The organism is Rhodanobacter sp. Root179, assembly GCF_001428465.1.
Lineage (GTDB): Bacteria > Pseudomonadota > Gammaproteobacteria > Xanthomonadales > Rhodanobacteraceae > Rhodanobacter.
Genome location: NZ_LMHR01000062.1, coordinates 1 through 57671, shown reverse-complemented (window position 1 = coordinate 57671; position 57671 = coordinate 1). Strand labels below are relative to the sequence as shown.

At 67.5% G+C, this 57671-nt stretch carries 51 protein-coding genes (1 of these 51 running past the window's edge); 32 read left to right on the top strand and 19 right to left on the bottom strand.

The window, feature by feature from the left end; genetic code table 11:
• A protein-coding gene (locus ASD82_RS05630) for a c-type cytochrome (protein ID WP_056716691.1) crosses the window boundary here: on the bottom strand, positions 1-140 show its beginning. It extends 616 nt beyond the left edge of the window; 140 of the gene's 756 nt are visible here — the first part of the coding sequence; it begins with the start codon at positions 138-140; its stop codon lies off the left edge, out of view.
• Positions 141-538: 398 nt separating this feature from the next.
• On the opposite strand from ASD82_RS05630, the gene ASD82_RS05625 reads away from it, so the two are divergent.
• The 17 genes from ASD82_RS05625 to ASD82_RS05545 all read left to right on the top strand — a co-directional run bounded on the left by ASD82_RS05625 (position 539) and on the right by ASD82_RS05545 (position 21399).
• Complete coding sequence (locus tag ASD82_RS05625; protein WP_056716681.1) at positions 539-1690, top strand: homoserine dehydrogenase; 1152 nt, start codon at positions 539-541, stop codon at positions 1688-1690.
• An 8-nt stretch (positions 1691-1698) separates the two neighbouring features.
• The gene (locus ASD82_RS05620) at positions 1699-2679 is read left to right on the top strand and encodes a homoserine kinase (RefSeq protein ID WP_200950235.1); all 981 of its coding nucleotides are present in this window, start codon (positions 1699-1701) and stop codon (positions 2677-2679) included.
• The gene (gene thrC, locus ASD82_RS05615) at positions 2676-4010 is read left to right on the top strand and encodes a threonine synthase (RefSeq protein WP_056716676.1); all 1335 of its coding nucleotides are present in this window, start codon (positions 2676-2678) and stop codon (positions 4008-4010) included. The genes ASD82_RS05620 and thrC overlap by 4 nt, the downstream gene beginning before the upstream one ends.
• 212 nt (positions 4011-4222) lie before the next feature.
• A complete protein-coding gene (locus tag ASD82_RS05610; protein WP_056716674.1) occupies positions 4223-4690 on the top strand; it encodes a hypothetical protein in 468 nt (155 codons plus the stop codon).
• Positions 4691-5114: 424 nt separating this feature from the next.
• Positions 5115-6719: a 2-isopropylmalate synthase gene (locus tag ASD82_RS05605; RefSeq protein ID WP_082585255.1), complete on the top strand. Its 1605-nt coding sequence runs from the start codon at positions 5115-5117 to the stop codon at positions 6717-6719.
• The gene (locus tag ASD82_RS05600) at positions 6716-7666 is read left to right on the top strand and encodes a branched-chain amino acid transaminase (protein ID WP_056716670.1); all 951 of its coding nucleotides are present in this window, start codon (positions 6716-6718) and stop codon (positions 7664-7666) included. The genes ASD82_RS05605 and ASD82_RS05600 overlap by 4 nt, the downstream gene beginning before the upstream one ends.
• Entirely contained in the window at positions 7666-9075 is a 1410-nt protein-coding gene (leuC, locus tag ASD82_RS05595) for a 3-isopropylmalate dehydratase large subunit (protein WP_200950232.1), read from the top strand. Before ASD82_RS05600 ends, leuC begins: the two co-directional genes overlap by 1 nt.
• Positions 9076-9226: 151 nt before the next feature.
• Positions 9227-9808: a 3-isopropylmalate dehydratase small subunit gene (gene leuD, locus ASD82_RS05590; protein ID WP_056716666.1), complete on the top strand. Its 582-nt coding sequence runs from the start codon at positions 9227-9229 to the stop codon at positions 9806-9808.
• Positions 9805-10983, top strand: coding sequence for a 3-isopropylmalate dehydrogenase (gene leuB / locus ASD82_RS05585; protein ID WP_056716664.1), 1179 nt, complete (start codon positions 9805-9807; stop codon positions 10981-10983). The genes leuD and leuB overlap by 4 nt, the downstream gene beginning before the upstream one ends.
• Positions 10984-11161: 178 nt before the next feature.
• Positions 11162-12865, top strand: coding sequence for a dihydroxy-acid dehydratase (gene ilvD, locus ASD82_RS05580; protein ID WP_056716661.1), 1704 nt, complete (start codon positions 11162-11164; stop codon positions 12863-12865).
• Positions 12862-13872, top strand: coding sequence for a ketol-acid reductoisomerase (gene ilvC, locus ASD82_RS05575; protein ID WP_056716659.1), 1011 nt, complete (start codon positions 12862-12864; stop codon positions 13870-13872). The genes ilvD and ilvC overlap by 4 nt, the downstream gene beginning before the upstream one ends.
• Before the next feature lie 72 nt (positions 13873-13944).
• Positions 13945-14286, top strand: coding sequence for a hypothetical protein (locus tag ASD82_RS05570; protein ID WP_056716657.1), 342 nt, complete (start codon positions 13945-13947; stop codon positions 14284-14286).
• A gap of 70 nt (positions 14287-14356) precedes the next feature.
• A complete protein-coding gene (gene ilvB / locus ASD82_RS05565; protein ID WP_255357991.1) occupies positions 14357-16225 on the top strand; it encodes a biosynthetic-type acetolactate synthase large subunit in 1869 nt (622 codons plus the stop codon).
• 88 nt (positions 16226-16313) lie between these two features.
• A complete protein-coding gene (gene ilvN / locus ASD82_RS05560) occupies positions 16314-16562 on the top strand; it encodes an acetolactate synthase small subunit (RefSeq protein ID WP_007808724.1) in 249 nt (82 codons plus the stop codon).
• A complete protein-coding gene (ilvA, locus tag ASD82_RS05555; protein WP_056716655.1) occupies positions 16559-18109 on the top strand; it encodes a threonine ammonia-lyase, biosynthetic in 1551 nt (516 codons plus the stop codon). Before ilvN ends, ilvA begins: the two co-directional genes overlap by 4 nt.
• Before the next feature lie 170 nt (positions 18110-18279).
• On the top strand, positions 18280-19209 hold the full coding sequence (gene ubiA, locus ASD82_RS05550) for a 4-hydroxybenzoate octaprenyltransferase (RefSeq protein WP_056716652.1): 930 nt from the start codon (positions 18280-18282) through the stop codon (positions 19207-19209).
• A gap of 129 nt (positions 19210-19338) precedes the next feature.
• Positions 19339-21399, top strand: coding sequence for a hypothetical protein (locus ASD82_RS05545; RefSeq protein WP_056716649.1), 2061 nt, complete (start codon positions 19339-19341; stop codon positions 21397-21399).
• A gap of 18 nt (positions 21400-21417) precedes the next feature.
• Here ASD82_RS05545 and ASD82_RS05540 read toward each other — a convergent pair whose 3' ends face one another.
• Positions 21418-22410 (bottom strand): glycosyltransferase family 2 protein, encoded by a 993-nt coding sequence (locus ASD82_RS05540; protein ID WP_056716647.1) that lies wholly within the window; start codon positions 22408-22410, stop codon positions 21418-21420.
• Positions 22407-22793, bottom strand: coding sequence for a GtrA family protein (locus tag ASD82_RS05535; protein WP_056716644.1), 387 nt, complete (start codon positions 22791-22793; stop codon positions 22407-22409). The genes ASD82_RS05540 and ASD82_RS05535 overlap by 4 nt, the downstream gene beginning before the upstream one ends.
• A gap of 196 nt (positions 22794-22989) precedes the next feature.
• Between ASD82_RS05535 and ASD82_RS05530 the strand changes: the two genes are divergently transcribed.
• Entirely contained in the window at positions 22990-23994 is a 1005-nt protein-coding gene (locus ASD82_RS05530; RefSeq protein ID WP_162253813.1) for a sulfotransferase, read from the top strand.
• 31 nt (positions 23995-24025) lie between these two features.
• Here ASD82_RS05530 and ASD82_RS05525 read toward each other — a convergent pair whose 3' ends face one another.
• Both ASD82_RS05525 and ASD82_RS05520 read right to left on the bottom strand, forming a co-directional pair.
• Positions 24026-24739 carry a ComF family protein gene (locus ASD82_RS05525; protein WP_056716635.1) on the bottom strand — a complete coding sequence of 238 codons (714 nt, stop codon included), beginning with the start codon at positions 24737-24739 and terminating at the stop codon, positions 24026-24028.
• Positions 24740-24747: 8 nt separating this feature from the next.
• Positions 24748-24954, bottom strand: coding sequence for a hypothetical protein (locus ASD82_RS05520; RefSeq protein ID WP_007808713.1), 207 nt, complete (start codon positions 24952-24954; stop codon positions 24748-24750).
• A gap of 148 nt (positions 24955-25102) precedes the next feature.
• Between ASD82_RS05520 and bioB the strand changes: the two genes are divergently transcribed.
• The 5 genes from bioB to bioC all read left to right on the top strand — a co-directional run bounded on the left by bioB (position 25103) and on the right by bioC (position 30159).
• Positions 25103-26140 carry a biotin synthase BioB gene (gene bioB, locus ASD82_RS05515; RefSeq protein WP_056716687.1) on the top strand — a complete coding sequence of 346 codons (1038 nt, stop codon included), beginning with the start codon at positions 25103-25105 and terminating at the stop codon, positions 26138-26140.
• A 126-nt stretch (positions 26141-26266) separates the two neighbouring features.
• On the top strand, positions 26267-27478 hold the full coding sequence (gene bioF / locus ASD82_RS05510) for an 8-amino-7-oxononanoate synthase (protein WP_056716633.1): 1212 nt from the start codon (positions 26267-26269) through the stop codon (positions 27476-27478).
• Between the two features lie 28 nt (positions 27479-27506).
• Positions 27507-28502 carry a sulfurtransferase gene (locus ASD82_RS05505; protein WP_056716630.1) on the top strand — a complete coding sequence of 332 codons (996 nt, stop codon included), beginning with the start codon at positions 27507-27509 and terminating at the stop codon, positions 28500-28502.
• Positions 28499-29284, top strand: coding sequence for a pimeloyl-ACP methyl ester esterase BioH (gene bioH, locus ASD82_RS05500; RefSeq protein WP_056716627.1), 786 nt, complete (start codon positions 28499-28501; stop codon positions 29282-29284). Before ASD82_RS05505 ends, bioH begins: the two co-directional genes overlap by 4 nt.
• Complete coding sequence (gene bioC / locus ASD82_RS05495; protein WP_056716623.1) at positions 29281-30159, top strand: malonyl-ACP O-methyltransferase BioC; 879 nt, start codon at positions 29281-29283, stop codon at positions 30157-30159. The genes bioH and bioC overlap by 4 nt, the downstream gene beginning before the upstream one ends.
• Before the next feature lie 46 nt (positions 30160-30205).
• On the opposite strand, the gene ASD82_RS05490 is transcribed toward bioC, so the two are convergent.
• From ASD82_RS05490 to ASD82_RS05470, 5 genes are all read right to left on the bottom strand, one after another.
• Positions 30206-31036 carry a hypothetical protein gene (locus ASD82_RS05490; RefSeq protein WP_056716620.1) on the bottom strand — a complete coding sequence of 277 codons (831 nt, stop codon included), beginning with the start codon at positions 31034-31036 and terminating at the stop codon, positions 30206-30208.
• Positions 31037-31127: 91 nt separating this feature from the next.
• Entirely contained in the window at positions 31128-31868 is a 741-nt protein-coding gene (locus ASD82_RS05485; RefSeq protein ID WP_056716617.1) for a hypothetical protein, read from the bottom strand.
• Between the two features lie 465 nt (positions 31869-32333).
• The gene (locus tag ASD82_RS05480) at positions 32334-33512 is read right to left on the bottom strand and encodes a hypothetical protein (RefSeq protein WP_056716614.1); all 1179 of its coding nucleotides are present in this window, start codon (positions 33510-33512) and stop codon (positions 32334-32336) included.
• 170 nt (positions 33513-33682) lie between these two features.
• The gene (locus tag ASD82_RS05475) at positions 33683-34810 is read right to left on the bottom strand and encodes an acyltransferase (RefSeq protein ID WP_056716609.1); all 1128 of its coding nucleotides are present in this window, start codon (positions 34808-34810) and stop codon (positions 33683-33685) included.
• A gap of 109 nt (positions 34811-34919) precedes the next feature.
• On the bottom strand, positions 34920-35330 hold the full coding sequence (locus tag ASD82_RS05470; protein ID WP_235580641.1) for a LytTR family DNA-binding domain-containing protein: 411 nt from the start codon (positions 35328-35330) through the stop codon (positions 34920-34922).
• A 190-nt stretch (positions 35331-35520) separates the two neighbouring features.
• Between ASD82_RS05470 and ASD82_RS05465 the strand changes: the two genes are divergently transcribed.
• Together ASD82_RS05465 and ASD82_RS05460 are read left to right on the top strand one after the other, a co-directional pair.
• Complete coding sequence (locus ASD82_RS05465) at positions 35521-35910, top strand: hypothetical protein (protein ID WP_157599195.1); 390 nt, start codon at positions 35521-35523, stop codon at positions 35908-35910.
• Positions 35911-36224: 314 nt separating this feature from the next.
• Positions 36225-37952: a P-loop NTPase fold protein gene (locus tag ASD82_RS05460; RefSeq protein WP_157599194.1), complete on the top strand. Its 1728-nt coding sequence runs from the start codon at positions 36225-36227 to the stop codon at positions 37950-37952.
• Positions 37953-38335: 383 nt separating this feature from the next.
• Here ASD82_RS05460 and rhtA read toward each other — a convergent pair whose 3' ends face one another.
• The 5 genes from rhtA to ASD82_RS05435 all read right to left on the bottom strand — a co-directional run bounded on the left by rhtA (position 38336) and on the right by ASD82_RS05435 (position 42483).
• A complete protein-coding gene (gene rhtA / locus ASD82_RS05455; RefSeq protein ID WP_200950230.1) occupies positions 38336-39217 on the bottom strand; it encodes a threonine/homoserine exporter RhtA in 882 nt (293 codons plus the stop codon).
• 99 nt (positions 39218-39316) lie between these two features.
• Positions 39317-39976, bottom strand: coding sequence for a hypothetical protein (locus ASD82_RS05450; protein ID WP_056716602.1), 660 nt, complete (start codon positions 39974-39976; stop codon positions 39317-39319).
• A 73-nt stretch (positions 39977-40049) separates the two neighbouring features.
• Positions 40050-40370, bottom strand: a complete 321-nt coding sequence (locus ASD82_RS05445; RefSeq protein WP_056716599.1) for a multidrug efflux SMR transporter — start codon at positions 40368-40370, stop codon at positions 40050-40052.
• Positions 40371-40480: 110 nt separating this feature from the next.
• Positions 40481-40984: a carboxymuconolactone decarboxylase family protein gene (locus ASD82_RS05440; RefSeq protein ID WP_235580640.1), complete on the bottom strand. Its 504-nt coding sequence runs from the start codon at positions 40982-40984 to the stop codon at positions 40481-40483.
• A gap of 77 nt (positions 40985-41061) precedes the next feature.
• A complete protein-coding gene (locus ASD82_RS05435; RefSeq protein ID WP_056716594.1) occupies positions 41062-42483 on the bottom strand; it encodes a PLP-dependent aminotransferase family protein in 1422 nt (473 codons plus the stop codon).
• A 159-nt stretch (positions 42484-42642) separates the two neighbouring features.
• Here ASD82_RS05435 and ASD82_RS05430 point away from each other — a divergent pair, with 159 nt between their 5' ends.
• A complete protein-coding gene (locus tag ASD82_RS05430; protein WP_056716591.1) occupies positions 42643-43263 on the top strand; it encodes an NAD(P)H-dependent oxidoreductase in 621 nt (206 codons plus the stop codon).
• Between the two features lie 45 nt (positions 43264-43308).
• Here ASD82_RS05430 and ASD82_RS05425 read toward each other — a convergent pair whose 3' ends face one another.
• The gene (locus tag ASD82_RS05425; RefSeq protein ID WP_056716587.1) at positions 43309-43899 is read right to left on the bottom strand and encodes a DNA-3-methyladenine glycosylase I; all 591 of its coding nucleotides are present in this window, start codon (positions 43897-43899) and stop codon (positions 43309-43311) included.
• Positions 43900-43978: 79 nt separating this feature from the next.
• On the opposite strand from ASD82_RS05425, the gene ASD82_RS05420 reads away from it, so the two are divergent.
• Complete coding sequence (locus tag ASD82_RS05420; protein WP_056716583.1) at positions 43979-44860, top strand: DMT family transporter; 882 nt, start codon at positions 43979-43981, stop codon at positions 44858-44860.
• Here the strand turns inward: ASD82_RS05420 and ASD82_RS05415 are convergent, their stop codons facing one another.
• Positions 44861-45814: a pyridoxal-phosphate dependent enzyme gene (locus ASD82_RS05415; protein WP_200950234.1), complete on the bottom strand. Its 954-nt coding sequence runs from the start codon at positions 45812-45814 to the stop codon at positions 44861-44863.
• The gene (locus ASD82_RS05410) at positions 45808-46809 is read right to left on the bottom strand and encodes an aldose epimerase (RefSeq protein ID WP_056716578.1); all 1002 of its coding nucleotides are present in this window, start codon (positions 46807-46809) and stop codon (positions 45808-45810) included. The genes ASD82_RS05415 and ASD82_RS05410 overlap by 7 nt, the downstream gene beginning before the upstream one ends.
• Before the next feature lie 66 nt (positions 46810-46875).
• Between ASD82_RS05410 and pepN the strand changes: the two genes are divergently transcribed.
• Positions 46876-49530 carry an aminopeptidase N gene (gene pepN / locus ASD82_RS05405; RefSeq protein ID WP_056716575.1) on the top strand — a complete coding sequence of 885 codons (2655 nt, stop codon included), beginning with the start codon at positions 46876-46878 and terminating at the stop codon, positions 49528-49530.
• A gap of 91 nt (positions 49531-49621) precedes the next feature.
• On the opposite strand, the gene ASD82_RS05400 is transcribed toward pepN, so the two are convergent.
• Positions 49622-49801: a hypothetical protein gene (locus ASD82_RS05400; protein WP_235577698.1), complete on the bottom strand. Its 180-nt coding sequence runs from the start codon at positions 49799-49801 to the stop codon at positions 49622-49624.
• Positions 49802-50415: 614 nt separating this feature from the next.
• Between ASD82_RS05400 and mnmG the strand changes: the two genes are divergently transcribed.
• The 4 genes from mnmG (at position 50416) to ASD82_RS05380 (ending at position 57557) form a co-directional block, all read left to right on the top strand.
• Entirely contained in the window at positions 50416-52293 is a 1878-nt protein-coding gene (gene mnmG / locus ASD82_RS05395; RefSeq protein WP_056716572.1) for a tRNA uridine-5-carboxymethylaminomethyl(34) synthesis enzyme MnmG, read from the top strand.
• Between the two features lie 63 nt (positions 52294-52356).
• Positions 52357-53133, top strand: a complete 777-nt coding sequence (locus ASD82_RS05390; protein WP_056716569.1) for an RDD family protein — start codon at positions 52357-52359, stop codon at positions 53131-53133.
• A 153-nt stretch (positions 53134-53286) separates the two neighbouring features.
• A complete protein-coding gene (locus ASD82_RS05385; protein WP_056716564.1) occupies positions 53287-55617 on the top strand; it encodes a Tex family protein in 2331 nt (776 codons plus the stop codon).
• Between the two features lie 86 nt (positions 55618-55703).
• Entirely contained in the window at positions 55704-57557 is a 1854-nt protein-coding gene (locus ASD82_RS05380) for an autotransporter domain-containing protein (RefSeq protein WP_056716560.1), read from the top strand.
• Positions 57558-57671 lie beyond the last annotated feature (114 nt).

Sequence of the window (57671 nt, the reverse complement as noted above, 5' to 3'; positions counted from 1 at the left end):
GCGACGCGCTGCTCGGTAGTGTCGGGCACCGGTGCCGCGGCGCTCTGCGGGGTGGCGGCGGACGCCGTGGCGCCGGCACCGAAGGCGAGCAGCACGACGGCCGCGCGGAGCTTCGTGCGCAGGGAAAGGGAGAGGTTCATCCGCCAATTGTAGGCCTGCGCAACCGGCCGCTTCGGGCTCGCGACAACCTGCCGCAGGCCGGCGGCGTCGCCGGTCCGCCCGGTTCCCGCCACGAAAAGGTTGCAGATGAATCTGTTGACCGCAGCGCAGCAATCCCCGTAAGGTCGAGCACATGTCGCCGCTTTCCACGCCAGCACGCCTGCACTGCGCACCGGTTCACACCGGTCGCATGGCGTCGTGCGCCGGCATTGTCGCCGCGATGACCACCACCACGATTACCACCGGTACCGGTACCACGGGTTCCGGGCGGGGTGTCGTGCGTAGGTAAGTTTTCTACACGCAACGGCCCGCCCTCGACGAGGCGGGCCGGCTCACACCGACACGCCAGCGAGATCGGGCCTCCAAGGGAGAGGCCGTCGTGATCACCTGTGCACCCGAGCAAGTCCAGCATTTTCCGTTGCCGCCGCCCGCGCTGCCGCGCACCGCCAGCACGCGTCGCCGCGTGCTGGCGATCGGCGTGATCGGTCCCGGCCGGGTCGGCAGCGCGCTGCTGGAACAGTTGCGCACGGCGCAGGCACGACTGGCCCGCGACAGCGGACTGGAACTGAAGCTGTGCGGCGTGGTGGCCAGCAAGCGCATGTGGCTGGACTGCGACGACGCCGAGCTCAACGCCCGCCACGACGGCGCGCAGGTCTGGCGACCGAATGACCTGAATGCGTTCGCCGAACACGTCCGCGGCAACGATGGCCGCCACGCACTGCTGATCGACTGCAGCGCGAACGACGAGGTGGCGGCGCACTATCCGCGCTGGCTGGCCGCCGGCCTGCATGTGGTGACGCCGAACAAGCTGGCCGGCAGCGGGCCGCTGCCGCGCTGGCAGGCGATCCGCGCGGCCTGCGCCGGCGGCGCGCGCTTCCGCTACGAGGCCACCGTCTGCGCCGGCCTGCCGGTGGTGCAGACGCTGCGCGACCTGCTCGACACCGGCGACGAACTGCTGGCGGTGGACGGCATGTTCTCCGGCACGCTGGCCTGGCTGTGCAACCGCCACGACGGCCGCCAGCCGTTCTCCGCGCTGGTCCGCGAGGCGCACGCGCTGGGCTATACCGAGCCCGATCCGCGCGATGACCTGTCCGGCCTGGACGTGGCGCGCAAGCTGGTGATCTTGGCGCGCGAGGCGGGCTGGCCGCTGTCGCTGGAGGATGTCGACCTGCAGGGCCTGGTGCCGCCGGCGCTGGCCGCGCTGCCGCGCGACGACTTCATGCAGCGACTCGACGAACTGGACGCGCCGATGGCCGCGAAGCTGGCCGAGGCCCATGCCGAAGGTGGCGTGCTGCGCCACGTGGCCCGGCTCGACCAGCGCGGCCGCGCCAGCGTGCGGCTGCAGGTGCTGCCCGCCAGCCACGCCTTCGCGCACACCCGGCTGACCGACAACATCGTGCAGTTCACCACCCGTCGCTACTGCGATAATCCGCTGTCGGTGCAAGGCCCCGGCGCCGGTCCGGAAGTGACCGCCGCCGGCGTGTTCACCGACCTGCTGCGCATCGCCGAGTCGCTGGAGGCGCGCGCATGACTTCCTCATTGTCGGAACCCGTCATGGCTCCATCGCACCCCGCCGCCCGCCCTCCCGTCGCCTGCGCCTTCGCACCCGCCAGCGTCGGCAACGTCGGCGTCGGCTTCGACCTGCTCGGCCACAGCGTGGCCGGCGCCGGTGATCGCGCCGAAGTGCGCCGCATCGACGAGCCGGTGGTGCGCATCGCGGCGATCCGCGGCTGCGTCACGGAGCTGCCCACCGATCCGCGCGCAAACACCGCCGGCACCGCCCTGCTCTCGCTGCGCGCCGCGCTCGACCTGCCCTGCGGTTTCGAGCTGGTGCTGCACAAGGGCATCGCGCTGGGCTCGGGCATGGGCGGCTCGGCCGCCTCGTGCGTGGCGGCGCTGGTCGCGGCCAACGCCCTGCTCGACCAGCCGCTTTCGCGCGAGGCGCTGTATGCCTTCGCGCTGGACGGCGAGGCGGTGGCCAGCGGCAGCCGGCACGGCGACAACCTGGGCTCGATGCTGCTCGGCGGGCTGGTGCTGGCCACCCACGAGCGCCTGATGCGCATCGACGTGCCCGACGCCTGGCACTGCGCGCTGGTGCATCCGCACGTGGTGCTGGAAACGCGCAAGGCGCGCGCTGCGCTGGCCGGTCATTACGAACTCGGTGAATTCGTGGCGCAGAGTTCGAACCTCGCCCTGGTGCTGGCCGGCTGCTACCGCGGCGATGCTGCACTGGTGCGCGAGGGCTTGAAGGACGTACTGGTGGAGCCGCGCCGCGCGCCGCTGATTCCCCATTTCGCGCAAGTGAAACAGGCCGCGCTCGATCACCACGCCCTGGGCGCCAGCATCTCCGGCGCCGGCCCCAGCGTGTTCGGCTGGTACGACAACCGCCGCGACGCCGAGGCGGCCAGCGTGGCGATGCAGGCCGCGTTCGCCGACGCCGGGCTGGACAGCGATGCGTGGGTGTCGCCGGTCAACGGGCCGGCGGCCGCGCTGATCGATTCGCTCGGGGACGACGCATGAACGCGTCCATCCGCTACCACAGCACCCGCAACGCCGCGCCGACCGTGCCGATCAGCCAGGCGATCGCCGCCGGGCTGGCCCCGGATGGCGGACTGTACGTGCCCGAACGGCTGCCGCGCCTCGACCCGGCCACGTTCGACCCGCACGGCACGCTGGCCGACACCGCCGCCACCTTGCTGGCGCCGTTCTTCGCCGGCGATGCCCTGGCCGATGAACTGCCCACGATCTGCGCCGAATCGCTGAACTTCGACGCGCCACTGCGCGCGCTGCCGGCGCATCCGGACACCTTCCTGCTGGAGCTGTTCCACGGCCCCACCTCGGCGTTCAAGGATTTCGGCGCACGCTTCCTCGCCGCCTGCCTGCGCCGGCTGCCGCGCAGCGATGCACGACCGCTGACGATCCTGGTCGCCACCTCGGGCGACACCGGCGCGGCAGTGGCGGCGGCGTTCCATCGCCAGCCGAACATTCGCGTGGTGATCCTGTATCCCGATGGCCTGGTCTCGCCGCGCCAGGCGCACCAGCTCGGCTGCTTCGGCGACAACGTCACCGCGTTGCGCGTGGCCGGCCGCTTCGACGACTGCCAGCGCATGGTCAAGGCCGCGCTCAACGACGCCGAACTGCAGGCCCAGGTGCCGCTTTCCTCGGCCAACAGCATCAGCCTGGGCCGCCTGCTGCCCCAGATGAGCTACTACGCCCATGCCGCGCTGGGCTGGTGGCGCGAACACGGCGCACCACTCGACTTCATCGTGCCCACCGGCAACCTGGGCAACGCGCTGGCCTGCCTGTGGGCGCGCGAGATCGGCTTGCCGATCGGCGAGGTGCAACTGGCCTGCAACGCCAACGCCACCCTGCCGGAGTTCTTCGCCGGCGCGGACTACCGGCCGCGCGAAGCGGTGGCCACCATCGCCAACGCGATGGACGTGGGCGCCCCAAGCAACTTCGAGCGCCTGCGCTGGACGTTTCCCGATGACGCGCCGTTGCGCCAGCTGCTTCGCGCGCAGAGCGTGGACGACGACACGATCCGTGCCGCCGTGCTGCGGCATGCCCGCGAGCATGGCGAGCTCGTCTGCCCACATACGGCCACCGCGTTCGCCCTGCTTGATCGCGCGGGGGCGCGTAACGGTCAACCTCGGGTCGTGGTCGCCACCGCTCATCCGGCCAAGTTCGAGACCGTGCTGGAACCGCTGCTCGGTCAGCCGCTGGCGATTCCACCCGCGCTGAAGGCCATGCTCGAACGACCGGCGAAAACGGAGCCAATGGCGGCGCAAGACGATGCACTGAAGCACTGGTTGCGCACAGGGGTTCCAGACACCCCGGACCGTCGATCCTGATCAAGGCAAAACGACGCCCCGGCCGCGATCGATCCGCATTTTCCTGCGGTTTTCCTCGTTTGCGTCGAACCTCCAATGAGCCTAGATTTCGCACGGGGTCCAACGATTTGCCCGTCACCGAAATCCTTGCGAAGGGTCGACAAGGCAGGCCGCCCGCAGCTCCATATCGTTCGACGCGTTGTCCACCCGTTCTTCTGCAGAGGGATCTTCACATGAAGAAATTGGCTTTCGCATGCCTGTTGATCACGTTGGCAGCTCCGGTGCTCCATGCACAGGACTCCTCCGAGAAGGCAATGACCTCGCGGTCCCAGCAAAACATCCAGCAAAACCTCAACCGACAGAGACAGCAGACGTATAACAGTCTGTCCCGCGACGATCGCGAGGTTTCGATCAACGCCGTGGTCAACCTCAACAAGCTCCGCGAAAAGCTCGCGGAAGCATGGCAAACCCTCGGGTTGTCGCCACAAGCCGCAAGGACAGTGGCCGGGGCCTATCAGCCGGACTTTGCGTTGAATTCCCGGCGCGCCTCGCTGGAAGGCAAGAGCGACCAGGAGATTGCCGTGCTCATCCAGTCTGCCCTTGCCAAAAAGGACTATCTGCTGGCCGACCAGACGTTGATCGACTACCAGCGAAAGCAACTCCAGCTTGGCACGGATACCGCGCCGGACGGCCAGCGCTGACGCCATCCACCGCGAAATTTTGCACGGAACGCATCGAACCACGCCAGCGAGCTTTCCGATGGCCGTTTCGTGCATGGACGGATAGACGTCCAAAAGCCGACCATGTCACATAGAAGCATTTTTCATATCGACTCCTGTTGACAAGGCGGCAAAGACCGGTTTAGTGTCGACTCATGTCGCAGCGCAACAGCCACCGCAGCCTCGCCAATGGAAACCGTCTCCTGACGGTTGCCGGCCTGCTGCAGGCTCGCGGCACGCTCCTTCTTGCCCTCGTACTCGTACTCCTCATTACCAACGGAGGTGCGGGCTGAGGGCATGTGTCCAGGTAAATAGAAAAACCTGAAAACACCCAAAGAACCCCGCACCCGGTAACGGATGCGGGGTTTTTTTATGCCTTCGGCGACGCCCACACAGCGGAGCCATGATGAAAAACCCCGACCAGCACAACGCCCCCGCCAGCGACGACGACGTAGTCGCCGAACGCGTGCGGATCTTCGATACCAGCTTGCGCGACGGCGAACAGGCGCCCGGTTTCTCGATGGACCGGCGGGCCAAGCTGCGCATGGCGCAGCAGCTCGAGGCGCTGGGCGTGGACGTGCTCGAGGCCGGCTTTCCGCAGGCGTCGCCGGACGATTTTGCTGCGGTTGCGGAAATCGCCGGCACGCTGAAAAGCACCACGGTATGCGCTCTGGCGCGTTGCCAGGACGGCGACATCGACAGCGCCGCCCGCGCGCTGCAGGCGGCCCGGCACGCGCGCATCCACCTGTTCCTGTCGACCAGCCCGCTGCACCGCGAACACAAGCTGGGCATGAGCAGGGCGCAGGTGCTGGACACCGCGGTGCGCGCCATCGAACGCGCCCGCGACCATTGCCACGAAGTGGAATTTTCCGCCGAGGATGCGCTGCGCACCGAGCCCGAATTCCTGGCGGAGGTGTTCAGTGCCGCGGTGGCGGCCGGCGCCACCACGCTGAACGCACCGGACACGGTTGGCTACACCACGCCGTCGGAAATCGTGGCGCTGTTCGAGTACCTGCGTCGCCACGTGGCGGGCGCGGAGCGGGTGATCTTCTCCAGCCATTGCCACAACGATCTGGGCATGGCGGTGGCCAACAGCCTGGCCGCGGTGAGCGCGGGCGCGCGCCAGGTGGAATGCACCATCAACGGCATCGGCGAGCGCGCCGGCAACGCCGCGCTGGAGGAAGTGGTAATGGCGCTGAAGGTGCGCGCGCGGCATTTCGGCGTGGACACGCGCATCGACACGCGCCAGCTGTACCCGACCTCGCGCCTGCTCACCGAGTTGACCGGTCAGGCGGTGCCGCGCAACAAGGCGATCGTGGGCGCCAACGCGTTCGCCCACGAATCGGGCATCCACCAGCACGGCATGCTGAAGCATCGCGGCACCTACGAAATCATGCGGCCGCAGGACGTGGGCATCGCCGCGACCAGCCTGGTGATGGGCAAGCATTCCGGCCGCGCCGCGCTGCGTCAGCGATTGCAGGCGATGGGCTACACGCCCGACGACACCGCGCTGGACGACATCTTCACCCGCTTCAAGATCCTCGCCGACCACGGCCGCGAGCTGCACGACGAAGACCTGGAAGCGCTGGCGCTGGGCCGCGACCCGAACGCCGGCGGCCCGTGGCACCTGCTGCAGTTGCACGCCAACTCGCATTTCGGCGGCAGCGCGTCGGCGTCGGTCAAGTTGAGCCACGACGACGGGCACCATGCCGCCGAAGCAGCGATCGGCGATGGTCCGGTGGACGCCGTGCTGCGCGCGATCGAACGCGCCACCGGTACGCCGCTGGAACTGACCCGGTTCCAGATCGACGCCATGGGCGAAGGCGCCGACGCGCCGGGCCATGCGCAATTGAGCGCCCGCCATGCCGGTCGCGACTGGCGCGGCCACGGCGACAGCACCGACATCGTCGAAGCCGCCGCGCTGGCCGCGCTGGTGATCGTCAATCGCATCGAGCAACAGGCGTCCGCCGCCGCTGCCCCCGCCACCCGCAACCTGGGAGCCACCGCATGAACCATGGCCACACACCTTTCGTCTGGCACAACGGCCGGATCAAGCCGTGGGCCGAGGCCAACGTCCACGTCAGCGCCCACGCGCTGCACTACGGCTCGTCGGTGTTCGAGGGCGAGCGCGTCTACGCCACGCCGCGCGGACCAGCCTACTTCCGCCTGGCCGAGCACACGCGGCGGCTGTTCGAATCGGCCCGCGTCTACGAGATCGAGGTGGGCTACAGCGAGGACGAGATCAACGCCGCCTGCCTGGAGCTGATCCGCGCCAACGCGATGCCGTCGGCCTACGTGCGGCCGATCGTGTTCCGCGGCGCCGGCGGGCTGGGCGTGCTGGCGAAGGCGGACGCGCCCGTCGACGTGGCGCTGATCGCGTTGAACTGGGGCGCGTACCTGGGCGAGGCGGCCGAGCGCGGCGCCGATGTCTGCGTGTCCTCGTGGAACCGTCCCGCGCCGAACACCATCCCGAGCTGGGCCAAGGCGGGCGGCAATTACCTGTCGAGCCAGCTGATCGGGCTGGAGGCCCGCCGCAACGGTTACGACGAGGGCATCGCGCTGGGCCACAACGGCCTGCTCAGCGAAGGCGCCGGCGAAAACCTCTTCGTGGTGAAGCGCGGCAAGCTGCTCACCCCGCCATCCAGCGCCGGCATCCTGGCCGGCATCACCCGCGATGCGGTGATCACCCTGGCCGCCGATCTCGGCATCGCGGTGGAGGAGCGCGAGCTGCCCCGCGAGGCGCTGTATTCCGCCGACGAAGTGTTCATGACCGGCACCGCCGCCGAGATCACGCCAGTGCGCTCGGTCGACCGCAAGGCGATCGGCAAGGGCATTCCCGGGCCGATCACCCAGCAGCTGCGGCAGGCGTTCTTCGGCCTGTTCGATGGACGTACCGAGGATCGCTGGTCCTGGTTAACGCCCGTCCACAGCGAAGCCACCGCGCAGGAGGCTGCGTGATGGCCAAGACGCTCTTCGAAAAAATCTGGAACGCCCACGTCGTCGCCGCCGAAACCGCGGACACGCCGGCGATCCTCTACGTCGACCTGCACCTGGTGCACGAGGTCACCTCGCCGCAGGCGTTCAGCGAACTGCGCGGGCGCGGGCTGAAACTGCGCCGGCCCGACCGCATGCTGGCCACGCTTGATCACTCCACCCCGACCCTGCCGACAAACGACGACGGCAGCCGCCCGTATGCGAACGCCGAGGCGCAGGCCCAGGTCGCGCAACTGGAAGCGAACTGCCGCGAGTTCGGCGTCGAACTGCACGGCTGGGACAGCGCCGACCGCGGCATCGTGCACGTGATCGGCCCCGAGCTGGGCGCCACGCGGCCCGGCATGACCATCGTCTGCGGTGACAGCCACACTTCCACCCATGGCGCATTCGGCGCGCTGGCGTTCGGCATCGGCACCACCGAGGTCGGCCATGTGATGGCCACGCAATGCCTGCTACAGCGCCGGCCCAAGACCATGGCGATCCACGTCGACGGCCAGCTGCCGCCGGGCGTGGGCGCCAAGGACCTGATCCTGCACATCATCGGCAGCATCGGCGTCGATGGCGGCACCGGCTACGTGCTGGAGTACCGCGGCGCGGCGATCGAGGCGCTCACGATGGACGAGCGCATGACCGTGTGCAACATGTCGATCGAGGCCGGCGCACGCGCCGGGCTGATCGCCCCGGACGACACCACGTTCGCGTGGCTGAAGGGACGTCCCCGTGCGCCGCAAGGCGAAGCGTGGGAGCACGCGGTGGCGCAATGGCGCGCGTTGCGCAGCGACGACGGCGCGCGTTACGACCGCGAGGTGCGCATCGACGCCGGCGCGGTGAAACCTACCGTCACCTACGGCACCCATCCAGGCATGGCGATCGCGATGGACGCGCCGGTGCCGGCGGCGACGAATGCGCAGGAACGCCGCGCGCTCGACTACATGCAGAGCAAGGCCGGCCAGCCGATGCAGGGCACGCCGGTGGACGTGGTGTTCGTCGGCAGCTGCACCAACTCGCGCCTGTCCGACCTGCGCGAAGCGGCCCGCGTGCTGCATGGCCGCCGCGTCGCCGACGGCGTGCGCATGCTGGTGGTGCCCGGCTCCGAGGCGGTGCGCCGCGACGCCGAGCGCGAAGGCCTGCACCACGTGTTCACCGCCGCCGGCGCCGAGTGGCGCGTGCCGGGATGCTCGATGTGCATCGCGATGAACGGCGACCTGGCGCAGCCGGGCCAGCTGGTCGTGTCCACTTCCAACCGCAATTTCGAGGGTCGCCAGGGCAAGGGTGCGCGCACCGTGCTGGCGAGTCCGGCGACGGCTGCCGCCAGTGCGGTGGCCGGGCGCATCGCCGATCCTCGCGAGTACGCGGTGGAGGTGGCGGCATGAGCATGAGTACGACCCGCTCCGCTTTTCCCCCTCCCCTGTTTGCAGGGGAGGGTTGGGGTGGGGTTGCTCTTGCGGCAAGAGCGCTACCCCCTCCCAACCTCCCCCTGCAAGCAGGGGGAGGAGCCAAGGCTGCCAGTTCGAGGAGATCCGAATGAAACCCGTCACCCATATCCACTCCCGCACCGCCGTGCTGCCCGACGAGAACATCGACACCGACCGCATCATCCCGGCGCGCTTCCTCACCACCACCACGCGCGACGGACTGGGCAAGTTGTGCTTCCACGACTGGCGCTACCAGGCCGACGGCAGCGACAACCCGGCCTTCCCCTTGAACCGGCCGGAGGCGAAGAGCTGCTCGATCCTCGTGGCGGGGCGCAATTTCGGCTGCGGCTCCTCGCGCGAACACGCGCCGTGGGCGCTGCTGGATTACGGCATCCGCGCGGTGCTGTGCAGCGAGATCGCGGACATCTTCCGCGGCAACGCGCTGAAGAACGGCCTGCTCGCCATCGTCATCGACGAACTGGAGCACCGCTGGCTGCTCAAGCACCCGGGCATCGAGCTGGCGATCGACGTGCGCGAGCAGTACATCGCGCTGCCCGACGGCGGCCGCATCCCGTTCCGACTGGAACCGTTCGCGCGGCACTGCCTGCTCAACGGCGTCGACCAGCTCGGCTACCTCTTGCAACACCGTGATGCCATCGCCCGCTACGAACAACAGGAGCAAGCAGCATGAAAGCCCGCATCGTGACCCTGCCCGGCGACGGCGTCGGCCCCGAGGTCACCGCCGCGGCGGTGGCCGTATTGAACACCGTGGCCACGCGCTACGAGCACGAATTCAGTTTCGACGAACAGCTGATCGGCGGCAGCGCGATCGACGCCACCGGCGAGCCGCTGCCGGCCGCCTCGCTGGCGGCGTGCCAGGCCGCCGACGCCGTGCTGCTGGGCGCCGTCGGCGGCCCGAAGTGGTCGGACCCGAACGCGCCGGTGCGACCCGAGCAGGGCTTGCTGGCGCTGCGCGCCGCGCTCGGCGTGTACGCGAACCTGCGCCCGTTGCAGGTGCATCCGGCCCTGGCCGATCTGTCGCCGCTGAAGAACGAAAAACTGAAGGACGTCGACGTGCTGTTCGTGCGCGAACTCACCGGCGGCGCCTATTTCGGCGCGAAGACACGCACCGTGGACACCGCCACCGACGAATGCAGGTACACCGTGGTCGAGATCGAACGCGTGGTGCGCCGCGCGTTCGAGCTGGCACGCGATCGTCGCCAGCACGTCACCTCGGTCGACAAGGCGAACGTGCTGGAAACTTCGCGGCTGTGGCGCAGCACGGTGCAGCGCATCGCCGCCGACTACCCCGACGTAAGGGTCGAGCATCAGCTGGTCGACTCGATGGCGATGCTGCTGCTGACTCAGCCGAACCGCTACGACGTGGTGGTCACCGAGAACCTGTTCGGCGACATCCTCACCGACGAGGCCGCCGCGCTGGCCGGTTCGCTGGGCCTGCTGCCGTCGGCGTCGCTGGGCGATCGAGCCCCCTCATCCGGCCCTGCGGGCCACCTTCTCCCGTCAACGGGAGAAGGGAGTTCGGTGCGGCCTGCGGCCGCCTCGACCCTCATGGGCCTGTACGAACCGATCCACGGCTCGGCACCCGATATCGCCGGGCAAGGCGTGGCCAACCCGGTCGGCGCGATCCTCTCTGCCGCGCTGCTGCTGCGCCACTCGCTGCAGCTGGAGGCCGAGGCGCTGGCGGTCGAGGCGGCGGTGGAGCAAGTGCTGCGGCACGGCCCGCACAGCCGCGACATCGGCGGACATGCCGGCACCACCGAAGTGCTCGATGCGGTGCTGGCCGCGATCGAGGAACACGCCGACAACGCCGCCGCGTTCTTCTGCGGAGCGCGCGCATGCGGCTGATGCGCACCCACGCTTTCCCCGGCGGACACAGGGACGTGTCCGCGCTTTCTGCTGCCCCTGGCGTGCCAGCGGCCAGGACGGTTCGTGGTCGCCGTGATGGCGCCGCCCCCTGTCCCGTCCGGCCAACCTCCCTCTGCACGCCGGGGGCGCTTTTTTTCCAACACACCGTGGAATCACCATGCGCAGTGACCTGATCAAGAGCGGCCCTGACCGCGCTCCCGCCCGCGCGATGCTGCGCGCCACCGGCCTGGACGACGCGGCGATCGCCAAGCCGCTGGTGGCGGTGGTGCACACCTGGTCGAACGTGAGCCCGTGCAACCTCAACCTGCGCGAGCTGGCGGTGGAGGCGGCCAATGGCATCCGTGCCGCCGGCGGCACACCGGTGGAGTTCAACACCATCGCGGTCACCGACGGCATTGCGATGGGCACGCCCGGCATGCGTTCGTCGCTGATCAGCCGCGAGGTGATCACCGACTCGATCGAGCTGGCGGTGGACGGCCACTGCCTCGACGCGATGGTGGTGCTGTGCGGCTGCGACAAGACCATTCCGGCCGCGGCGATGGCGATGGCGCGGCTGGATATCCCCGCAGTGGCGCTGTACGGCGGCACCATCGCGCACGGCACCCACGACCACCATCCGATCACCGTGCAGCAGGTGTTCGAGGCGGTCGGCGCGCACGGCGCGGGCAAGATCAGCGATGCGGAACTGACCGCGGTCGAGCGCGACGCCTGCCCCGGCGCGGGCGCCTGCGGCGGCCAGTTCACCGCCAACACCATGGCGATGGTGCTGACCACGATGGGCCTGTCGCCGGTGGGTTACAACGACATCCCCGCGACGCATCCGGCCAAGGGTGCAGCAGCATTTCGTTGCGGCGAACTGGTGATGGAATGCCTGCGCGAAAACCGCACGCCGCGCGAGCTGATCACCCGCACCGCGATGCGCAACGCCGCGCGCATGGTTGCCGCCACTGCGGGCTCCACCAACGCGGTGCTGCACTTGCTGGCGATCGCCCGCGAGGCCGGCGTCGAGTGGACGCTGGAGGATTTCGAGCCGGCCTCGGTGCACACGCCGGTGATCGCCGACCTGCTGCCCGGCGGCCGCTACACCGCGGTGGAATTGTTCGGTGCGGGCGGCAGCGCGCGGGTGGCACAGGAGCTGATCGCCGCGGGCATGCTGGAAGACACGCCCACCGTCACTGGCCGCTCGCTGTTCGACGAAGTCGCCGCGGCGCCGCGCGCCGACACCCAGGACGTGGTGCATCCGGTCAGCGCTCCGCTGAAGCCCCGCGGCGGCTACTCGATCCTGTACGGCAACCTGGCGCCGGAAGGCTGCATCCTGAAGATTCCCGGCAAGAGCGGCAGTTTCGAAGGTACGGCGCGCGTCTTCGAGAGCGAGGAGGAAGCGTTTGCCGCGGTGCAGGGCGATCGCATTCGCGCCGGCGACGTGCTGGTGATCCGCAACGAAGGCCCGGCCGGCGGGCCGGGCATGCGCGAGATGCTCGGCGTCACCGCGGCCCTGGTCGGACGCGGCCTCGGCGATGACGTGGCGCTGATCACCGACGGCCGCTTCTCTGGCGCCACCCACGGTTTCATGGTCGGCCACGTCGCGCCCGAAGCGGCGCGCGGCGGACCGATCGCCCTGCTGCGCGACGGCGATCGCATCGCCATCGATGCCGGCCAGCGCGAACTGCGCACCGACGCCGACCTCGCCGCACGCCGCGCGCACTGGCAACCACCGGCGCCGAAGGTCAGCCGCGGCGCACTGGCCAAGTACGCGCTGCTGGTCGGCTCGGCCTCCGACGGCGCCACCACCCACCCCGACACCCGTGTACCCAACCGCACGCCACGCACTGAAACATCCAACCAGGGAGCTACCGCATGAGCAGCCATTCCACCCTCGCCTCTTCCCGCATCGCCGTGCTCGGCTACGGCAGCCAGGGCCGCGCGCACGCGCTCAACCTGCGCGACTCCGGCCTCGACGTGGTGATCGGCCTGCGCCCGAACGGCCCCACCTCGCACAAGGCGAAAGCCGACGGCTTCAACGTACTGGAACCGGCCGAGGCCGTGCGCGGCGCCGACCTGGTCGCCGTGCTGACCCCGGACATGGTGCAGCCGGCGCTGTACCGCGAGGCGATCGAGCCGAACATCAAGTCCGGCGCCGCGCTGCTGTTCGCGCACGGCTTCAACGTGCACTTCGGGCAGATCAATCCGCGCAGCGACATCGACGTGATCCTGGTCGCGCCGAAAGGCCCCGGCGCGCTGGTCCGCACCGAGTACGAACGCGGCCGCGGCGTGCCGTGCATCTGGGCCGTGCACCAGGACGCCAGCGGCCAGGCCGAGGCGAAGACGAAAGCCTACGCCGACGGCATCGGCGGCGGCCGCGCGATGATCATCAAGACCGACTTCAAGGAAGAGACCGAGACCGACCTGTTCGGCGAGCAGGCCGTGCTGTGCGGCGGCGCCAGCGAGCTGGTGATCGCCGGTTTCGAAACGCTGACCGAAGCGGGCTATCAGCCGGAGATCGCCTATTACGAGGTGATGCACGAGCTGAAGCTGATCGTCGACCTGTTCTACGAGGGCGGCCTCAGCAAGATGCTCGAGTTCGTCTCCGAGACCGCGCAGTACGGCGACTACGTCAGCGGCCCGCGGGTCGTCGACGCCGGCGTGAAGGCGCGCATGAAGGACGTGCTCACCGACATCCAGGACGGCACCTTCGCCCGCAACTGGACGGCCGAATACGCCGCCGGCCTGCCCAACTACAAGCGCCTGAAGCAGGCCGACCTCGATCACCCGATCGAACAGGTCGGCGCGAAGCTGCGTGCGCGGATGCCGTGGCTGCAGCCGAGCGCGGCAAAACCCGCCGTCGAGCCACTGAAGAAGGTGGGCTGAGCCCGACCCGGGCCGCCGGCACCAGTCGCCGGCTGTCCGTCACATCACCTGTCCAAACACACGAGGTCTGCCATGAAACGTTTCCATATCGCCCTGGCCGTTGCCGACCTGGGCGCCTCCATCGCCGATTACACCAGCCGCCTGGGCCAGCCGCCGCAGGCGGTGGTCGCTGGCACCTATGCCATGTGGCGCACCGACCAGCTGAATTTCTCGATCAACCAGCAGCCCGAACGCGCGGGCCAGCTGCGCCATGTGGGCTTCGAGGATGACGACGCGCACGGCTTCAACTGCGATGCCGACGTCAACGGCATCCCGTGGGAGCGCTTCTCTCCCGTGGCGCAGGAGCTGCGCATCATCTCGACGTACGGCGTGCCCGTGCACGCGCCCGCCGCAGACGAACTGATCCGCAACTAGCTCGCCGCCCGCGCCGCGCACCGCAACGCTCCATCGACCGCCGGCGCGTGTCGCATCCAGGAAATGCATCGTGACCACAGCAACCCTGACAGCCAGCGCTGCCAAAGCCTTCAGCGTCGATCCCGCGCCGCTCGCGAGCGCGCCTTCCAGCGGCGCCGAGTCGATCGTGCAGGTACTGGCCGACGAAGGCGTGGAGGTGCTGTTCGGCTATTCCGGCGGCGCGATCCTGCCGGTGTACGACGCGGTATTCCGCTACAACGCCCTGCACCCGCGCGCCGATGGCAGCGAGCCGATGCCGCTGATCGTGCCGGCCAACGAGCAGGGTGCGGGGTTCATGGCGGCCGGCTATGCGCGCGCATCGGGCAAGGTCGGCGTGGCCATCGTCACCTCCGGGCCGGGCGCCACCAACATGGTCACGCCGGTGCGCGACTCGATGGCCGACTCGATCCCGCTGGTGGTGATCTGCGGCCAGGTCGGCACCGCGGCGATCGGCAGCGACGCATTCCAGGAGGCCCCGATCAGCAACATCATGGGCGCCTGCGCCAAGCACGTGTTCCTGGTCACCGACGCGGCGCAACTGGAAGCGACCCTGCGCACCGCATTCACCCTGGCACGCAGCGGCCGGCCCGGCCCGGTGGTGGTGGACGTGCCCAAGGACGTGCAGAACGCCGCGCTCGCCTGGCGCGGCAGCGGCGAGCTGGCGCTGGCCGGTTATCGCGCGCGGCTGCGTGCGGTGGAGCAGTCGGCGCTCGGTGACGCCGACTGCGCGGCGTTCTTCGCCGCGCTGATGCAGGCGCGGCGGCCGCTGATCTACGCGGGCGGCGGCGTGATCGCGGCGGAAGCCGCCGCTGCGCTGCGCGCCTTCGTCGACGCGTTTGGCCTGCCGGTCACCACCACCCTGATGGGACTGGGCGGCTTCGACAGCACCGACCCGCTGGCGCTGCACCTGCTCGGCATGCACGGCACCGCGTACGCGAACTACGCGGTGGAGGATTGCGACTTCGTGCTGGCGCTGGGCGCGCGCTTCGACGATCGCGTGGCCGGCGTGCCGCACAAGTTCGCCCCGCAGGCGAAGTTCATCGCGCAGGTCGACATCGATCCGGCCGAGATCGGCAAGGTGAAGCAGGTCGACTGGCACCACGTCGGTCCGCTGAAACGCGCGCTGGAACGGCTCACCGCGTATGGCCTCGGCCATGGCTTGCGGCCGAAGCTGGACGCCTGGCACGCCCACGTGGCCGAACTGAAACGCGTGCACGCGATGAACTACGACCGTGCCAGCGCGCTGATCCAGCCGCACGCGGTGATCGAGGCGATCAACCGCTACGCGCAAGGCCGTGCCATCGTCAGCACCGGCGTCGGCCAGCACCAGATGTGGGCGGCGCAGTATTTCGACTTCCGCGCGCCGCGGCATTGGCTGACCTCCGGTTCGATGGGCACGATGGGTTTCGGCCTGCCCGCGGCGATCGGCGCGCAGTTCGCCCATCCGGACAAGCTGGTCATCGACATCGACGGTGACGCCAGCATCCGCATGAACATCGGCGAGCTGGAAACCGTCACCACGTACAACCTGCCGCTGAAGATCGTGGTGCTCAACAACGTCGGCGACGGCATGGTGCGGCAGTGGCAGAAGCTGTACTTCAAGGGCCGTTTCGCCGCGTCGGACAAGAGCCTGCACAGGAAGGACTTCGTGCTGGCCGCGCAGGCCGACGGCTTCGGCTGGGCGCGACGGCTGGAGCGCGTGGACGAACTGGAGCCGGTGGTCGCCGACTTCCTCGCCTGCGACGGCCCGGCCTTCCTGGAAGTGATGATCGACCCGGACGCCGGCGTGTATCCGATGGTCGGCCCCGGCGCCAGCTACGCCCAGATGATCACCGGCGAGTTCATTGCGTCGCGGGCGGCACCGGTCGAGCGCGAGACCGCTGCATCGCACATGTTCTGAGCCGTGATTTTTCCACCCACCAGAGATCGCGACAAATCTTCACCGTCGTCATTCCCGTGAAGGATTCACCCCAACGGAGTCGCCCGCCATGAACCACACCCTGTCCATCCTGTTGCAGAACGAAGCCGGCGCGCTGGTACGCGTGGCCGGGCTGTTTGCCGCGCGGGGCTACAACATCGACACGCTGACCGTGGCGGCCACGCACGATCCGGCCGTGTCGCGGCTTACGCTGAGCCTGCAGTGCGACGACGCCGGTGTCGCGCAGCTGTTGCAGCAGACCCGCAAGCTGGTCGACGTGCTGCAGGTGGCGCATCCGGCCACCGCGCTCGCGGCATGAATGCCGTCGCGCCCCTGCCCGACGACGCAGCCGACCTGCTGGCGCAGATCCGTGCCGCGCGCGTCTACGAGGTGGCGCAGGCATCCGCGCTGGAGGCAGCGCCGCTGCTGGGCGAACGGCTGGGCCGGCCCGTGCTGCTCAAGCGCGAGGACCAGCAGAGCGTGTTCTCGTTCAAGCTTCGCGGCGCGTACAACCGCATGGTGCAGCTGGATGCGGCACAGCGCGGGCGCGGCGTGGTCGCCGCCTCGGCCGGCAACCACGCGCAGGGCGTGGCGCTGGCCGCGGCGAAGCTGGGCATCCGCGCCACCATCGTGATGCCGGTGACCGCGCCGCAGGTGAAGGTGGACGCGGTGCGCCGCTTCGGCGGCGCAATGGTCGAGCTGGTGCTGACCGGCGATTCGTACAGCGACGCCCAGGCCGCCGCCGCCCGGTTGCAGGCCGAGCGTGGCGCGGTGTTCGTGCATCCGTTCGACGACCCCGCGGTGATCGCCGGCCAGGGCACGATCGGCCTGGAGATCCTGCGTCAGCACCCCGGCCCGCTCGAGGCGGTGTTCGTGCCGGTCGGTGGCGGCGGCCTGCTCGCCGGCGTCGCCGCGTGCATCAAGGCGCTGCGGCCCGAGGTGAAGGTGATCGGCGTGCAGGCGTCGGATTCGGATGCGATGGCGCGCTCGCTGGAAGCCGGCACGCGCGTCGCCCTGGACGAGGTCGGCCTGTTCGCCGACGGCACCGCGGTGAAGCAGGTCGGCGCGCTGACCTTCGCGCTGTGCCGCCAGCATGTCGACGCGATGCTGCGCGTCGACACCGACGCGATCTGCGCCGCGATCCGCGACATCCACCAGGACACCCGCAGCGTGGCCGAACCATCCGGCGCGCTGGCGCTGGCCGGGCTGAAGCACTACGTGGCCACGCACGGCGGCGGCCGTGGCGCGCTGGTGGCGATCGTCTCCGGCGCCAACATGAACTTCGACCGCCTGCGCTTCGTCGCCGAGCGCGCCGAGGTCGGCGAGCAGCGCGAGGCGGTGTTCGCGGTGACGATTCCCGAGGAACGCGGCAGTTTCCGCCGCTTCTGCGCCACGCTGGGCCGGCACGACATCACCGAGTTCAACTACCGCATCGGCGACGCCCGCCTCGCCCACATCTTCGTGGGCGTGCGCATCGCCAGCCGCGACGAGCGCGAGGCGCTGGCCGCGGCGTTTCGCGCGCAGCAGTTCGAGGTGCTCGACCTCACCGACGACGAGCTGGCCAAACTGCACCTGCGCCACATGATCGGCGGCCGCTCGCCGCTGGCCCGCGACGAACTGCTGTACCGCTTCGAGTTCCCCGAGCGCCCCGGCGCGCTGACCCGCTTCCTCGATCACATGCACCCGGACTGGAACATCAGCCTGTTCCACTACCGCAACCACGGCGCTGACCACGGCCGCATCCTGGTCGGCATCCAGGTACCCGCCGCCGAATTGCCGCTGTTCCGGCGTTTCCTCGCCACGCTGGGCTATCCGCATGTGGATGAGAGCGCGCATCCGGCGTATCGATTGTTGCTGCGGCAGTAGATCGCCGGCGCGACTTGCCGTTTCGCGCAGGGCGTCACGCCACGATCGGCCGCGGCTCACGCTAAACTGCGTCGATGGCTCCTCCACCTCGCAAACGCCAGCGGCGCAAGAACGCACCCTCGCCTGCCGTGCGGCCACGACCCGGCGCGGCGAAGGCCGCGCCCAGGCCGTTGCAGCCCGCGGACAGTTCGACCCGCGCCACGCGGGTGCTGAACTGGCTGCTGCAGAAGCTGCCGGCGCAGTATCGCGAGAAGGCGCTGGATTACCTGGTGCTGACCCGCATGGATCGGCCGATCGGCGCCCTGCTGCTGCTGTGGCCGACCTGGTGGGCGCTGTGGCTGGCCGCGGGCGACTTCCCGCCGTGGAAGCCGCTGGTCATCTTCACCCTGGGCGTGTTCGCGATGCGCGCAGCCGGCTGCGCGATCAACGATTATGCCGACCGCAAGCTCGACCCCCAGGTGGAACGCACCGCCGGACGGCCGATCGCCTCGGGGCGGGTCACCCCGCGCGAGGCGCTGAGCGTGTTCGCCGCGCTATTGGCTTTCGCCTTCGTGCTGGTGCTGTTCACCAACCGGCTGACCATCGAGCTGTCGTTCGCCGGCGCCGCGCTGGCGGCGATCTACCCGTTCACCAAGCGCTGGACCTACCTGCCCCAGGTGGTGTTGGGCGCCGCGTTCGGCTGGTCGATCCCGATGGCGTTCGCCGCGGTCGCCGGCAGCGTGCCGCCGATCGGCTGGCTGCTGTTCATCGGCAACATCCTGTGGTCGGTGATCTACGACACCGAATACGCGATGGTCGACCGCGAGGACGATCTCAAGGTCGGCGCGAAGTCCACCGCGATCCTGTTCGGCGACGCCGACCTGCCGATCCTCGGCATGCTGATGGGCACCTTCCTGCTGGCCATGTTCTTCATCGGCCAACGCGCCGCGCTGGGCTGGCCGTACTGGCTGGGCCTGCTGGTCGCGGCCGGCCTGTTCGGCTATCAGCACTGGCTGATCCGCGACCGCATCCGCGACGCCTGCCTCGCCGCCTTCCGCCACAACAACTGGCTGGGCCTGGCGGTGTGGATCGGCATCGTGCTGGCGCTGGCTGTGCGTTGAGCCGGGAATGGATCGGATTGCTGCAACAGGGTCGTCACGCTCGGCCTGCTGTTGCTCCGGCAACCTGTCCGTGTCGTTCGAGGGCTACGCCTTGATCATCGCCACTCCCGTCTGCCGGATTCCGCCACGATGACAGCCACCGTCCCCGGCCGCCCGGTCATTCCACGCGTCCTGTGGCTGGCGATGGTCGCCATTTTCGTCTTCCTGGTGTTTCGCAACAGCGGGTTGGGCCCGTCGGTGCTGGGGGACGAATGGACCTACAGCCTGTACAGCCGCCTGCTGCCCATATCGCAGGCGCAGGTGCCTTCATTCCTCTATTTGCTGATCTACCGCAGCAGCAATATGTGCGGCCCCGATTTCATGAGCTGCGTACGCGTGCTCAACGCGGGCTTCTTCGTGGCGGCGGCGCCCTTTGTCTTCATGCTGGCGCGTCGCTACATGCAGTTCGGCCTGGCGCTGCTGCTGACCCTGGCCAGCCTGCTCGGGCCGGTATCGACCTACACCGCGTTCTTCATGCCGGAGGCGATGTACTTCTTCCTGTTCTGGGTATTTGCTTGGCTGGTACTGGTGATGGCGCCCCAGGCGTCGGCGCGCAACGGTCTGCTGGTCGGGTCGCTTCTTGGCCTGATGTGCCTGGTCAAGCTGCATGCACTGTTCCTGCTGGGCGGCTACGGCGGCTACTTGCTGGCCACTGGCGTGCTTGGCCGTGGTCCATCGCGGTTTCACGCCGTGTTGCGGGCTGGCCTTGCGGCGCTGATGGCGTTCCTGGCGGTGCGCTTCTGCCTCGGTGGCCTGCTGGCCGGGCGCAATGGCCTCGACCTGCTCGGCGGGTTCTACAAGGCACAGGCCAATGCCAGCTTCAGCCACCCCGACCTGGGCGTGCTGCTGCATTACGGCGCGCGATCGTTGTTCGGCCACGAGCTGGCACTGGTCACGCTGTATTCGGTGCCATTGGCGTGCCTGTTCCAGTTGCGCCGCCTTCCCGTCGACGGCGCTGCTCCCGCGGCTGATCGGCAACGGCTGATGTTGTTCAGCCTGGCCATTCTTTCCACGCTGGTGGTCGTGACGGTGTACTTCACCGCGAACGTGCCGGACGGGAATCCGCTGGAGGCCATGCGCCGGCTGCACATGCGCTATTACGACTTCGCGCTGCCGCTGCTCTACCTGGTGGCTGGCGCATGGGTCGATGACGACGCCGCACCGACCCGCAGCCGCATGCTCGGGCATGTCGCCGCCACGCTGGTGGTGGGCGGCTTTTCCATCCTGGCCGCGTGGTACCGCTTCCGTGGCTTCGCTCCCAATCGCATCGACGCACCCGAACTTTACGGGGTGGTGGTCGACTCCCATTTCTTCCACGTGATCACCGCCTTTGGGCTCGGCATCCTGGCGATGTGGTTCATCAGCCGGCGGCTGGGCACGGTCCTGTACGCGTGGATCTTCGTGCCGGTGTTTGCCGTGGGTGCCTCGCACCTGGTCGCCCGCGAGGCGGCGCAGCGGAGAATTCCCGACACCTACGACACGGCGGCGCGCACCACACGAGCCCTGCTTGCGTCGCAACGTTCGGGCGTGGCGATTGCCGGTGACGACGTCTTCAGGCTGGTCCAGGCCCAGTTCCAGCTCGATGCCGCGGACAGTGCGGTCGTGCCACTGTCCCCCGGCCAGCCCATCGATGCGGGCCGCCTGCCCGCCGGCAGCAAGTGGGCGCTGGTGATCGGTTCACATCCGATGCAGGCCGCATCCCTGTCGGTGCAGCACTTCGGTGGTTTCGCGCTGTACCGGCTGCCGATGCCGTTCCACATCAACTTCGACAGTTCCAGCCCGGACCTGGGTCCGGTGCAGGGTTTGTCCGGCGTCGAGGATTTCGGCCGCTGGTCGGATGCCGACGAGGTAGTGCTGCACTTCACCCGGCCATTGCCGGCTTCGGCCACCTTGCGCCTGGTCGCCTCCGCTTACGGCCCCAACGCCGGCAAGCCGTTCACGATGACGCTTGGTGACGAGGCGCAGACCTTCGTGCTCGGCGAGCAGGCACAGCCCGTGCGCCTGCGCTTCCGCAATCCGCCCGGCCTCGATCAGCTGCGCATCGCGGTGCCTGCGGCCATCTCGCCGCTGACGCTTGGACAGAGCAGCGACAACCGCCGATTGGGTATCGCCCTGGTCAGCCTGGACGTCGACGCGCCGGCCGGCGAGTAACGGCAGCGCCGCGCCGGCTCAGGAGCCGTCGGCGCGGCCGGCCAGCATCGGATGGACTGGCTGGGTCGGCTGGTTCGACACGTCGTAGTTGAGCCAGGACAACAACAGCTGGGTCCCGATGATCAGCGGCAGCGCGGCGGCCATCACCACGCCCGAAGCGGCCGGCATGCCGCTGTGCATGGCGTGCGCCCAATGCGCCAGTCCATAGCAGAGGCCGAACAGGATCAAGGGCAGCGACAGCAACAGCTCGATCGTCGCCAGCGAGAAGCTCCGCACGAAATAGGTATAGACGACACGCCGGAGAAAGTTGCGCAGGTTGCCACGGAAGAAGTGACCGATGACGCGCATCGGCCGGAGGCTGGAGGGCTCGTCGGCATAAACCGCCGGCATCGGCATCTCGCCAACCACCGCGCGCAGCTGGTTGAGGTTGTACAACATGTCGGATTCGAAGAAGTAGCGCCGGGCCAGCTTGTCCAGGTTCATCTCGGCCAGCACGTCGCGCTGGATCGCGGTGAAGCCGTTGGTCGGATCGAACAGCTGCCAGTAGCCGCTGGACAACTTGGTCAGAAAGGACAGACCCGCGTTGCCGATCAGCCGCACGGCCGGCATCCCCGATACGTCGCCGATCCGGTAGAAACGGTTGCCCTTCACGTAGTCCGCCCGGCCCTGCCGGATCGATCGCACCAGGTTCGGGATCAGGGCTGGTGCCATCTGGCCATCGCCGTCGAGCTTGACCACGATCTGTGCCTCGGTGGCCAGCGCGGCCCTGTAGCCGCTCACGGTGGCGCCACCGACGCCCTGGTTTTCCCCGTGTTCAAGCACCTGTACCCGCGGGTCGCCGCATTCGGCCCTGACCCGTTTGCCGCTGTGTTCCGGGCAGGCATCGTCGACCACGAAGATCCAGCCCACCTCCGGACCGATGTCCCTGATCACGTCAAGCACGCGCGATCCCACGCGGTAGCAGGGAATGACCACCGCGATGACGGGAGTCGTGCCGGACGGCTGATTCATGCATAGATCCAGAATTTCGAAACGAGGAAGGAAACCGCTGCCAGACACACTTCCACCATCGGCTTCACCAGCCACACGTATTCCAGCGCCACGTGTTCATGCAGCAGCACCAGCAGCAGGGTGCTGATGGCGGTGAGGGCCAGCCAGGTGAGGATGAAGCGGAGCAGCGGACCGTCATGCAGGCGCCGCCCGGACAGCGAGGGGAAGGTGGTCTTGCCGTTGAGAAGGAAGCCGACCAGCGCACCGGCCACCCGGCCGCACACGTTCGCCGCCGCCACATCGACACCGGCGCGGGTCAGCCCGATCAGGACGCCCGAATCGATGGCAACCTGGATCATGCCCACGATGCCGAACAGGAACAACTGGCGAAGCCATGCCTTCACGGGGCGACCCGGGAGTGCGATGTCTGGTTCAAGTGGAGTGTCCCGGCTGTCTGTGCGAATGGTGGGACAAATACCAGAACCCGGGGCAGGATGCGATTCCTGGCCGCAATCCGCCCCGGGGATGTTCCGCCACCGCCCACGGACATGCGAGACTCGTCTTCAACTGCAACGATCGCCTGGCCCGGGCGACTGGCAGATGCCACGGACGAATGACGTGCCCTCGTTGACCAGACGACTCGGACTGATGCTGCGCGCGCGACGGTTTCGGCCACCCTCCGCGACGGTGGCGGGCGACTCCATCCCGCCAGCCCCCGACATCCCCACCGACATGGCGCAGGTCTGCCGCCATGTCGCGGCGCGAGGCTTGTTCGTCATCGGTGCCGCGCGCAGCGGCACCACGATCCTGCAGAACGCCTTGAACGGCGCCGATGACATTTTCCTGTTCGGCGAACCGCGCTTCCACCTCGATGCCGGCGACGCGGATTTCGCCGCGCGCTACAACGGCATGCATCGCGCCTGGGGCAACCAGGAGAACAAGAGCACCTACTGCCCGCACCTGCTAGAGGCGGATGGGCCGTGGTGGGCATACCTCGCCAGACTGGCGGACACGTACCGTTACGTCGGCTCGAAGATCGTCATCAACCCCGCGCACGCCGTGGCGGAGTGCGGGCAACTGTTCGATTTCCATTGCCGACATTTCTACACGTCGCGCTACATCTTCACTTTCCGCAACCCGCTCGACGTACTGATGTCCACGCGTGGCCTGGCCCAGCTCACCGGTGGCCGCGTCGCCAGCCACAGCGAGGTGCTGCGCGGGTTCTTCTCGGTCGTGCAGCTGTATGTCCGTGCCTTGCGCAACCTGCCGCACGTGCACGCCGTCTTCCACGAGGCGATTGATGCCCGCGTGTTCGACGCGCTTGGCAAGGCGTTGGAGCTGCGACTGGACCACGCCATGGATTACTACGACCGCGGCAAGGTCCGTCACTACTCGCTCGACGACATTCCACCGGATCACCGGGCTTCCGCCGCCGAGGCGATGGCGCTCTACGACGACTTCCGGCGCGAGGCGATGACCGGTTTCGGGTTGCTCCAGATCGAGCAGAACGACGGCCATCTCGACGCCGGCCACTTCACGCCGCTGGGGCGCCTGTCACGGCGCGTCAACCGCTTCCTCGACGAACTCGCCGAACGCGACACCTAGGGGTGTTCAACATCCGGCTTGCTCCGACCCGTCATCCCCGTGGTGACGGCGCCCTCGCCAGCGCCCACACGTCGACCTGCCGCACGCCGGCGCGGCGCAGCACGCGGGTGCATTCGGCCAGGGTGGCGCCGGTGGTCATCACGTCGTCGAGGATCGCCACGTGCCCGGGCAGGGTGACGCCTTCGCGCAGCGCGAAGGCGCCGTGCACGTTGCGGCGACGGGCGACGGCGTCGAGTTCGGTCTGCGCGGTGGTGGAGCGACGGCGCAGCAGGGTGTCGTGCGACAGCGGCACGCCAAGCTTGCTGGCCAGCGGGCGGGCCAGCTCCAGCGCCTGGTTGTAGCCGCGCCGACGCAGGCGGCTGCGATGCAGGGGCACCGTCAACAGCAGCTCGGGCAAGCGGGGCGGTTGCGGTTCGCGCTGCCACAGCATCGACAGCACGCGGCCGGCGGCGAGATCGGAAGAAAACTTGTAGCGCGATTCCAGCCGATCCAGCGGCCAGCCGTAGCGGAAGGGTGCCCACGCGCTGTCCCATGGTGGCTGGCTGCGCTGGCATTCGCCGCACAGCGCCGCCGGCGTGGCCAGCGGCAGTGCGCAGCGCGCGCAGCAACTGCCGTTGCGGGGCAATTCGGCGGCGCAGGCGTTGCACAGATCGATGTCGTGCTCGCCGCGGGCGTTGCACAGCAGGCAACGCAGGGGCAGCACGAAACGCTGCAGGGTTCGCCACGGCGTGGCCAGGAAGTTCATCCGGGGGCTCAGCGCGCGGGCTTGTACAGCGCTGCGTCGAGGATCGACCACAGATGGATCAGCCAGCCCAGCAGCACGATCCACAACACCGCCGCCAGCACGAACATGATGATCGCCTTGAGCAGGCGCCCCTGCACCAGCTGGCCCAGGCCGGGAATGAAAAAACTGCAGATCGCCGCGAGCACGTTGCCCGTACTGCCTTGCCCTTCACTCATCCGACCGCCCCCAGTTGGTATCGCGAAGGCGCGATGGTAGCGGGAGCGGAGCGCCCAAGTCTCGTCAACTTCACTTGATATCGTTCGGTTGACACGCCTCGGGGCGGCTCCCACACTCTCGCGCTTGTTCCTCAGCGAGTGGTATTCCATGGCCGAAACCGTTCTCCGTCACGACTGGAGCCGCGCCGAGGTGTCCGCGCTGTTCGCGCTGCCGTTCAACGAACTGCTGCATCGCGCCCACACGGTGCACCGCGAGCACCACGACCCGAACGCAGTGCAGGTGTCGACCCTGCTGTCGATCAAGACCGGCGGCTGCCCGGAGGACTGCGCGTACTGCCCGCAGGCGGCGCGCTACGACACCGGCGTGTCCGCGCAGAAGCTGATGGACATCGACGACGTGCTGGAACGCGCCCGCGCCGCCAGGGCCGCCGGTGCCAGCCGGTTCTGCATGGGCGCCGCCTGGCGCGGCCCGAAAGACCGCGACATCCCCAAGGTCGCCGCGATCGTGCGTGCGGTGAAGGACCTGGGCCTGGAAACCTGCGCCACCCTGGGCCTGCTCGGCGACGGCCACGCGCAGCAGCTCAAGGACGCCGGCCTCGACTACTACAACCACAACATCGACACCGCGCCGGAGTTCTACGGCGAGATCATCCACACCCGCGAATACCAGGATCGCCTGGTCACCCTGGAGCAGGTGCGCGACGCGGGCCTGAAGACCTGCTGCGGCGGCATCGTCGGCATGGGCGAGACGCGCGAACAGCGCGCCGGCCTGCTGCAGGCGCTGGCGAACCTGCCCGAGCATCCGCAATCGGTGCCGATCAACCAGCTGGTGCCGGTGCCCGGCACGCCGCTGGGCGATGCCGAGCCGCTCGATCCGTTCGAGTTCGTGCGGGCGATCGCGGTGGCGCGCATCCTGATGCCGCTGTCGATCGTGCGTCTGTCCGCCGGCCGCCAGCAGATGGACGACGCGGTGCAGGCGCTGTGCTTCTTCGCCGGCGCCGGCTCGATCTTCTACGGCGAGAAGTTGCTGACCACCGGCAACCCGGACGTGGAAGCCGATCGCGCGCTGTTCCGCCGGCTCGACCTGCATCCGATGGAGGTGGTCGAGAGTGCGGGCACCGTGCATGCGGACATCGGCGAAGGCGAAAGCTGCGGGCAGGGTTGCGGCTGCAGTGCGGCGGCTTGAGAGCACCTCACCCCAACCCTCCCCTGCGAGCAGGGGAGGGAGCACAGCGTGTAGCACCGGCTTGGCCCCTCCCCCTGCATCGCAGGGGGAGGTTGGGAGGGGGTGCTCTTCAACCTGCGCCGAACAATGACCACGCCCCGCCCTGACCTCCTGCACCGACTGGCCGTCCAGACGGCCGAACGCGAAAGCGCCAACCTGCGCCGCCGCTTGCGCACCATCGACCGCGCCGACGGCCCGTGGCTGGAGATCGGCGGCCGGCGCCTGCTGTCGTTCTGCAGCAACGACTACCTCGGCCTGGCGCAACACCCGCAACTGGTCGCCGCGCTGAACCGCGCCGCCCGCGAGGAAGGCGTCGGCAGCACCTCGGCGCATCTGATCTGCGGGCATCGCCGCGAACACGCCGAGCTGGAAGAGGCGCTGGCGGCCTGGAGCGGCCGCGAACGCGCACTGCTGTTCTCCACCGGCTACATGGCCAACCTCGGCGTGCTGCAAGCGCTGCTCGCACGCAGCGACGTCTGCGTGCAGGACAAGCTCAACCACGCCTGCCTGCTCGATGGCGCGAAACTCAGCGGCGCCGAGCTGAAGCGCTATCCGCATGCCGACGTGGACGCCGCGGCGCGGCAACTCGCCGCCCACCCGACCACCGCCGCCCTGCTCGCCACCGACGGCGTGTTCAGCATGGATGGCGACGTCGCGCCGCTGCGCGAGCTGGCCCAGCTGTGCGCGCGCGAGCAGGCCACCTTGCTGGTCGACGATGCGCACGGCTTCGGCGTGCTTGGCGACGACGGCGCGGGCAGCCTCGGCGCCGCGAACCTCGGCCAGCATGAGGTGCCGCTGCTGATGGCCACGCTGGGCAAGGCGCTCGGTTGCAGCGGCGCCTTCGTGGCCGGCTCGGCCGCGCTGATCGAGGGACTGGTCCAGTTCGCGCGACCGTACATCTACACCACCGCGATGCCGCCGGCGCTGGCCGCCGCTGCGCTGGAAGCGGTGCAACTGGCGCAGAAGGAAGCGTGGCGACGCGAGAAACTCTTGTTGTTGATCGCGCGCTTCCGGCGTGGCGCCGCCGAACTCGGCCTGCCACTGGCGGCCTCGACCAGCGCGATCCAGCCGCTGCTGCTGGGCAGCGCCGACGCCGCGCTGGCCGCGGCGCAAACGCTGGAACGCCAAGGCCTGCTGGTCACCGCGATCCGTCCACCGACCGTACCCGCGGGCCAGGCGCGGCTGCGCATCACGCTGTCCGCGGCGCACGAGGAGGCCCACGTCGACCGGCTGCTGGCCGCGCTGGAAACACTGCGTCTGCCTGCCGCACCCCGGGCAGCCGGCGGCGACCCCGTATAATCGCCGCCTGCTCCGCCGATTCCCCCGCATGTCGATCGTCAACATCTCCGCCTACAAGTTCATCAGCCTGGACGACCTGCCCGCGCTGCGCGAGCGGCTGTTCGCGTGCTGCGAGGCGCTGGCGCTGAAGGGCACGATCCTGCTGGCGCCCGAAGGCATCAACCTGTTCCTCGCCGGCAGCCGCGCGCAGATCGACGGCTTCATGGCCAGCCTGCACGACGACTCCCGCTTCGCCGACATCACCCCGAAAGAGTCGCTGTCCGCCGAGGTGCCGTTCGGCCGCCTGCGCGTGCGCATCAAGCGCGAGATCATCACCATGCGCCTGCCCACGATCCGCCCCGAAGGCGGTCGCGCGCCGGCGGTGGACGCGCCCACGCTGCAACGCTGGCTCGACCAGGGCCACGACGACGACGGTCGCGAACTGGTGCTGCTCGACACCCGCAACGACTACGAGACCGACCTCGGCAAATTCCCGCAAGCCATCGACTACCGCATCGCCAGCTTCACTGAATTCCCCGCCGCCATCGCCGCCGACCGCGCGCGCTACGAAGGCAAGACCATCGTCTCGTACTGCACCGGCGGCATCCGTTGCGAGAAGGCCGCACTGCACATGCAGGATCTCGGCCTGCAGCACGTCTACCAGCTCGAAGGCGGCATCCTGAAATACCTGGAACAGACCGACGGCACGCACTGGCACGGCGACTGCTTCGTGTTTGACGGCCGCGTGGCCATAGATAAAGCGCTCCTGCCTTCGCCTCCTCTCCCTGCGATTGACGAGAGGGAACACGCTGAGGAGAAGGCCGATTCGAAGCGCGTACCACTCCCTCTCCCCCGCGGGGAGAGGGTTGGGGTGAGGGGCCACGCCGAGGAAGAAGCTGATTCAGAGCCGGCTTCGACGGACTTCCCAGCGAGCACCCGCCCCTCATCCCAACCTTCTCACCCGCAAGGGGACTCCCCAAGGGTCGCCCGGGGAGGAGAAGGGGCGAACGCAACAAGCGCGATGCTTCATGAGGACGTGGCATGAGCCTGTACATCGACCATCGCGGTCACGGCCCCGTGCAACTGGTGCTGCTGCACGGCTGGGCGATGCACGGCGGCGTGCTGGAACCGCTGGTCGAGGCGCTGGAAGAACAGTGCACGATGCATGTGGTCGACCTGCCCGGCCACGGCCGTTCGCGCGACTGCGGCCTGCCGCTGGAACCGCGCGCCTGCGCCGAGGCAATCGCGAAACTCACGCCGCCGGCGATCTGGCTCGGCTGGTCGCTGGGCGGCCTCATCGCGCTGACCGCGGCGCTGGAGCTGCCGCGGCAAGTGCGCGGCCTGGCCATGCTATGCGCCACGCCGAAGTTCGTGCGCGACGCAGGCTGGCCGCACGGCAGCGACGACAAGCTGGTGCACCAGCTGGCCAGCGACCTGGAAACCGACTACCACGCCACGCTCGAGCGCTTCCTGGCGCTGGAGGCGATGGGCAGCACCGACCCGCGCGCCGAACTGCGCCACCTGCGCGAACTGGTGTTCGCCCGTGGCGAACCCGACCTGCGCGTGCTGCAGGAAGGCATCCGCATCCTGGAAACCAGCGACCGCCGCGCCGCCCTGCCCGACCTCGGCGTGCGCAGCGCGTGGATCAGCGGCCGCCGCGACCGGCTGGTGCCGCCGCAGGCGATGGCGTGGTCGGCCAGCCAGTGCGGCGGCAGCTACACCGAGATCCAGCAGGCCGGCCACGCGCCGTTCTTCGGCCACGCCGACGCGGTGGTGCAGGCACTGCAGCCGCTGCTGGCTCCTTCTTCCTCCGAGCAGGTTCGATGAGCGATTTCCACCTCGATCAACACCGCGTGCGCCGCAACTTCGGCCACGCCGCCAGCAGCTACGAACAGCACGACGCGCTGCAACGCGAAGTCCAGGCGGCGCTGCTGGAACGTCTGGACTTCTATCTGGAAACACCCGCACGCGTGGTCGACGTCGGCGCCGGCACCGGTCGCGGCACCGCCTTGCTGAAGCAGAAATATCCCAAGGCCGAGGTGATCGCGATCGACCTGGCGCTGCCGATGCTGCACGCCGCGAAGCAGCACAACAGCTGGCTGAAGCCGTTCCGCCGCGTCTGCGCCGAGGCCACCCAACTGCCGTTGGCCGACCACAGCGTCGACGTGCTGTATTCCAACCTGTGCTTCCAGTGGGTCGACGATCTGCCTGCGCTGTTCGGCGAATGCATGCGCGTGCTGAAGCCCGGCGGCTTCATGGCGTTCTCCAGCTTCGGCCCGGACACCCTGATGGAACTGCGCGCGGCCTGGGCCGAGGCGGACCAACAGCCGCACGTGGCGCGCTTCCTCGACATGCACGACGTCGGCGACGCGATGCTCGCCGCTGGCCTGCGCGATCCCGTGCTGGACGTGTTCCGCTACACCCTCACCTACAGCGAACCGCGCAAGCTGCTGGAAGAACTGCAAGGCCTGGGCGCCACCAACGCCGACCGCGCGCGCTCGCGCGGCCTCACCGGCAAGGCGCGCTACCAGCGCATGCTGGCCGCCTACGAAACGATGCGCGTGGACGGCCGCATCCCGGCCACCTGGGAAGTGGTCAGTGCGCACGCCTGGGGCCCGCCGACTGGCCAGCCCCGTCGCGTGCCCGGCGGCGAGGTGGCCACGTTCTCGCTCGACAGCTTGCGTGGCTCGCGGCGCAAATGACGCATGCCGCGTGCGGGTTCCGCGCTGTCGCGCGGAACCCGGTCGATCAGAAGCTGTACTTCAGCGACGCACCCACGCCGTAATCCGGGCTGCCGTTGGCGAAGCCGGCGAGCGCGTAGGTCTGCAGCCGCAAACTTTCGTTGAACTTGTGGTTCCAGTAAGCCGTGACCTCGCTCTGCGGGGCGCCGGTATCGGCAATCCGCTCGCGGTAGTAGTAGTACGCACCGACGTCGTCGCTGGGACTCAGCTTGTAGGCAGCGCCGATGTTTGCATTGAAGCCGTTCTTCAGCTGGATGTACTGCGAACTGCCGTACTTCATCCAGCCCACGCCGCCGAACGCGGTCCAGTTGCCGCTCACCTTGTAGGTATCCAGCGAGAGGCCGTAGTCGTTTTTGCCCGTGCCCAGGCCCTTGTTTTCGTCGGCGGTGCCAAACTTCACCTTGCCGGTGAGATCCAGCCCGAATGTGCGGTCGGCACTGCCGAACAGCTCGTAGCCGGCCGATGCGGTGATGTCGCCCAGGCCCGAGGCCGAGCCACTGGCCGCGCTGCCCGGCGCGGGAATCACGCCACCATTGCCACGGCCGCGCCCATTCGGGTTGCCGTTGTTCACCTTGCCCACGCCGGGGATCACGTTGCCGGCGCCGCTGATGTTGATGTACGGCACGGTGAGCTTGAACGTCCAGCGGTCGGTCTGGTATGCCGCCGTCACCGGTAGCGACCAGATGTCCGTGGTGGTGTCGGTACCGTATTTGCCGCTGCTGTAGTCGGCACCCGCGGCAAGACTGAACTGACCGCCGCTGGCCGTGGCGGCGTGCGCCGCCGGCGCACCGATCAACAGCAGTCCGCCGACGATCATCCAATGGTGTGGGTTGTGCATGTAACGAGGTTTCCTTGGCTGCAGAAAGAATGGCCGCAGGCCCGGCATCACGCCGGGCCCGCATGCTTTGCGACACGTGGGGGAAGCGGACTCAGCCGCCCGGGCGACCGGCGTGATCGGGACGCTCAGGGCGCTCAGGGCGCTCGGGCCGGCTCGGACGATCAGGACGATCGACCTTGGCCACTCGCTCTGGCCTGGTCGGGCGATCGGCGCCATGGGCCTTGGCCAGTTCGACTTTTTCCACATGGGCGTGCGCGTGTCCGTCCGCAGCGGCACTGCCGACCGCGTTCGGCGAGCGCATCACCTCGCCCAGCTTGAAACCCTCGGCCTGGGCGATCTGACCCCAGCCCGCGCCATCGGCACGCTGGGCCAGCACGCCCTTCATGTCGATGCTGGTGCCATCGGCCAGCATCAGGGTGCCGCCATTCAGCGCCGCCTCGACTTCGGTGGCGGTCGGATCGGTGATGCCGTCTTTGGCGAGCGTCGCTTCGGCCAGCGACAGCGCGATCTTCACGTTGCCGTAGCCCATCTGGCCGGTGGCCGGCGTGAACGTGGTGCTCGTCGTGGTCGTGGTGCCGTCGGCGTTCGTGATCACGTCATCCAGCGTGATCTCGCTGCCGTCGCGCAGCCCGCTGACCAGCGCCTGCGCATTGGCATCCGAACCGGCGAACCCGGTGAACGCCGTGCTCAGCCGGGTCGATTCGTGACTGGCGCTGCCGGTGGACACGGACGTATCCGGTGGCGTGGCGGTCTGCGCCATCACTGGCGCGACGGACAGCGCGCCGAGTACCGCTACGCAGATCAGCGTGGACTTGAAATGACGGGATTTCATGGGATCGCTCCGAAGGATGCAACGATGGCGGAATGCCTTGCGAGACGATGCGGCGGGGCCTCCATGCCACCGGTATCCACCCCTGCACGTGCGGGCCCGCTTGCCGGCAGCGTCTCTGCGCGCATCTTGCGCGTTGTGCATCCGGGCCCACAAGCGACCATGCGGCGTTCGTTCAGCATGCATTTCACACGCCGGACGGTGATCGTCTTCGCCTCATCCAATTGTGTGAGCGGATCGACACTTTCGGCCGTATCGCGGTCCGCGCATGGGGCGGCACGAAACTTCCTGCGCCACGAAATTGCTGGTGCATCCACCGTCTTGAAAACGGCGAGCGGCGGCTTCGGCGAACCCTCCGACCGATCGGCATCGGCCGCGAACAAAGGATTCACAGCGCAGGGAAATCATGGATGGACGTCCAGACGTCTGAATCGATGAACATCGGGTCGACCGGAGTTCCCCTGGCCTTCATCGCGCCGGTGTATAGGAGGCGGGAAACATCACGGTGCGGCAGATGTAGTCGTCGCTGGACATGGGACGGTCGAGCTGGGTGGTGACCCCGACCATGTGCTGCACCTGTTTCGAGACGTGCGGCTTCGGCTTGGCCACAAGTTTGTCGTACACCCGGTCGCTGGCCACGTCGGTGATCTTGTCCATCACCATGCCGACACCGACCTTGGTGGCGATTTCCGCGGCGGGGGCTGCGACCAGCTTGGCCGCGATCGGCATGGCCAGCTTTTCCAGCCGATCGCCCAGGGGAATGGCCGACATGCCGAGACCGACGACGGTGGAGGTCAACGACTTGCCCAGGCTGTCGCCCTTGGCCACGCCCACGGCGAAGGTGGTGAACGCATTCCACGGCGTGGTGATCATCAGCAGCGCCGGCTTGCTCATCGCCGCGCCGCCGGGGGCGAGTTTGGACATGATCGGAATGGCGCTGACCATGAAGGTTCCCGTGGCCTGCAACAGGCCGGCGCCGATGCTGCCCCCGTCGCTCCAGGAAACGCCCTTGGACAGCACCGAGTCTTCGTAAGTGGCCAGTCCCTTCAGTCCCGAGCCCATCGCGGTGACACCAAGGCCACCGGCAGCCGATAGCCAGCCACCGGCGCCAGCCGCCGTCGCGGCGCCAGCGGCACCGGCCGAGCCCGCACCAGCCACCGCCGCCGCAGCAGTGCCAGCCGTGGCCACCGAAGCGGTGACCAGCAGGACCGCCGCCGCACCATCGCGCACATACCTGGCCACGGTGGCGGCGCCGCCGAAGAAATTGACGTGACTCTCCATGCTGCTGGCGTTGTCCCGCGCCACCCGGTGTTTCTTCGCGGCCAGCCTGCGGGTGTACAGATCCAGCTCGTCCTTCATCTGGATCAGCTGGTTGAAGACACTCGTCCCGTCATCCAGCGACGCCCGGGCAAGCCCATCGTAGGCTTGCTCGGCACACCGGGTCTTCTCCGCATCGAAGTTGGCGTAGTCGATTTCGACGTTGCTGATATGCGGGCCGATCGAGTACCAGGGCGTCTTCTCGGGCACCACGCGAGCCCGCTCGTCCAGCAGCTGCGCGTACGCATATTGCTGGCACAGCAGCCACAGCCCCTCCTGCTGCAGGAACCACTCCTGCCGGCGGGCGTCGGCGAATTTCATCCAGGTCATAGCAAGGTCCTCCTGACGGGCGTCGCCGCCGTGGCCGATGAACCGATGGTTCGGCCAACCCGATGCGATGTCACGTTACGAACCGTCACGAAGCGTTATGCCGCCTTACGGACTGCCGTCCGACGCCGAAGCGGCTTGCCGTAACCGGCCGCGGGCTGCGCCGACGCGATTCAGAGAGCCGCGGCAGCCGACGGCAGGGGCGTCGACCGCCGGGCATCGATGCGCTCGCGCCAGCGCAGGAACGGTCGCTCCACCACGTAATGCAGCGCGGCGCCCACGGCCAGCACGCCGATGGCATACACCGTGAACGCCGCCATTCCGTGCATCTGCCAGGGCTGCACGAGCCATGTCGCCACCGCATGCAGCGCCAGCTTGTGGCTGAGGTAGAGGCTGTAGGAGATTCGCGCCAGCCAGCCCGCGCCCGGCAGCTTCCAGTGCGCCGGCAAGCTGGTGGCCAGCAGCACCCAGATCGCCAGGCTCAATGACAGCAGCGGGTAACCGAGCACGCTGGGCCAGAAGTCCAGTCGTTCACCGAACAGCCACCACGCCAGCGCGAACAGTGCCGCACCGGCCAGCATCAGGCGGCCGCGATGCGCCTGCCAGCGTGCCCACGCCTGCGGCCGGCCGATCCGCAGCGCCGCCAGCGCCACACCCGCCAGCAAGCCATCCAGCCGCGCCCAGGTCGGGTAGTAGATGCCTTCGACGAAACGCAGGCCGAACGCCGGCCCGTCCACCTCGCGCAGCGGCGCCATGTCGTGCAGCCACACGTAGCCGCGCACGATCATGCCGAACGCGACCACGCCCAGACCGAGCGCCAGCGCGCGGCCCATCGAGGGTCGCCGGGTCATCCAGAAGGCCAGCCACGGGAACAGCAGGTAGAAATGTTCCTCCACGCACAGCGACCACGCGTGCGAGAACGCCCGGTTGTGCTCGTAGTCGATCAGCAGGTTGAGGGTGAAGCTGAGGAACTGCCACGCCGGCTGCAGGCCGGGCGCTTCGCGCAGCAGCGGAAAGGCGAGATAGACCGCCAGCACCGCCAGGAACGCAGGCAGGATGCGGAACGCCCGGCGGCGGTAGAAATCGCGCCACGCCAGCGGCTCGCCCCGCGCCAGCGGCGCCAGCAACTGGTAGCCGATCAGGTAGCCGCTGAGCACGAAGAACAAGTCCACGCCCATCCAGCCGTAGTTCGACAGCCAGGAAAGATCCTCGCCGACGCCGCCCACGATGTAGGAGTGGAACAGCATCACCCAGACGATCGCCCAGCTGCGCAGCAGGTCCAGTCCGGGGAGTCGCTGCATGAGGTTTCCTGGTATCGGGGTGAAAGGTGGAAGGTTGCGAGTCTGACAAGACGGCCCGCGTCGATAAGGGCAAAACCGGGGCAACCGGCGGGCAATCGTGTGGCGGGTGCTAGGCGGGTTCGCCCGTCAGCAAGGCCGCCCGCAGCGCATCGACATAAGTGCGGCTGGCACGCAGCACGGTGCCGTCGCGAAGGCGCAGCAGGTGATCGCGGTTGGACAGCGCCTGCATCTCGGCCACCCGATCCAGCCGCACGATGGTCGAGCGGTGGATGCGCGCGAACTGCGCGGGGTCGAGCCGGCTGCCCAGCCGTTGCAGCGGCTCGCGCAACAGATGCATGTGCGCGCCCACGTGCAGGCCGGCGTAGTCGCCCTGCGCCTCGATCCAGTCGATCTCGTCGGCCAGCACCAGTTGCACGCGGTGACCGAGGCGCACCTGGAAGCGCGTGGCATGACACGGCGTTTGCGCGCCAGCGGAGAACGGGGGCAGGTTCACTTCCGAGCAGAGGAGAAGGGAACCCAATCCCAATCCTGATACTGTGAAAACCCAACGTTTCGTTGGTGTCAGGCCGGCACATCGCCCGCCCGGCGGCCATTCAAACGGTTGTAAGTGAACCTGCCCCCGTTTTGCAGGAGCTTATGTGGGCTTGCCCCCTTGTCGGAGATCCGCCATTTTGGCAACCATAAGGGAGACTGAAAACAGGGGCTTTACCATGCGTTCTCTAATGCTTGCCACATACCTTGTGGTTGCTACGTCCGCCGCGTTCGCGGCCACGCCGGAAGTGGAGATTCACCGCATGCCCAGCAATGCGGATTACCAGACGATCAATCGTTGTACGCATGCCGCCCACATCGCTTTGTTGGCGTTGGAGCAACACCCCGAAAGTCGGGATGCCCGTCAGAACGCGGCGCTCCAGATGCAAAAATGGCTGATTGAAGACGGGAAACTGGGAGACGACGCGCCCCAGATACCCGAAATCGTCATGACTCTGGTCAGCGTCGAAACCCTCCTCGAGAAGGGACAGGGTCCCAGCACCAATCAAATGCGCGAATGGTTCGCTGGTCAAGCGGCGGTCACTTGTGCAGTGTCTGAGATGCCCTGAAATGGCTAATCACGAGACCGGGGGCAGGTTCACTTCCGAGCTGCGAAGAAGGGAACCCAATCCCGGTACCGTGAAGAACCAACGTTCCGTTGGTGTCGGCTATCCAGCGACCATTCAAACGGTTGTAAGTGAACCTGACCCCGTTTGTGACCCCGTTTTGGGATCTCTGCAAGCTCTATGGGCCCCGTCCTTCGACAAGGTGTTGGCCGAGGTAGACCGTCGCGTAAAAAAGGAAGCCGTAATGCCTCCAGCCCGAATCATTCGAAAGGATCGGAGGCAGCAATAGGCTGAAGGGTATTCATCAGGGGGATGACATGTCACTGAAGGATGTACAAGCTGCCGTAGAGAACTTCCTAAAATCAGACCACCAACAAGCCATCGCTATCAGTGGTCAGTGGGGAAGCGGCAAGACCTATTTTTGGAACCAGGTCATCAAGGATGCTTCGTCCAAAGGACTGGTTAGGAAGTACTCGTATGTCTCTCTGTTTGGAACAAGCAATCTCGCAGAACTGAAGTCAGCCATCTTTGATAACGCCGTATCAGCCAAAGATGTAGATGCTGGAGCCAGCCCTCTGACGTGGGCAGAGAATGCCAAAGAAGTGATGCAGTCTTCCTCCATTGAGGAGGTAAAGGCCCCAAGTCGTCGCCTGCTGAACTCCGGCAGGAAAAACATTTCACAAGTGACGTCACTCCTTGGGGTTTGGGGCAGTGTGGCAAGATCATTGTCTTACTTTGCAATAAAAGATTACGTGATATGTCTTGATGATATTGAGAGAAAAGGCGCAGGGCTGCCCCTTAAAGACATTTTAGGCCTTGTATCCATGCTCAAGGAGCAAAGGGGCTGTCGGATTGCCGTTATTTTAAACATGGATGAACTAGATAACGATAAGCCCATCCTGGATGCATTGAAAGAAAAAGTTTTTGATGGGGAGCTTGTCTTCTCCCCATCAACAGAAGAGTGCGCCAAGCTAGTCTTTACCAATGAATGGGAATATTCCAAGAATGTCGCTGAGAAGGTCATTCGCCTTGGCATTAAGAACATTCGTATCATGCAGCGAATTCGTTGGGTGATTGAAACACTGCTCCCGTATGTGAAGGACAAAGACATTGCGCTAGCCAGGCAAATTGTCCATTCATCTGTCTTGCTGACTTGGTGTTACTACAGTCGGGGAGTAGGTGTTCCATCGTATGATTTCATAAAAAGCGACGGGTTCGCGGTGTGGGGTATTGCAGCGGCAGAAAAGAAGAAAGAAAAAAGCGAGGAAGACAAGGCCATGGAAAAGGTCATGTACGAGTATGGGTACATCGGGTCGGATGAGTTTGACTTACATATATGTCAGCTTCTTGAGCAAGGCTATATCATAGAGAAAGACTTCATTGATGTAGTCGAGTCATTTCAAGAAAAGGCATTAAAAAACAACCTTGACGGCAGCTTTACTCAGGCTTGGGAATTGTTCCACGATACCTTTTCTAATAATGAGAGAGAATTGGTTGAGGCGTTGCAAAAGCGTTTTATGGATGGTGCAAAGTGGATCAGCCTTGGCAACGCCATGGGCACGGTCAAGCTGATGAGAGAACTCAAGCATGATGATGTGGGGGATGAGTTGATGCGCTATTGGATCGAAATGGCCAAAAGAGAAAACAAAGGTCTACTCGATTTGAGCCATGCACATCTATTCGCCGATAGCGTTGATGAGAAGTTTAGAGAGGCGGTTCAGCACGCCTATGCTGAAGATAAATCGTTACCATCCTTAGGTGACACCATCGTAGATGTTTCTAAAAGAAATGGGTGGGGTCTGGATCAGATTGAGGCTATGTCACAGGCATCACCGGATGATTACTATGCGTTCTTCAAATCAATAAACGGAGACCGGGATTTAGGCGCCTACGTTAAAACGTGCCTACAGTTTAGTGGTTACAAAGATGATGAACGATATCAAAAAATCCACGCCGCAGCTTCTGAGGCACTGAAGCGTATTGCAGCCGAGAGTCACCTCAATGCGGTTCGTGTCTCGCGCTTCTTGCCTGAGAATGGAAACTAAGCGGACATCTTTTTGGTGGCCTACCCCGTCTCTCTTCGCAGGTGTAGAAGTAACCGTCAGATCATCCGTCGTTGCATATTTGATTTCATCGGCAAAATAATCCGCAAATTGTTCGTGATTGTAAGGCATGGCCGGTTCAAACTTGGCCGTCTCAAGCTCCACGTGCAACACCTATCCCGATCTGACATAGGCTGTTGCCATGAGAACCTATAGCGAATCTTGGGATCAGGTCTCAATCAAAGGCAAACCGGAAACCATCATGATCTTCCGCATGCATCTCTCCTGAAGTGGGGTCGAGACCGCATTGAAGCCGGCGGCATGCCGCCGCGGCGAGCGTCGTGCGACGGGCCGTGCGCTGCCGTCGACGAGACGAAGGCGGACGCTCAGTTGAGCGGCGGTTCGGCCACCGGTCGGCGCACGCTGAGTGCCGTGCCGGCCGCGGCGACGATGATCGCCACGATCGCCAGCCACTGCAGCAAGCTCAGGTGTTCGCCGAGGAAGCCCACGCCGGCGAGTGCCGCGATGGCCGGTTCAAGGCTCAGCAAGGTACCGAAGCTGCGCGTGGGCAGGCGGGTCAGCGCCAGCATCTCCAGCGAGTACGGCAGGGCCGAGCTGAGCACGGCCACGCCCAGCGCCAGCGGCAGCAGCGCCGGCGCGAACAGCGCGCTGCCGGCGTGCGCCACGCCGAACGGGATGGCCAGCAGCGCCGCGATGCAGGTGCCCAGGGTCACCGTGTCCGCGCCGTGCGCCGCACCCGCCTTCTGACCCAGCACGATGTACAGCGCCCAGCCCACGCCGGCGGCCAGCGCGTACATCACGCCCACCGGATCGAGCGCCTGCGCCTGCCCGCGCAACGGCAACAGCAGGGCCAGTCCCGCCAGCACCAGGGCGATCCACGCAAAATCCAGCCAGCGGCGCGAGCCGAACAGCGCCAGCGCCAATGGCCCGGTGAACTCGAGCGCCACCGCGATGCCCAGCGGGATCGTGCGCAGCGACATGTAGAACACCAGGTTCATCGCGCCGATCGACAAGCCGTAACCCCACAGCGCACGCGTATCGCGCACTCGTCGTGGCGAGCGCCAGGGCCGCCGCACCAGCAGCAGGATCAGCGCACCCAGGCCCAGCCGGCACGCCGTGGCGCCCTGCGCACCGATCAGCGGAAACAGCTGCTTGGCCAGCGCGGCGCCGCACTGGTACGACACCATGCTGACCAGCAGCATGGCGACCGCGAACAACACCGGGGCGTAATCGGAACGTGGGGACACGGGTGGGGCCGACGGGGACAACGGTGGCCATGATGCCTGCGATCGCGCGCGAAGCCCATGGCAGGCGAAGCGGCTCATGCCGTTGGTCGTACCGAGCCCTCAGTGATGATGATCCTGACCATCATCGCCGGCGCCGAGGCTCATGCCGCCACCGCCCATGCCACCACCCATTCCGCCGCCGCCCTTGGCACCACCACCTTTGCCGCCGTCCTTCGCGCCATCGCCCTTGCCGCGCGAGGCCGCGACCCGGGTGGGGCCCTGTTTCGGAATGGACAGATGGGTCGGCACCGGTTCCAGGTCCAGCACCCGGCGGATAAAGTCGCGCAGCGACGCGACCAGTTCGGCCGTGTGCGTGGGCCGCCCGGCGACGAGTTCCTCCGCGGCCATTGCCGCCAGCCGCACCTGCTCCTCGGTGCCGAGCAGGATGATGTCCGACAACGCCGCCTCGACGGCGTCGCGTATCCGCCGCGAACGATCGCTGCCGGAGTCGTCGCGCCCTTCCGGCAGCTCGCGCTGCCGCAGCTCGCGCAAGTGAGCGGGATCGACCGCGAGATTGCCGGTGAAGGAACCGCCCAGCGTCTTGTACGCGGCGATCAGCGTGCGCAGGCGTTCGTTGATCTGCCGGTTCTCGCGCTCGCGCCGCTGCTGGATCGTCTGCATCGCCAGCAGACGGATGCCGACGCCGATCAGGGTGATCACCGCCAGCCCGAACAGGGTCGACAGCAGGGTCTGCCAGGAACTGAAATCCAGGTTGCGCATGGGTGGGCTCCGCAGACTCGAGGGCCCAGTCTATTGCCTCCGGCCCGCGGCCTGCAGCGTGGCGCGCCCGCCCTCAGCTTCCCGAAACGAGCTTCAATCCGATGACGCCCGCCAGGATGAGCGCGATGCAGAGCAACCGCAGCGGCGCCGCAGAATCACCCAGCACCACCATGCCGAGAATCGCGGTGCCCGCCGCACCGATGCCGGTCCACACCGCATAGGCGGTCCCCACCGGCAGGGTGCGCAGCGAGAACGAAAGAAGAAACACGCTCGACAAGCCGGTGCCCACGGTGAACAGCGCAGGCAGCCAGCGCGTGAAGCCTTCGGACCACTTCATCCCGAGGGCGAAGGCGATTTCGAAGATGCTGGCGACGCCGAGCAGTAGCCAAGCCATGAGTCATCGACTCCGTTTGTGGATTCGCCGGGTGTCGTGGCCTGGCGAATGGGGTGAGCTCCCCGTGCGCGGCAGGGCCGCGCACGGGGCCGGTTCGTCGGCGGCTCGCCTCAGGCGATCGCGGCAACCGCCGCCGGGGTCGACCGGAACGCGATGCCGAACCGGTTGAACGCGTTCATCAAGGCGATCGCATAGGTGAGATCGGCGAGCTCCCTGTCGCCGAATTCGGCGGCGACGGCCTCGTAGTCGGCATCGGGAACGCCGGTGTCGGCCGCGCGCGTCACGGTTTCCGCCCAGGCCAGTGCGCGGCGTTCGCGGGCACTGAACAGCTTGCCGGCGTCGCGCCATGCCGGCACCAGGACAAGCTTGTCCACCGCCAGTCCGGACTTGAGCAGGTCGCGGGAATGCATGTCGATGCAGTAGGCGCAGCCGTTGAGCTGGGAAACCCGCAGGTAGACGAGGTCGACCAGCTCCCTGGGCAGGCTGCTTTTCTGAAGCGTGAGGTACACCCCGCCGAAAGCCTTGTAACCCTCGGGGGCGGCCTTGGCGTAGTCGATGCGGCTGGTCATGAGGAATCCTTGCATGCGTTGATGAAGGACTTCATCGTCCTGCATCTTGGCCTACATCGTGAGAGCCATGATTGCGATTTCATGCTGGGCCATGTTCTTTCGCCCGGCCGAGTGCCGCCTTCTCACATCAGCTTCAACAGGCGCCGCGCCAGGCCTTCGGCGGTACGCCGGGAATCGATGTTCGTGAAGTTGAGCAGCAGGGCCGAGGCGCCCTTGCCGCCCACGAACCAGTCGGTCAGCGCCTCGCCGTACAGCCCCTCTTCGTGCATGCGCGCAACGAGGCGGCGGTCCGACCGTTTGCCCTGCAGGCGCAGGATCAGATGCATGCCGCCCGGCTGCGGGTCGATGCGCACATGTTTCCCCAGCACGCTCTCCAGGCCGGCGGCGGTCGCTTCCCGACGCTCGGCGTAGAGCTTGCGCATGCGCTGGACATGCCGCGCGAAGTGTCCTTCGCGCATGAAGGCCGCGACCAGCGCCTGGCTGAGCTGGGGACTGCCACCGGCGAAGGCCTGGCTGACCTGTTCGAACCGTTCGACCTGTGTTTCCGGCACGACCAGATAGGCCAGCCGGATGCCCGGAAACAGCACCTTGCTGAAGGTGCCCGCATAAAGCACCCGACCATCGCGATCCAGGCTCTTCAACGCCGGCAGGGGACGGCTGACGTAGCGGTATTCGCCGTCGTAGTCGTCCTCGACGATCCAGGAGCCGATTCGTGCCGCCCAGTCCAGCAGCGCCAGTCGTCGAGGCAGCGACAGCGACACGCACAGCGGACTCTGATGCCCCGGCGTGACCACGGCGGCGCGTGCCCGCGGCGCGCTCTTCAATCCATCGGCGACGATCATGCCCTCCCCGTCCACCGCCACCGGGACGGCCGTCATCCGCATGAGCCGCAACAACTCCCGCGTGGGCGGGTAACCGGGGTTCTCGAGCCAGACGCGATCGCCCGCCTTCAGCAGGGCGTGGGCGATCAACTCCATGCTGTGGCGGTAGCCCGACGTCACGAAGACCTGCGACGGCGAGCAGTCGATCCCCCGCGACACCTGGAGATAGGTGGCGATCTCGCCGCGCAAGTTCGGCAGGCCGCATACCGGGGGATGCACCATGTCCGGAGGCTGCATGGCGCGCACGCAGCGCGCGCCCAGGCGCGCCCAGACCTTCCGGGGAAACGCATCGAGGGCGGGCAGGCCCATCTGGAACGGCAGGATCGAATCGGGGCGGAAACTGGTCGTGGCAACACGGCTGCCGGGTCGGCGCACCGTGCCCGCCACGGGCGCCTGCAGCCGGAGGCCCGGCGTCACCACGGTGCCCGCCTGGCCGCGGGCCTGGATATAGCCCTCGGCAGCCAGCAGCGCATACGCCGTCTCGATCGTGCCTCGGGCCAGCCCCAGTTCCGTGGCCAGCACGCGCGCCGAAGGTATCCGGTCACCCGGCTTCAGCAGCCCGCTGGCGATGGCGCCCCGAAACCGGTCGTAGATCTGCCGGTAGAACGGTTCGGCCGCCGCCGGGTCCAGCGGCGAGATGGTGCGGCTTTTCGCGACGCGCATGGCTCGGTCCATTCCGCAGGTGGTTCGCGAACAAATGTACCACCGCGCGTCGCGACGGCGGCAATCATGGCCTGATCAAAATCTCCATTCATGGACCTTGGAGGCAGGCCATGCCATGCCTAGCATGAAGGCTCCATCGTGACATCACGGAAGCGGCTCATGAAAATCCTGCACGTCACCTGCAGCCCGCGCGGGCAAGACTCCGAAAGCCATCGGCTCTCGCAACGGATCATCGGATCACTGCGGCGGATCGTGCCAACGTCCACGGTGATCCGCCGGGACATCAGCGGCAACGCGCTGTCGCCCATCGACGAGGACTACGCCGTTTCCCAGCAGGCGCCGGCGGACATCTCCGACGCAGGCACGGCCGCCCGCTCCGACGAACTGATCCGTGAGCTGGAAACTTCCGACATCGTGGTGATCGGCACGCCGATGCACAACTTCACCGTTCCCGCCGCGCTGAAACTGTGGCTCGACCACGTGGTCCGGGTGCGTCGGACGTTCGATGTCGGCAGGGACGGAAAGGTGGCTCTGCTGAAGGACCGTCCGGTCTTCGTCGCGGTGTCCTCGGGTGGAAGATTCTCCGGCCCTGGCGCGCGCCAGCCGGATTTTCTCGTGCCGTATCTGCAAGCCATCCTGGGCATGATCGGGCTGCACGAGCTGACCTTCTTTTCCGTTCAGGGGACGGCGTTTGGTCCCCAGGCCGTCGCCGAAGCCCGCGCCAGGGCGGAGCAGGCCATGCAGGATCACTTCTCGACCGCGGTCCCGTCCTGCACATGAAGCCGCGCCGTGGCGGCGCCAGCGCGATCGACAGCGATCGGTCGCTCAACGTCCCTCGGCGCAGGCCTTGTGCCGGAAGCAGCCCACCAGGTGATCGTTGATCATCCCGGTGGCCTGCAGCAGCGAGTAGCAGATGGTGGTGCCCACGAAGCGGAAGCCGCGTTTCTTCAGCGTCTTGCTCATGCGGTCGGACAGTTCGGTGCTGGCCGGCACCTCGACCTGCTCGCGCCAGCGATTGCGCAGCGGCTTGCCGTCGACGAAGGACCACAGCCAGACGTCCAGACTGCCGAATTCCCCGATCACCTTCTGCGCGGCGACGGCGTTGTCGCGGACCGAGGAGATCTTGAGGCGGTTGCGGATGATGCCGGGATCGAGCAGGCATTTTTCCAGCTCGCGATCGGTCATCGCAGCCACCCGGGCGATCTCGAAGTCGTGGAAGGCCTTGCGGTAGTTGTCGCGCTTGTTGAGCACGGTGCGCCACGACAGGCCGGCCTGGGCACCTTCCAGGCAGAGGAACTCGAACAGGCCGCGGTCGTCGTGCAGCGGCGTGCCCCATTCGGTGTCGTGGTAGTCGCGCATCAGGGCGTCGCCGGCGGCGGCCCATTGGCAACGGTGCGGTTCGGTGGTCCTGGTCATGGCTGGCTTGTGCTCACGAGGTGCCGCACAAGCTAACCCAGCCCGCTAGACTTGTCGCCCCATCCGCGCCCGGTTTCCCATGTCGCCCTCGCCCTCACGCGGCGCACTGTCCGCGCTGTTCGTCACCATCCTGATCTGGGCGTACAGCTGGGTCGTGATGAAACAGGTGCTGGCGTATGCCGGCCCGTTCCATTTCGCGGCGCTGCGTTACCTGCTCGGTGCTGCCGTGCTGTTCGGCGCGCTGCTGCTGTCGCGGCAATCGCTGCGGCCACCGCCGCTGTTGCCCACCCTGCTGATCGGCCTGTGCCAGACCACCGCGTTCCAGGGGCTGGAGCAATGGGCGCTGATCGGCGGCGGCGCCGGGCATGTGGCCCTGCTCGCCTACACCATGCCGTTCTGGGCGGTGCTGCTGGCCTGGCTGGTGCTGGGCGACCGGCCCACGCGACGCCACTGGATCGGCGTGGGGCTGGCGGCGATCGGGCTGCTCTGCATCATCGAACCGTGGCATGACCTGGGCAGCGCGCTGAGCACCACGCTGGCGATCGCCGGCGGCGCGGCCTGGGCGGCCGGCACGGTGCTCAGCAAGCGGATGTTCCAGCGGCACGCGCCGTCGGTGCTCAACCTCACCGCGTGGCAGATGCTGCTGGGCGGCATGGTGCTGGGCGCGATCGCGCTGGCGGTGCCGGAGCGGGCGATCGAGTGGAACGCGGCCTTCGTCGCAGGACTGGCCTACAGCGTGCTGCTGGCCTCCAGCCTGGCCTGGTGGCTGTGGTCGATCGTGCTGCAGCGGCTGCCGACCACGGTGGCCAGCATTTCCAGCCTGGGCGTGCCGATCGTCAGCGTGCTGCTGGCCTGGCTGATCCTGCACGAGCAGCCGTCGATGATGGAGCTGCTCGGCATCGTGTTCGTGCTGGCCGGGCTGGTGGCGGTCAGCGGCGTGGGTGCGAAACGCCGCGCCTGATCACCACGGCAACGCGGCGAGATCCACGTTGCCACCGGTCAGCACCACGCCGACGCGCTTGCCGGCGAAGCGTTGCGGCTGCTGCAGGATCGCCGCCAGCACGGTGGCGCTGGACACTTCCACCACCTGCTTCAGCTCGGTCCACAGCAACTGCATGGCCGCGATGGTCTCCGCGTCGCTGACCGTGATCACCTCGACATGATGAGCGCGCAGCGCGTCGAGGTTGCGCTCGCCGATCAGGGCGCGCAGGCCGTCGCAGACGGTGTCGGGCACCACGCTGGTGACCCGCGTGCCCTGGGCCAGCGAACGCGCCGCGTCGTCGGCGCCCAGCGGCTCGGCGCCGAACAGCGCCAGCGCGGGGTCGAGGCCGTGGGCGGCGATCGCCACGCCACTGGCCAGGCCGCCACCACCGACCGGGGTGATCAGCGCGTCCAGCGCGCCGGCCTGCTGCAGCAGTTCGAGGGCGAGCGTGCCCTGCCCGGCCATCACCCGCGTGTCGGCATACGGATGCACCAGCTCGGCGCCGGTGTCGCGCTGCACTTCGGCGCACTTCGCCTCGCGGGCCGCCTGGGTCGGCGCGCAGCGATGCAGGATCGCGCCGGCGCGCTCGATCGCCTCCAGCTTGGCGCGCACCGCGCCTTCGGGCACCACCACATGGGCGGCGATGCCGCGGGTGGCTGCGGCCAGCGCCAGCGCGTTGCCGTGGTTGCCGGAGGAATGGGTGACCACGCCGCGCGCCGCCGTGGCGTCGTCGAGCGACCACACGGCATTGCAGGCGCCGCGGAACTTGAACGCGCCGCCACGCTGCAGGTGCTCGCCCTTGAAGTGCAGCTCGGCGTTGGCCAGCGCATCGAGCCGGGCGCTGCGCAGGACCGGGGTGGGTCGCGCGTGCGGGGCGATGCGCGCGGCGGCATCGCGGATGTCGTCGAAACACGGCAGGGCATCTTTCACGATTCGATCTCCACGCCACAGCGGAAAATGCGCTCGGCGCCCGGCTCCAGCCGGATCGCCGCGGCGCATTCGGGACGGTTGAAGGCGTCGGCCATGCATTCCATCGGCTCCAGCGCGATCGCGCGGCGCGCATCGCGGCTCACCGTGTCGGCGGTGAACGCGTGCATCACGCCGCGCTCCTGCCACACCGTGACGGCGAAGCCGCTGGCCGGATCGACCAGGCGGGTGCGGATGCGGCCATCGGCGTCGGCCGCCAGGTCGGTATAGCCCTGGTCGAGGATGCTGTCGCCGATCAGCCGCGGCCGACGGAAATCCAGCGCCGGCGCATCGTCCAGCGGCACATGCGCCTCGGCGCCGGCCAGCGCGATCAGGTCGGCGCCGGTGCGGATCAGGGTCTGCGCGGGAATCTGCAGCTGCCAGTCGTCGACCTCGCCATCGGCCACGCGGAAGTATGGGTGCCAGCCGAAGAAGCACGGCGCCGCGCTGTCGCCGACGTTGCGCATGACGGCCTCCAGGCCGAGTCCGGCGTAGTCGAGGGTGAACGTCACCGCCAGGTCGATCGCGTGCGGATAGCCCGGCTGCGGGCGGATCGCGCTGGTGCGCAGGGTGACCCGGGCGGCATCGTCGTCCGCACCCAGATCGGCGACCTCGAACACCGCGTCGCGCACGAAGCCGTGGCGGCTGGCCCGATCGGCACCGCTGACGCCCGGATCGAGATCCTGCGGCTGGCCGTCGAAGTCATAGCGCGCATCGGCGATGCGGCCGGCGAACGGCACCATGATCGCGAAGCGCGAACCCGGCCGGTGCACGATCTCGCTGGCGTCTTCATAGCCGGCGGCGAGGTCGCGGGTTGTGCCGTCGACATCGGCCTCGAAGCTGAGCAGGGCCGCACCACGTCGCGCGATGCGGATGCAGCGGCCGCCATCGACGTCCGTCAGCACCACGATGTCCTGATCGCCAAGGCGGCTGAGCCGGGCGGTGTAGCGCGTCGCACCCATGGGATTTTCCTGTGGTTTAACAGGTGCATGGTATCCTTTTCGATCCCCACGCCCCATCTCTATCCCATGCATGCACTCCCCGAGCAAGCCGCCCCGGCCTTGATCCGTCTTTGCGACTACCGTGCGCCAGCCTGGCGCGTGGAGACGGTCGAACTGGATTTCGACCTCGGCATCGACGCCAGCGAACTGTGTTCGCGCCTGCGCCTGCGCCGCGACCCCGCCCAGGACGCGCCGCTGCGCCTGGATGGCGAGGACCTGCAGCTGCTGTCGATCAGCCTGGATGGCGTGCCGTTGCCCGCCACCGCCTACCGCTACGCCGACAACGTGCTGGAAGTCGACGGCGCCCGCGACGGCAGCGTGCTGGAGACCCGCGTGCGGCTGCGCCCGGCGGCGAACACCGCACTGGAAGGCCTGTACCTGTCCGGCTCGCGCGAGGCCGGCTTCCTGTTGACCCAGTGCGAGGCCGAGGGCTTCCGCCACATCACCTTCTTCCCCGACCGGCCCGACGTGCTGTCCAGCTACACGGTCACCCTGCGCGCCGATCGCGCGCGCTTCCCGGTGCTGCTGGCCGGCGGCAATCCGGATGGCGCCGGCGAGCTGGAGGGCGGCCGGCACTGGGCGCGCTTCGTCGATCCGCATCCCAAGCCGAGCTACCTGTTCGCCCTGGTCGCGGGCCGGCTGGAGGTGATCGAGCGCGACTACGTCACCGCCGACGGCCGCGCGGTGCAGCTGAAGATCTGGGCCGAGCCCGACGCGATCGATCGCTGCCACTACGCGATGGACGCGCTGGAGCGCTCGATGCGCTGGGACGAGCAGGCCTACGGCCGCAACTACGACCTGGACGTGTTCCACGTGGTCGCCACCCACGACTTCAACATGGGCGCGATGGAGAACAAGGGCCTCAACATCTTCAACGCGAAGTGCCTGCTGGCCGATCCGGATTCGACCACCGACGACGAATACCGCCACGTCGAGGCGGTGGTCGCCCACGAGTATTTCCACAACTGGAGCGGCAACCGCGTCACCTGCCGCGACTGGTTCCAGCTGAGCCTGAAGGAAGGGCTCACCGTGTTCCGCGAGCAGAGCTTCTCGGCCGACATGAACTCGGCGCCGCTGAAGCGGATCGAGGACGTGTCGCTGCTGCGTCGCGCCCAGTTCCCCGAAGACGCCGGCCCGCTGGCGCATCCGGTGCGCCCGGCGCAGTACAGCGAGATCAACAATTTCTATACCGCCACCGTCTACGAGAAGGGCTCGGAACTGGTGCGCATGCTGGCCGGCGCGCTGGGCCAGGACGGCTTCCGCCGCGGCATGGACCGGTATTTCGAGCGCAACGACGGGCGCGCCGCCACGATCGAGGACTTCCTCGCCGCGCTGGGCGAGGCCAACGACACCGACCTCTCCCCGTACCTGGCCTGGTACGGCCAGGCCGGCACGCCGCGACTGAAGGCTCACGGCCAGTACGACGCAGCCGCGCATACCTACACGCTGAGCCTGGGCCAGCGCGCGCCCGGCGGCAACGGCACGGAGGCACGGCCGCCGCTGCCGATCCCGGTGAAGCTGGCGTTGTTCACCCGCCACGGCGACATGCTGCCCCTGCATCTGGACGGCCAGACGTCCGGACCATCGAACGAGATGGTGGTGGTGCTGGACCAGGCCGAACGGGACTTCGTGTTCACCAACGTGATCACCGCGCCGGTGCCGTCGCTGCTGCGGGGCTTTTCCGCGCCGGTGGTGCTGGAGTGCGACTACGCACCGGATGAGCTGGCCCTGCTGCTGGCCCACGACATCGACGGCTTCAACCGCTGGGAAGCCGGCCAGCAACTGGCGGCGCGTGCCTACGAGAACCTGCGCGACGGCAACGCGTCCGACGCCTTGCTGGCCTGGTGCGATGCGCTGGCCTCGCTGTTCGGCAACGCCACGATCGACGACGCCTTGCTGGCCGACCTGCTGACTCCGCCGGGCGAGGTGGAACTGGCCGAGCGCGAGTCGGCGATCGATCCGCAGCGCATTCACCAGTTGCGCCAGGAACTGCAGCAGCGGCTGGCCGCGCGCCTGGGCGCCGACGCCCTGCGCCAGCGCTACGTCGCGCTGGCCGCGCACACCAGCATCGCGCTGGACGCCGTCAGCCAGGCGCGTCGCCGGCTCAAGCGCCGCGTGCTGGAGTTGCTGGCCTTGCTGGACCGTGACGGCGCGGCCGAGCTGGCGGCCGCGCAGTTCCGCGACGCGCCGGGGATGACCGATCGCCTCGCCGCGCTGTCCGTGCTGGTGCGCAGTGGCGCGCCGCAGGCGTCCGCAGCCCTGCTCGAATACCGCGCACGTCATGCCGGCGATGCGCTGGCGCTGGACAAGTGGTTTGCGGTGCAGGCGCAATTGCCGGGCGAGCCCGCGCTGGAGCGCGTGCAACTGCTGGAGCGCGACGACGCGTTCACGCTGAAGAATCCGAACCGGGTGCAGTCGCTACTGGGTGCGTTCGTGCGCAACAACCCCAGCGGCTTCCATCGCATCGATGGTGCCGGCTATCGCCTGCTGGCCGAGCGCCTGGTGTCGCTGGATGCGCTGAACCCGCAAGTCGCGGCGCGACTGGCCACGGCGTTCAACGGCTGGCAGCGGCTGGAGCCGCGGCGGCGCGAGGCGGCGCGGACGGTGATCGTGGAGCTGTCGGCGCATCGCGGGCTGTCCCGCAATCTCGCCGAAATCATCGGCAGCGTGTTGAATCACTGACCGTCGACGGGGTGCCGCGCAGTGGGGCTGCCCCGGTATCTCGCCCTGCGGTGCGTGGTGGTGTCACCACGCACGTGGGCGGGTTCTTCATTCAGACGGCCAGATGATCGAGCGCATCCAGCAGGCTCTGCATGCGCGATTCCAGGTCGGGCTGCAGCGCGTCACGCTCGCTGTCATTGCGGTCATACAGCTCGTCGATGTCCATTTCGACCTGGCCCAGTTCGACCAGCAGGTCATGATGCGGATAGACGGGTTGGAAATCGAAGCTCATGTCCATGACATATCCCCTTCGTGGTTGGTAGCAAAGGGAATGCAACCGCCATGCCATGTGTGATGCTCGTCACAGTTTTTCCGGGCATGGATCACACGACTGACGCAGCACGTCATCAGCTGCCGCGGTCCGGCACAAAATTCCTTTTCAGTCACCCTTTGTTCACGCATTTTCGGTGACTATCGACCCGCACCACGAGACGGCAGACGCTGCTTTCGTTTCAGCGAATTTCCGGTTTCTGGCGTTCGGCAATACGGTCATCCTGGATTCCCCCTGTTCCTGAGACCGCCGAGCGCCAGATCTAAAAGCACGAGGCCCCGCGGCTACCACCGCGGGGCCTCGTCATTTGGGCGATCCGGCCAGTGCGCACGGCAGTTCGGACCGCACAAAAGACGACGGCACCCCGAAGGGTGCCGTCTTGCTTCCTTTCCCGGTACGCGATCGAACCCCTGTCAGTTCGATCTCGGCGCGCGTAGTCGCGCAGCGTCTGCCCTGGAAAGTGCTGACGCAGTCTAAGCAGGAAGCGTGCCATCCATCGGTTTCGGCTCACAAACCCTTGATGGCGTTACCATGTCGCCCCGTTTCGTCACTTTCTGCACGCTCAGGTCAGTTTGATGCACCACCCGACCCGTTACGACGTCATCGTGATCGGCGGCGGCCATGCCGGCACCGAAGCCGCGCTGGCCGCCGCCCGCACGGGCGCGCGCACCCTGCTGCTCAGCCACAACATCGAGACGATCGGCCAGATGAGCTGCAACCCGGCCATCGGTGGCATCGGCAAGGGCCACCTGGTCAAGGAGATCGACGCGCTGGGCGGTGCCATGGCGCATGCGGCCGACCGCGCCGGCATCCAGTGGCGGACCTTGAACGCGTCGAAAGGCCCGGCGGTCCGCGCCACGCGCTGCCAGGCCGACCGCGCCCTGTACAAGGCGGCGATCCGCTACCTCGTGGAAACCCAGCCCAATCTCGAATTGTTCCAGCAGGCGGTGGACGACCTGATCATCGAAGGGGGACGCGTCTGCGGGGTGGTCACCCAGATGGGCCTCACGTTCAACACCCGCAGCGTGGTGCTCACTGCGGGCACCTTCCTCGCCGGCAAGATCCACATCGGTCAGGCGCAGTACGCGGGTGGTCGCGCGGGCGATCCGCCGGCCAGCACGCTGGCGCAAAAGCTGCGTGAACTGCCGGTGGCCGCCGACCGCCTGAAGACCGGCACGCCGCCGCGGATCGATCTGCGCAGCATCGATTTCAGCGGTCTCGACGAACAGCCCGGCGACACGCCGGCGCCGGTATTCTCCTACCTCGGCTCGCGCGACGAGCATCCGCGCCAGGTCAGCTGCTGGATCACGCATACCTCCGAGCGCACGCACGAGATCATCCGCGGCGCGCTGGACCGCTCGCCGCTGTACACCGGCCAGATCGAGGGCGTGGGCCCGCGCTATTGCCCGTCGATCGAAGACAAGGTGGTGCGCTTCGCCGAGAAGTCCTCCCACCAGATCTTCATCGAGCCGGAAGGGCTGGACACGTTCGAGATCTACCCGAACGGCATCTCCACCTCGCTGCCGTACGACGTGCAGCTGGCCCTGGTGCAATCGATCAAGGGTTTCGAGCACGCCCACATCACCCGTCCCGGCTACGCGATCGAGTACGACTACTTCGACCCGCGCGGCCTGAACCCGTGGCTGGAGACCAAGGCGATCCCCGGCCTGTACTTCGCCGGCCAGATCAACGGCACCACCGGATACGAGGAAGCCGCCGCGCAAGGCCTGATCGCCGGCCTCAACGCGGCACTGTCGGTGCAGGGCAAGGCGCCGTGGTATCCGCGCCGCGACGAGGCGTACATCGGCGTACTGATCGACGACCTCACCAGCAACGGCACCATCGAGCCCTACCGCATGTTCACCTCGCGCGCCGAGTACCGGCTGCATCTGCGCGAGGACAACGCCGATCTGCGCCTCACCGAACGGGGTTTCGAGCTGGGCGTGGTGGCGCAGGCGCGCTTCGATGCCCTGCGCGCCAAGCGCGACGCGGTGGAGCGCGAACTGCAGCGACTCGGCTCGCTGTGGATCTCGCCGACGAATGCGCTGGGCGCGGCCGTGCAGCGGCAGCTCGGCATCACGGTCACCCGCGAGACCAGCGCGACCGACTTGCTGCGCCGCCCCGAACTCGACTACGCCAGGCTTGCCGAGGTCGCCGAACTGGGCCCGACGCTGACCGCCGAGGATGTCGTGGCGCAGGTCGAGGTGCAGGTGAAGTACGCCGGCTACCTCGAGCGCCAGCGCGAGGAGATTGAGCGCCAGCGACGCCAGGAGCACCTGCCGATCCCGGCCGGGTTCGACTACGACAAGGTGCGCGGGCTGTCCGCCGAAGTGCTGCTGAAGCTCAAGCGTTCGCTGCCGGCCACCGTCGGCCAGGCCGCCCGCGTCAGCGGCGTGACGCCCGCCGCGATTTCGCTGCTGCTGGTGCACCTGAAGCGCCGCAACGCGGCCTGAGCTTGCGGCAATCGCGGCCGCTCATGGCATCATGCCCACTTTGACCAGCATGGGGAGTGCGCAATGGAGATCTGGATCGGCCGCGACGGTGAACGACATGGCCCCTACAAGGAAGAAGACGTGCGCCAGTGGCTGCGCAGCGGCCAGGTCAGCCCGGCCGACCTGGCCTGGTACGAAGGCCTCGCCGACTGGCAACCGCTATCGGTGCTGTTTCCCGACGCGGTGAACGCGGTACCTGCGGCCGCCGCAGGCAGCAACCCATACGCCGCACCTGCTGCACCGCTGCTGCCGCAGACCACGGCCGCCGCGCTGGAAGACTATGCCGGCTTCTGGAAGCGCTTCGCCGCCTACATCCTCGACGCGATCATCCTGTACATCCCGCAGATGCTGATCGAGAAGGCGTTCGGTGGCACCGCGGCGAAGGCCGCGCTGCAGCAGGCGATCCTCGATGGTGCCGGCAACCCTGACGCGATGATGGCGGCCAACGCGCATTACTACGGCACGATGTGGCCGGCGATGCTGCTGATCCTGGTGATGGGCATCCTCTACTTCGTGGTTTGCGAAAGTTCGGCCTGGCAGGGCACGGTGGGCAAGCTGGCGCTGGGCATCCGGGTCACCGACCTGGACGGCAACCGGATCAGCTTCCTGAAGGCACTGGGCCGCTATTTCGCCAAGTTCCTCAGCGCGATCATTCTCGGCGTCGGCTTCCTGATGGCCGGCTGGACCCAGCGCAAGCAGGGCCTGCACGACATGATCTGCGGCACCCTGGTGCTGAACGGCCGCGCCAGCGAGTTCAACGGCGCGCCCGCCGGCAAGAAGAACAATTCGTTCAACGCGTGATCCTGGCCTGAATCAGGACAGCAGCGGCGCCGCGGTCGATCCGCGGCGCCGTTTTGTTTGGCGGGACAGCGCCCTCGGGATCACTTGTTATCATCGAGGGTCAGTCCCGTTTATCCGGCGCCGCGCGCCGTTGCAAGGAATCGAAAGTCGCTCATGCAAAGCATCGAACAACGCATCGCCACCGATATCGCCGCCAGCACCGCCCAGGTCCGCGCCGCGGTCGAACTGCTCGACGGCGGCGCCACCGTGCCGTTCATCGCGCGCTATCGCAAGGAGGTCACCGGCGGCCTCGATGACACCCAGCTGCGCCTGTTGGAAGAACGCCTGCGCTACCTGCGCGAGCTGGAAGAACGTCGCGCGGCGATCCTCGCCAGCGTCGAGGAACAGGGCAAGCTCGACGACACGTTGAAGGCCGACCTGCTCGCCGCCGACACCAAGGCGCGGCTGGAAGACCTGTACCTGCCGTTCAAGCCCAAGCGCCGCACCAAGGCGCAGATCGCCCGCGAGGCGGGGCTGGAACCGCTGGCGCTGGGCCTGCGCGACGATCCCACGCTGACCCCGGAAGCGTTCGCCGAGTCCTTCGTCGACGCGGAGAAAGGCATCGCCGACGTGCGCGCGGCGCTGGATGGCGCCCGCGCGATCCTGATGGAATCGATCGCCGAAGACGCCCACCTGGTCGGCGAGCTGCGCGACTGGCTGTGGACGCAGGGGCAGATCCGCGCGACCGTGGTCGAGGGCAAGCAGAACGAGGGCGCGAAGTTCCGCGACTACTTCGACCACGTCGAACCGATCGGCAAGATTCCCTCGCATCGCTTGCTGGCACTGATGCGCGCCCGCAACGAAGGCGTGATCGAGATCGAGCTGGCACCCGCCGCCGACAGCGAGCAGGGCCACGCCGAAGCCGAGGGCCGGGTGGCGGCGCACGCGAACATCCACAACCGCGGCCGCGCCGCCGATGCCTGGCTGCGCGAAACCGTGCGCCTGACCTGGCGCGTGAAGCTGCACCTGCACCTCACCCTCGACCTGTTCGGGCGCGTGCGTGAAGGTGCCGAGGACGAGGCGATCCGGGTGTTCGGCGACAACCTGAAGGACCTGATGCTGGCCGCCCCGGCGGGCGCGAAGACGGTGATGGGGCTGGACCCCGGTATCCGCACCGGCTGCAAGGTCGCCGTGGTCGACGCGACCGGCAAGGTCCTCGCCACCGATACCATTTACCCGCTGGAGCCGAAGCGGCAGTGGAACGAATCGCTGGCCTCGCTGGCCCGGCTGTGCAAGCAGCATCACGTCGACCTGATCTCGATCGGCAACGGCACCGGCTCGCGCGAGACCGACAAGCTGGCCGGCGAACTGATCAAGGGCCTGGCCAAGGCCGACGCCTCGCACACGATCGCCAAGATCGTGGTGAGCGAGGCGGGCGCCTCGGTGTATTCGGCGTCCGAAACCGCCGCCAGGGAATTCCCCGACCTCGACGTCACCCTGCGCGGCGCGGTGTCGATCGCCCGCCGCCTGCAGGACCCGCTGGCCGAGCTGGTGAAGATCGAGCCGAAGGCGATCGGCGTGGGCCAGTACCAGCACGACGTGAACCAGATCAAGCTGGCCCGCGCGCTGGATGCCCGCGTCGAGGATTGCGTCAATGCCGTCGGCGTGGACGTCAACACCGCCTCGGCCGCCCTGCTGTCCCGCGTCGCCGGCCTCAGCGCCAGCGTCGCCGAGAACGTGGTCAAGCACCGCGACGCCAACGGTCCGTTCGCCAACCGCAAGGCGCTGCTGAAAGTGCCGCGGCTGGGCGACAAGGCATTCGAGCAATGCGCGGGTTTCCTGCGCGTGCCGAACGGCGACAATCCGCTGGACGCCAGCTCGGTGCATCCGGAAGCCTATCCGGTGGTCGAGCGGATCATCGCCCAGTGCGGCCGCGAGGTGCGCAACATCATCGGCGACACCGGCTTCCTGCGCGGGCTGAAGGTCGAACAGTTCACCGACGAGAAATTCGGCGTGCCGACCGTGCGCGACATCCTCAAGGAACTGGAGAAGCCCGGCCGCGATCCGCGCCCGGAATTCGTGGCGCCGAGCTTCGCCGAAGGCGTCGAGGACGTGAAGGATCTCCGGCCGGGCATGATCCTCGAAGGCCGCGTCACCAACGTGGCGGCGTTCGGTGCCTTCGTCGACATCGGCGTGCACCAGGACGGCCTGGTCCATGTCTCGGCGCTGTCGCATACCTTCGTCAAGGACCCGCGCGACGCGGTAAAGGCCGGGGACATCGTCAAGGTCAAGGTGATGGAAGTCGACCTGCCGCGCCAGCGCATCGGCCTCAGCATGCGGCTGGACGACGAACCCGGACAGACGCGCGAGCGCGGCGCCGGCGCAGCGGAAGGCCGCGGACCACGCGATGGCCGTCCGCCCAGCCGTGGCGGCCTGCCCAAACCCACGCCACCACCCGCCAGCGGCGCCTTTGCGGATGCTTTTGCGAAGGCTCGCAAGAACTGACGTCGATGGTGCAGCCGCAGGCTTTCCGTTACTTTAGTGAAATATCTACGCGGTCCTTCCGGGGCCGCTACTCCAGGAGTCCACGCATGCTTCGCACACGTCATCTGGCCGGCGCGATCGCCGCCGCCATGCTGCTGGCCAACGCCGCGCAGGCCACCGATCGCTCCACGTTCAACCATGTCGTGGTGTTCGGCGACAGCCTCAGTGATGCGGGCAACCTGCCCAACACCGCCGGCGCGTACGACAAGTTCACCACCAATCCCGGCCAGGTCACCGTGCAGAACGTGGCCGACCAGCTGGGCCTCGACCTGCAGCCATCCCGCTTGGGCGGCAGCGACTACGCCTACGGCGGCGCGGGCATCACCACCAACAGCGATCCGGCGCCGCAGATCCAGACCATCACCCAGCAGGTCAACGGTTACCTGGCCAACGGCGCCAGGGCCGATCCGCACAGCCTGTACATGATCTGGGGCGGCGCGAACGACATCTTCTATCACTCCACCCAGTACGGCGTGGGCGTGGTCATCCCCGGTTACGGCGAAACCCTGCAGCAGGCGACGACGAACATCAACGCCGCGGCCACCCAGGAAGTGGCGCTGATCAACCAGCTGAAACAGGCCGGCGCCCAGCACCTGGTGGTGTTCAACCTGCCCAACATCGGCGCCACCCCGTCGGCCCGGGCGAACGAGGCCCTGGTGCCGGGCATCAGCGGCGTGCTTACCGACGTGTCGCAGTCCTACAACCAGATCCTCAATGCGGGCCTGGGCGACCACACGCTGGCAGTGAATGCCTACGCGCTGTTCGACCAGGTGCTGGCCGATCCGGGCAAGTATGGTTTCGTAAACGTCACCACGCCGGCCTGCACCACGTCCAGCTCCCACGACTGCGACGGCACGACCCTGGTCGCCGCCGGCGCGGACCAGAACTATCTGTTCGCCGACGGCGTCCACCCCACGACCGCTGCGCACCGGATGCTCGGCCAGGTGGTGTCGTCCGAACTGGCCGCGCCGCAGCAGGTCTCCCTGCTCGGTGAAGCACCGTTGTCCGCGATCACCGCCTATGGCCGTGCCCTGCACAACCAGATCCTGCAGGACAGCCTGGGCGAAGGCACCCGCGCCTTCGTCAACATCGACTATGCCCAGCAGCGTTTCGACGCCAGCCCCAGCTCGCCGTCGGTGAACAGCGACAACGCGCACTTCACGCTGGGCTACGACATGCGCGTCAACGAGAACCTGTCCGCCGGCGTGGCGCTGGGCATCGCCCGCGACACCGCGCACATGAACGGCGGCGGCGGCTACCACCTGGTCGACTACTCGGGCCTGGGCTATGTGACGTGGCAGGCCGGCGGCGGCTACGTGGGCGGCATCGTCCATTACGGCCAATCCGACTTCAAGCACATCGAGCGCAACTTCCAGGTCGGCGCGGCGCGCATCAGCGAAGTCGGCAACACCGACGGCTCGCACGTCGGTGCCAACATCAACGGCGGCTGGTGGTTCAGTTTCGACGACATCCGCACCGGCCCGTTCGCCAGCTTCGAATGGCAGGACGCGAAGGTCGACGGCTATGCCGAAATCGGCAGCGACGCCACCGCCATGTGGTTCGGCAAGCAGCGCCGGCGCGCCTTGCTGGGCAGCATCGGCTGGCGGCTGCAAGGTCAGTGGCAGGTGGCCAACCTGGTCATGTCGCCTTACGCCGAACTGGCCTGGACGCGCGACAGCAAGGCCGACTCCGTGCGCGCGATCAGCACCGGCCTGAACACCATGAACGGCTCGTTCTCGATGGTCGGCTTCGTCCCGGACAAGGCCTGGGGCACGGTCGACCTGGGGCTGTCCGCCCAGCTCACCCCGAAGGTGACCAGCTGGATCGGCTACAACGCCCGCTTCAGCGATACCAGCCAGCGATACAACGCCTTCAACATGGGCTTCCGGATCAAGTTCTGAGAGGTTGTGATTTTTTCAACCTCGAAGCCCGGCCATGGATGGTCGGACGTGGATGGCCGGACGTGGATCGGTCACGCAAGTGACTGATTCACGTGAGCACGTCCGGGCATGTAC

What these genes read in the sequence shown, in the direction of transcription:
- thrC (WP_056716676.1), top strand. Translation starts at nt 2,676, where the DNA reads ATGAACGCGTCCATCCGCTACCACAGCACCCGCAACGCCGCGCCGACC.
- ASD82_RS05610 (WP_056716674.1), top strand. Translation starts at nt 4,223, where the DNA reads ATGAAGAAATTGGCTTTCGCATGCCTGTTGATCACGTTGGCAGCTCCG.
- ASD82_RS05605 (WP_082585255.1), top strand. Translation starts at nt 5,115, where the DNA reads ATGAAAAACCCCGACCAGCACAACGCCCCCGCCAGCGACGACGACGTA.
- ASD82_RS05600 (WP_056716670.1), top strand. Translation starts at nt 6,716, where the DNA reads ATGAACCATGGCCACACACCTTTCGTCTGGCACAACGGCCGGATCAAG.
- leuC (WP_200950232.1), top strand. Translation starts at nt 7,666, where the DNA reads ATGGCCAAGACGCTCTTCGAAAAAATCTGGAACGCCCACGTCGTCGCC.
- leuD (WP_056716666.1), top strand. Translation starts at nt 9,227, where the DNA reads ATGAAACCCGTCACCCATATCCACTCCCGCACCGCCGTGCTGCCCGAC.
- leuB (WP_056716664.1), top strand. Translation starts at nt 9,805, where the DNA reads ATGAAAGCCCGCATCGTGACCCTGCCCGGCGACGGCGTCGGCCCCGAG.
- ilvD (WP_056716661.1), top strand. Translation starts at nt 11,162, where the DNA reads ATGCGCAGTGACCTGATCAAGAGCGGCCCTGACCGCGCTCCCGCCCGC.
- ilvC (WP_056716659.1), top strand. Translation starts at nt 12,862, where the DNA reads ATGAGCAGCCATTCCACCCTCGCCTCTTCCCGCATCGCCGTGCTCGGC.
- ASD82_RS05570 (WP_056716657.1), top strand. Translation starts at nt 13,945, where the DNA reads ATGAAACGTTTCCATATCGCCCTGGCCGTTGCCGACCTGGGCGCCTCC.
- ilvN (WP_007808724.1), top strand. Translation starts at nt 16,314, where the DNA reads ATGAACCACACCCTGTCCATCCTGTTGCAGAACGAAGCCGGCGCGCTG.
- ilvA (WP_056716655.1), top strand. Translation starts at nt 16,559, where the DNA reads ATGAATGCCGTCGCGCCCCTGCCCGACGACGCAGCCGACCTGCTGGCG.
- ASD82_RS05545 (WP_056716649.1), top strand. Translation starts at nt 19,339, where the DNA reads ATGACAGCCACCGTCCCCGGCCGCCCGGTCATTCCACGCGTCCTGTGG.
- ASD82_RS05540 (WP_056716647.1), bottom strand. Translation starts at nt 22,410, where the DNA reads ATGAATCAGCCGTCCGGCACGACTCCCGTCATCGCGGTGGTCATTCCC.
- ASD82_RS05530 (WP_162253813.1), top strand. Translation starts at nt 22,990, where the DNA reads ATGCCACGGACGAATGACGTGCCCTCGTTGACCAGACGACTCGGACTG.
- ASD82_RS05525 (WP_056716635.1), bottom strand. Translation starts at nt 24,739, where the DNA reads ATGAACTTCCTGGCCACGCCGTGGCGAACCCTGCAGCGTTTCGTGCTG.
- ASD82_RS05520 (WP_007808713.1), bottom strand. Translation starts at nt 24,954, where the DNA reads ATGAGTGAAGGGCAAGGCAGTACGGGCAACGTGCTCGCGGCGATCTGC.
- bioB (WP_056716687.1), top strand. Translation starts at nt 25,103, where the DNA reads ATGGCCGAAACCGTTCTCCGTCACGACTGGAGCCGCGCCGAGGTGTCC.
- bioF (WP_056716633.1), top strand. Translation starts at nt 26,267, where the DNA reads ATGACCACGCCCCGCCCTGACCTCCTGCACCGACTGGCCGTCCAGACG.
- ASD82_RS05505 (WP_056716630.1), top strand. Translation starts at nt 27,507, where the DNA reads ATGTCGATCGTCAACATCTCCGCCTACAAGTTCATCAGCCTGGACGAC.
- bioH (WP_056716627.1), top strand. Translation starts at nt 28,499, where the DNA reads ATGAGCCTGTACATCGACCATCGCGGTCACGGCCCCGTGCAACTGGTG.
- bioC (WP_056716623.1), top strand. Translation starts at nt 29,281, where the DNA reads ATGAGCGATTTCCACCTCGATCAACACCGCGTGCGCCGCAACTTCGGC.
- ASD82_RS05490 (WP_056716620.1), bottom strand. Translation starts at nt 31,036, where the DNA reads ATGCACAACCCACACCATTGGATGATCGTCGGCGGACTGCTGTTGATC.
- ASD82_RS05485 (WP_056716617.1), bottom strand. Translation starts at nt 31,868, where the DNA reads ATGAAATCCCGTCATTTCAAGTCCACGCTGATCTGCGTAGCGGTACTC.
- ASD82_RS05480 (WP_056716614.1), bottom strand. Translation starts at nt 33,512, where the DNA reads ATGACCTGGATGAAATTCGCCGACGCCCGCCGGCAGGAGTGGTTCCTG.
- ASD82_RS05475 (WP_056716609.1), bottom strand. Translation starts at nt 34,810, where the DNA reads ATGCAGCGACTCCCCGGACTGGACCTGCTGCGCAGCTGGGCGATCGTC.
- ASD82_RS05465 (WP_157599195.1), top strand. Translation starts at nt 35,521, where the DNA reads ATGCGTTCTCTAATGCTTGCCACATACCTTGTGGTTGCTACGTCCGCC.
- ASD82_RS05460 (WP_157599194.1), top strand. Translation starts at nt 36,225, where the DNA reads ATGTCACTGAAGGATGTACAAGCTGCCGTAGAGAACTTCCTAAAATCA.
- ASD82_RS05450 (WP_056716602.1), bottom strand. Translation starts at nt 39,976, where the DNA reads ATGCGCAACCTGGATTTCAGTTCCTGGCAGACCCTGCTGTCGACCCTG.
- ASD82_RS05445 (WP_056716599.1), bottom strand. Translation starts at nt 40,370, where the DNA reads ATGGCTTGGCTACTGCTCGGCGTCGCCAGCATCTTCGAAATCGCCTTC.
- ASD82_RS05440 (WP_235580640.1), bottom strand. Translation starts at nt 40,984, where the DNA reads ATGCAGGACGATGAAGTCCTTCATCAACGCATGCAAGGATTCCTCATG.
- ASD82_RS05435 (WP_056716594.1), bottom strand. Translation starts at nt 42,483, where the DNA reads ATGCGCGTCGCGAAAAGCCGCACCATCTCGCCGCTGGACCCGGCGGCG.
- ASD82_RS05430 (WP_056716591.1), top strand. Translation starts at nt 42,643, where the DNA reads ATGAAAATCCTGCACGTCACCTGCAGCCCGCGCGGGCAAGACTCCGAA.
- ASD82_RS05425 (WP_056716587.1), bottom strand. Translation starts at nt 43,899, where the DNA reads ATGACCAGGACCACCGAACCGCACCGTTGCCAATGGGCCGCCGCCGGC.
- ASD82_RS05420 (WP_056716583.1), top strand. Translation starts at nt 43,979, where the DNA reads ATGTCGCCCTCGCCCTCACGCGGCGCACTGTCCGCGCTGTTCGTCACC.
- ASD82_RS05410 (WP_056716578.1), bottom strand. Translation starts at nt 46,809, where the DNA reads ATGGGTGCGACGCGCTACACCGCCCGGCTCAGCCGCCTTGGCGATCAG.
- pepN (WP_056716575.1), top strand. Translation starts at nt 46,876, where the DNA reads ATGCATGCACTCCCCGAGCAAGCCGCCCCGGCCTTGATCCGTCTTTGC.
- ASD82_RS05400 (WP_235577698.1), bottom strand. Translation starts at nt 49,801, where the DNA reads ATGAGCTTCGATTTCCAACCCGTCTATCCGCATCATGACCTGCTGGTC.
- mnmG (WP_056716572.1), top strand. Translation starts at nt 50,416, where the DNA reads ATGCACCACCCGACCCGTTACGACGTCATCGTGATCGGCGGCGGCCAT.
- ASD82_RS05390 (WP_056716569.1), top strand. Translation starts at nt 52,357, where the DNA reads ATGGAGATCTGGATCGGCCGCGACGGTGAACGACATGGCCCCTACAAG.
- ASD82_RS05385 (WP_056716564.1), top strand. Translation starts at nt 53,287, where the DNA reads ATGCAAAGCATCGAACAACGCATCGCCACCGATATCGCCGCCAGCACC.
- ASD82_RS05380 (WP_056716560.1), top strand. Translation starts at nt 55,704, where the DNA reads ATGCTTCGCACACGTCATCTGGCCGGCGCGATCGCCGCCGCCATGCTG.